Below are 57671 nucleotides of genomic sequence, written 5' to 3' on the forward strand. Positions count from 1 at the left end.
GCCTGGGCCCGGGCGCCGATTTCGATCTGGGGCCGTTGATGGTTCCGGATGACGGCAACCTGACCCTGGACTTCGTATTGGACGTGCAGCACACCCTGAAGGTCGATCTGCCACCGGGCGGCAACAAAGTGCTACTGGAGCCCGAAGGCGGATGGCAGCGCTGGATCGACAGCGATCGCAAACCGACGAGGATCTACCGCGATCAACTGTTTTACCTGTCGGCGTCGTCGCGCTTCAAAGTCATGATGCTGTGCAACTCGTACGGCGGCACCCGCTGCAAGTTGGGAAGCCCGAAAGGCAATACCACCGAGGTGGAAACACTCCTCACCTTGCCCGCTGGCATCACCGGTCCCGGCGGCGGGCCGGTCACGCTTTTCAGGCTGCAATACAACACGTGGTCAGGCCCTTTTCAGCCCGGAATCTATGTGGATCGAAAGGCCGGCTCGTTGCGTTTCGAGATGCCCCAGGACGCCATCAACTTTTTGCTGCGTCCCGGCTTGAGCGACACGCTCAGCGGCAGCATCACCATTATCTGGGACTCGGAAGTTTGACCGTTCAGGCCTGGCCACTTTTTATTCTGATGGGATTGAAGACGATGAAGCGTATGTTTTTGCTATGGGTACTCAGTGTGTTTTACGTGACGGCACAGGCGGGGCCACAGATCAATGTCGGCACTGTGTATGACTATCTGGATGCCGATAAAAGTACCTACCTCAAACGGGTATTCAACAGTGGCGACAGCACCGCTTTCGTCAAGGTCAACGTGCTGGAAATCGTCTATGACGCCGACGGTATGCCCCGGGAGATTCCGGTCGAAACCGCCGCCGACGGGGCGTCGCGCAATGGCGTAATGGCCAGTCCGGCGCGGCTGATCGTACCGGCCCAGGGCATGCAGGGCACTCGCTTGTTGTACATGGGTGAGCGTGACAGCGAACGCTACTTTCGTGTGCGTTTCGTGCCGGTGGTGCCAGAAAAGGAAGATGAATTCGCGGTCAGTGCCGAGGAGAGCGAGGACTATAAAAAGACCCTGTCGGCCGGGGTCAACGTGATGACTGGGTTTGGCACGATTTTCTTCGTGCGGCCCAAAGACGCACGTTTCGCGACGGCCATCAATGAAACCGACAACCGCTACGAACTGCGCAACAACGGCAACACGGTGGTCATCGTCGATGAATTCAAAAGCTGCTCATTGAGCAATGAAACCGACTGTGGGGCAACCACCAAACACCATGTGCTGGCGGGCAAGACGTTCGGCTTCGACAAGGAAAAGGGGCGTGAATACCGGTTCATCCTGATCGAAGGCGACAGTAAGAAAAACCTGAAGATCGCCAGCCGCCAGGCCTGACGCCAGCCAGTCAAGCGCAATCCATGTGGGAGCGCCTTAATTGACTGGCATTGGCCGCCAGGCCCGCTTTTCATAGACGCAACGGGTATCAAACATGATCAAGCAATGCGCCGTCTTCGCGCTGATGGCAATGACCGTACTGATGGGTTCTTTGGCATGGGCGGCTCGGGAAGAGCACACCTTCGAGGTTTCTCTAACCATCCCGAACCGCTCGTTTTACTTGATCCCGGCTGAACCCGACTGGATTCACCGGCCACAGCAGCTGAACTGGGACTATCCGACCTCGACGCTGAGCAGTGTGCGCAAGAACTTCGATGTGCGCCATGACACCAGCGCGATTGAAGCACGCCTGGAAACCGCACCCTACCTGTCCAATGGCAGGCCGGGCGACGATATTGCCTTGCGGGTCACTTTCAACGGTGTGGAGTTGAGCCCTGATATTGCCCCGCGGCAAGTGGTGTCGGCGGCCGACGCGGCCGTGGGCATGCGGGTGCCACTGGAAATCGCGCCGGTAAAGCCGGACGGGGGTTATCGGCCGGGGGACTACAGCGGCAACGTCCTGTTGTTGTTCAGTGCCAGGGCGCCAGGGGAGTGAGTGCAAGCGCAGATAAGCCTGTGGCCGGATTGGCCAGGGAATGACAGTCAGCATGACCAAGAGTGTATTAGTAATGAAACTTGCAAGTACGGCGAGCGGCCTGTGTGCCCTGATACTGACAGGCTTTATGACATCGGCCGGTGCCGCGAATGTAGAGATCACGGCGCTGTTCCAGCCTGACTCGACGAATCCGATGCACAATGAATTTGTAAATAAAACGCCTCAGGGCGGCTACTGCGGTGGCCATCCGGAATACTGCGAGGACGGTGTCTTCAGTATCGACTTGCCGCTTCGATTCAGGTCCGTGGCGGCCATTGAGGCGCTGCATGACGAACGCCAAGGCCCGATGTTCCGGGTGCCATCCTCCTGGAGGGATATCAGGGTCATTCATGACGAAACCGGCGAAGAGGAGACGGTAAGGATGCGGGTGAACGGTATTGGTGCCGCCTATACCAACAAGGTGCCGCTTCCCGTGGGAGTCTGGCAATTCGGTTGGGTCTACGCTCCAGCCCCCTGCCGGTATGGGGGCGTGGGCTTTGGCAACCAGACTTACTATGCTTTTTTCTGGCGCGTTCCGCTCGATGCGGGTACCTGTTCCAAACAGGCACAAAAAACAATTGATCAATCCTATGATTTTGCTTACCGAGACATGGGGTTCTCTTATCAACTCATTACGCCCAATCCCCTCAAGATGTCATCGGGCACCTACCGCGGTGTATTGAATTACAGCGTGGGCCCAGGTCAAGATTTCGACATGGGTGACGTCATGCTGCCTGACGACAGTTTGATCTCCGTCAACTTTACCCTGATTGTCGAACACACCTTGAAAGTCGACATTCCCCCAGGCGGCAACCGCGTCATATTGGAACCGCAAGGCGGTTGGCAATCCTGGCTGTCACAGGGGCGTAAACCCACGCGTTTGTTTCGCGATCAGACGTTCAATATTTCCGCGTCGAGCCGCTTCAAGATGAACCTGCGATGTCAGTTCGTCATCGGGAACAACTGTGCGCTGTGGGAGCCGACCGCCGGTCATCCTGTGCCGCTGGAAGTCGCCGTTACTCTGCCTGGCGGGTTGACGGACGCCGCGGGACAACCGGTGAGTCGACGTCCGCTGCGCCGTGATGGTGTTGGCACGGAGCTGTTTCAGCCGGGCTTTTACGTAGATCGCAAACCTGGCACGCTGCATTTCGAAGTGGCCCGCGAAGCCATTGATGAAATGCTCAAACCGGGCATTGCCCGCAGCTATTCGGGCAATGTCACGGTCATCTGGGATTCGGAAGCGGGCTGAACGAAGTGCCCAGGATGAAAAAGCCAGCCCCGAGTGGATGACACTCGGGGGTTAAGCGTTTGCACCCATGGCGCATTGCATTGTTTAGAGTCCGGCGTTTGCCAATGCTTTACGGGTCAGTGTTCTGGCCAACTCGTTTCGTTCTTCGGCCATCTCTGACAGCATCCGGTCATAAAACTGCGTGGTCATTTCCCTTCCGGTAAACACTTGGGTGTGTGGAATATTCAGCTGGTTGGCAAGCGTTTCCACTCTTCCTTTGCGCGAGGAGCGCTCCGCCGGAGTCCGGGCGTTCGCCCAGTTGTTTTGGGCTGTGCGCAGATCTTCGAGCAGAGCATGTTTGGTTGCGAGACGGCGATCACTTGCATCGAATGTGTCCGGGTGGGTTTTGCGCAAGTGTTTTTCCCAAAACGGGTTCTCGAATAAACCGATCATCCCGTCGACCAATCCGTCACCGTCTTCGAAAGCGATGACACTATCGTACGCGGCGTTAATCTTGGCGGCGTCCACGTCTGCTCTCGTCTGATACAGCATGCCTTCAGATTGCCAAGGCAAATCCAGTCGCTTGGCCAGCCCTGTCTCGTACGCAAGGTGCACTTCCACAGGATCCGGAGCGTCGAATTTTCCCGGATTGCTTTTGAATCTGTCGTTCTGACTCTCAACCTCTGCTCTGGCAATTTCGTTTATTTTTTCCAGGCGAGCGGCACTCCTGGCCAGTTTGACAAGTTTGTTTTCAAGCGCCGCGCCAGTTGTCGATTCGGCGTGCGCCTGCGACACCAACACTTTTATTCCCATGTTATTGAACAGTTGTGCCCCGGCATCCCCGCAGGTTTCAGGATGTTTGGCCTGTTTGAACAGTTCCTCGCGCAGATCGGTGTCGAGCGCGACGGCATCGATCATCTGCCAGACCCGCCGGGTCAGTTGCTTGCGCGAATTATCGCTTCGGTAATCCTTGCCGGCTCTCTGTTTACGGATAACTTTGAAAAAATCGGTGGAGTCGGGTTCCGCCATCACATCGTGCCAGTTCTCCTCTCTATAGGTTCCGATCCCCGCCGATTGACTATAAATTTCTGAGTCCGGTAACGATTGCCAATGAGATAACTCATTGGCCGCAGCCCGCTCATAGACTTGCTCACGGGCCAAGCCTACGGACTCGCGGTAGTCTCCAAAACGGACTCGATCAACATCGGAAAGCTTCGTTGCGTCGAGTCGCGTGCGTGCCACGAGAAACGCATGATCGGAGCCAGGCACGACATCGGGTACGTTCGTGATCGGACATTCCCGTAGATCGAGAGAAAAGCCGCGCGGGTGATGTTTCTCGAAAACCCCTTCCTTGAAAAGACCTTCCGGCCAGGCATCGATACCGGTGTTGTTCAGACTCAATACCCTCAGTCTGGGCATGTGGCCGACATCCGGAGGCTGCTTGAGCGGATTGTTATCGAGCCTTAGCGTTTCCAGGCGAGTGAGCTCTCTCAGCGACTTGGCAGAGTCAGCCGTTAATTGGATGCTGTTGTCTGTCAGACGCAAGGTTTCGAGCAGACGCATCGTGCCGACACTGGGCGGCAGCTCGGTCAGGCCGCTATGGCGGGCGCTCAAATGACGAACGTTGGGGAAGTCGTCCAACAGACCTTTGGTGTCAGGAGAAAAACGAGCGTTGTCCACATTCAGCACGGTCACTTGGTCGATGTATTTTTTGATATTGGGTTGCTCACGCAGATCCTTCCACCAACGATCGAGTTTCGGGCCCATGAAGTCGGAGGACAAGTCCAGCGTATAGCCGCCTTCTGGATGACTGTTGCGCCCACCGAAGGCCTCGCTTTTGCGTTCGAAGCATTCAAGGAGCCGTTCCCGAATATGCCTTCCGCCGCGATACCTGAAATCATCATATTCAGGTCCGGATCCCGAATCAGCGGAAACGTAGCCCATTGCTTTGTTTTCCCATTCCGCCAATATGTTCTTCAGTTCGACGAGTTCATCCCTGAGCCGGTCGATGGCCTTGTCGGGATCACCCTTGGCGCGCAAGGCCTCAACGAAGGCTCTCACCTCTTGTTCGTTTAATTTCGGATAGAGGTTCCTGACCCTTTTTTCCGGGGTGTTTGCGAATGTGGACAGACTCGGCCCGCGCACCAGGTTGACTGTTTCAATATTGGCAACCAGGAGAATGGGCGGTTCTGCCAGCAATGTCCGGCGTTCGGCAGCAGGCGCGCATTGTTCCATGATCCACGCTTTGAGCAGACGGCCCTGACCCCGTTGGTAGCCCAATGCCGCGCGTTTGTCTTCAGGCAGGGCGCGCAGAATCGATTCGTAGAAATCACCGGCGTCATGCAGCTTCTTGTTGGCTCCCTCGAGAACCTCGTACTGGCCGTGCTCATCTCTGATCAGGCGCCGGACTGTTGTGGCGTCATCCGGGCCGATGCTGCACCGCAGTGTGCCGTCATAGGTGCCGTCCAGCACCTCGATGCGCACATCGCCGAAGCCATCGGTATTGAACTTGAGCGTATTAAGCGCCAGCCGCTCGGTATCCGGTAACACCCGTTCATCCCGATAAAAGCCGTCGTAGGCGCGAGCGGTGGAGGCTTCGAAATTCAATTCCCGGGCCTGGGTTTTGATACGTAGCGGCAAGCGATCTTCATCGATCATTCTCTGTAACTCGGCTGCCTTGGCGTGAGACAGGAGTTTTTCCGTGAGGGTGAGCGGCATGTCCGGGAACGTTTGCTTCAGCAAGCGGACATCCGCCTTGTTCGACCTTTCTCCGGCCTGATACAGACGTTTGGATAACTCACCCTGACGCTCGTCGACGGCGTCCGCGAGTAGATTGCGCAACGCCTGGTTGCGTTCAGCGCTCGGCATGTCGCGACCGAGCAGAGCGCTGACCTCGGCCTCATTCAGAAAGCCCACGACGCGTTCGGGCAGTTTGCCGGACGTGAGGTCAGCGAGACTCATGCTCAGGGTATTGGCGTCCGTTGCGTTGGCATTGCCGTACTTGCGCGAATAGCCTGTCAGGTCGGCATTTTCATACACCCTCAATGCCCGCTCTGGCGGCCATCCTGGCAGGCCCGTCGTTATCGGTTCAAACCAGACAGACGCTGGATCGATCGGTCGCCCGCCCCGGATATTCGCACTCGCTGTCTGCACTTCGTCATACGCACTGAAGCGCTTGATGGTGTCGGCCAGCACCGGCGGCGGAGGACTGTTGTCGACATGCATCCGACGCAGCTCATTGTCGTCAGTGCCACTGCTGATGCGGATCTGCTCCAGTTCTGTGGGCGAAAAGCGATCGACGCTGTGGCCGAGGCGGCGCATCAATGTTTCACCTTCCCAGTCTCGTGGATTCTCCGCCTCGTGCACCCAGGCGCCATGGCCGTTATGTTCCATCTTGGGCGAGTAGGCATTGGGGCGGGTGGGGTGTTTGACACGGTGCGTATTGGAGGTCGGCTCTGTGGAGGCTTTTTCGACGATGTAGAGCTTGCCTTCCAGCGGCAGAATGTCCTGATTGGCATGTCGATGCAGGCCGTGCTCATTGGGTTTTGAAGCCGCCGACAGGGTGAGATTTTTCTGTTCGTAGGGTGCGAGATCGGGATGCCACAGTGTGTGTTTGCCATTGGGCAGCTTGACCGGTTTCATGCCCTCGACCAGCGGCGACAGTTTGAGCCGAAAAGCGTTGCCGATTTCAGCACCCGCCCCAAACGCCGCCAGTTGAATGAGATCCGTCACCACGCTGATCACATGCTCGGCCGCTTCAAGGCCGAGGCCTTCGGCCAGATCGACGATGCCTTCGATGACATCCGTGGTCAGTTGGTAAGCGGTGTAGGCCATCATGAGTTCGCCCAGCCCCGGCACGAACGGTGTGGCGATCAACAGAGCGACGTTGAAAATGTCGGAGACGATTTTCTTGAAGTTGTCCCACCAGGCCCAGCGCGCTTTGCTGTCGGTGTCGGCGGTGGATACCGCGATTTCACGGGCGTCGTTGAGGATCTTGTTGAGCTTTTGCTGGTAGGCATGCCTCCAGTAATCCCGAGGGAGTGGCCAATGCTCGATTTGCAATCGGGGTCGAAGCACGGGTTCCTTGCGCCACGCCGGACGCTGGTCTGTCGGATCCTCTTTCGTGTGCCATTTGACGGTAAAGAGACGTTGCTCCAGGCCGGCGAAGAAGTGCCCGCGCTGCTGCTGATCGACGAACTGGCTGAAGAATTGTCGATAGCTCAGCTGCGACGATGCGCCGATTTTGTCTTCGCGCAATTGGCGCACCAGCTCATGGGTGAACGCCTCTGTGGATTCGTACTCCTTGAGCGGGTGATCAGGGTCATGGGGGACGTACGCAATGAGCCGTCGAATGCCGCTGCTACCCCGCACCGCATGAATCAACAGCACAATGCCGGTCAGACGGGTGTCCATCATGGACAGGTCGCAGCACAGCATCTGTTTCCCATTGAGGAGCAGTTGAGGTGTGTCCTGTGCCAGATCCAGCATCAGCTTGTAGGCATCGTACTGGATATCGCCGGTGATCAACGCCAACTGCGCGGCGACGGTCAGTGCGTCTTTCTGACTTTCGGTCACCTTGTGCTTCATGACGGCTTCGGCTAGCGGCTCGCCGGGAAGCAGATAGCTTTCGAGATGTTTTTTGTAAAGCGCGCCAATATCCAGCTCCCGGCAAAGCGCCTGGAACTGCCTGATGGTCATTTTGTGTTTGATCGGTATGACTTCGAAATGCCCGCGTTTGTCAGGTTTGGTAATGAACTGCGAGCCGGCATCGACCGTTTCGGCTCGTGCGAAATTGTGCAGCGCTGCATCCAGCAGGGAGACGGTTCGGGCAGTGACGCCACCCGACAGGTCAATCGCGTACCAGGGCTGATCCTTGGGCATGTACAGGCGCAGGTAGGTCGTCGTGACGTCATTCTCGATTCCGTATCGTTCCTTGAGCTTCGCCTGGAGCAGGGGCGCGGCAAACGAGTGGACGTCCCGCAGTTTTTCGAACAGTTGGTCGACCTGGTTCTGCGAGCCCCATGCCTTGAGGTTGGCGGCTTTGAGCTTGTCGTGATGAGCGGCGGGTGCTGTGGTGTACCACGGCACAATCTTCAATCCAGTAGCCGCCAGTGCCTGGCCTCTGCTGACGGTGGCGGTTTTGAAGTTGTCGTTGATGGTGTTCTTGATGAACGCGTAGTGCCGGCCTTTATTCGTGTTTTTGGCCGGTGTGTGGGAGTCAGGCATGGCAATCATCCTTGATTGTTTTAAGAATGATCAGCCTATCTGTTGGGGCTCAAAACAAAAGTCTAAACATCTGTGCTCAAACAGCGTTTCCTGGCGCTAAACCGTTGAATATTCGAATCGGAAAAATAACTGAATACCACCTGCTGCGCAAAAACTCACAGTCGCGCTATCGGAACCGGCTGACACGCGACACGGCTACCCGGTTGCAGGTACGGCATGAGAATCGGCGCCATGCCCTTGAGCACTTGCACCGGCAGGGCCGAGGTGAATTTGAACGCCTCGGCCGAGCGTCCGGGCACGAAGGCAGTCAGGGTGCCGAAATGGCGGTCGCCGATGTAGAACACGAAGGTCGCGGTGCGGTTGATCGACTTGGAGCTGAGGATTCGCCCGCCGGAACCGATGGCTTCGATACGGTTGTCACCGGTACCGGTTTTGCCGCCCATGGCCAACGGGGTGCCATCGGCCAGCTTGAAACTGCCTGCCACGCGTTTGGCCGTACCGGCATCCACCACTTGCGACAAGGCCTCGCGCATGGCGGTGGCCACCTCGGAAGGCATCACGCGTTTGCCGACCACCGGATTGTTGACCAGTTGGGTTTCATAGGGCGTATCGGCTGCGAAGTGCAGGCTGTCGATACGCAGCGTCGGCAGACGTACACCGTCGTTGAGGATGGTGCCGATCAGTTCCGCCAGCGCAGCCGGGCGGTCGCCGGAACTGCCGATGGCGGTGGCCAGCGAGGGCACCAGGTGATCGAACGGATAGCCGACTTTCTGCCAGCGTTGGTGAATGTCGAGGAACGCCTCGATCTCCAGCATCGTGCGAATGCGGCTGTCGCGGGCGCCCTTGTGTTTGCTTTTGAACAGCCAGCTGTAAACCTCCTGGCGTTCGAATTCGCTGGCTTTGACGATCTGGCTGAACTTGGCGTCGGGGTTGTTCAGCAAGTAGCCGATCAACCACAGATCCAGCGGGTGAACCTTGGCGATGAAGCCTTGATCCGGCAGGTCGTAGCTGCCCGGGCCGTAACTCAGGTACAGGCGTTCGAGGCGTTCGTCGGTGAGTTTTTCCGTGAGCTTGGCGCTTTTGAGGTGCGAGCGCACGAAGGTGTTGAAGCTCTCCTGGTCGCCCTGCGGGAATAGATAGCGATGCACGGCAGCCATGCGGATCGGTGTCGGGTGCATGCTGTCGAGGAAGGTCTCGAGGCGGGTTTGGGTGTCCTTGTTCTGGTACTTCTTCCAGAACCGCAACAGGAATGCGGTGCCTTCGCGGTCGGCGAACTGGGCCAGGTATTCCTGACGCCGCGGGTCGCGGTCGTCCTTGAGCAATTCGGCGCTGCTGGTGGGGCCGGCGTAGGTGCTGTAGCGCACCAGGTCGCGCATCAGCCGAATGAACGGCAGGTTGATCGACTCACGAATGGCATCGCGCAGGGTCGGCATGCGGCCGTTGTCTTCCTTGCGGAAGTTAACGAACGTGTGCAGCCCGCCACCGGTGAAAAACGCCTCGCCTGGGCTGGCGGAATATTTGCGATCCAGTGCGGCGCCGAGCATTTTTGGCAGGCTGCGGTCGGTGTTCTGAATCATGTAATCGACGGCCCAGCTGCTCAGGCGATCCTGTTCGGCGACTTCGGTTTTCTTCAGTTCGGCAACGCTCATGGTGGCGTAGCGATCGTGCAATTCGGAGATGATCTGCAGGTAGGTGGTGAGCACGCGCATTTTTGCGGTGGAGCCCAGTTCCAGCTTGCTGCCTTCATTGATGTCGAACGGCTGGTCGGTGCTGTCGGTCTGCACCCGTACCCGCGAGCCGTCCGGGGTCAGTTCGAACAGGGTGAAGCTGTAGCGCACCTGCGTGGTGCTGGTGGGGGTGAGCAGGCGTTCGCCAATCAAGCCGATTTCCGCGGCATAGGCCGGGTCGGCCAGATGCTTGAGGTACGCGGTGGCCTGGGCTTGCAGCTCGCCTTGCAGGGTGCTGGTGGCGGACAGGTCGAGGCGGTCGAGGTCATACAGCGGACGATTGAGTAACCCGCCCAGACGACTGCGCGCCACACTGATGCCTTTGTTGGTTTCGATCGGCTGAATGGTGGGCTGCGTCTGCCAGTCGCGATAGGTCACTTGGCTGGCCAGTGCCGCCGCCGCGAGTGGCGCATCGATCACGCCATTTTGTGCCAGCAGGCGAATATGGCTGTCGGTGAGGCTGGCCAATTCATCGCGGCCCTTGGTCAAGTAATGGGAAGGGCGGCGCTGGGCAATCATCAGCGACAGCATTTCCCGCAGGGCCAGGCCTTTTTCCGCCAGGCTTTTCTGATCGGTGTCGGTGCTGGCCAGCCGTTCGTTGGCCTTGTTGAAGTCGGCGCCGTACCACACACGCAAACCTTCGGCCATGCCATGCACTTCACCGTGGCCCGGCACCGCCGACAGCGGAACACTGTTGAGGTAGTCGCGAACCACATTTTGCCGTATCTGGAGGGTTTCCGGCCCCGCCTGATAGGCCCGCACGCTGGCGGAAATCATCTGGCGGATTTTTTCCGCGCCCGACACCGTCAAGCCATCGGGCGAGTGTCGATACTTCTCAAGCTGCGTCGCCAGCGTACTGCCACCCGCCGATTGGCCGGGCAGGCGCAACAGCTTGGCCACCTGAGACCACGCCGCCATGCCGAACCGCGGCCAGTCCACGGCGGGGTTGGCCAGGGGCTGACGAGGATCGAGCAAAAAGCGGTTTTCGATAAAGAGCAAGCTGTTGACCACCACAGGAGGGATCGCGGCAAAGCTTGAATAAAGTTGTTGTGGATATTTGAACTGGTACAGCGGTGCCGCGCGGCAATCGGTGATCGACAGCCCGGCCTGGATTTTCTCGGAATAGGGCACGAAAAAGCCCTTGTCGTGGTACTTCATCAGCGCCGGGGAAAAGCGGGTTTGTGCCGACACCACGTAATCGCGCTTGAGCAGGCGCGGCAGAAATTCACTCAGGGCGCTGTAACCCAAACGCTGATCGAACGGGCCTGCGCCAGGGTAGCGAATCGCGTCGCTGGGGCCGGGTTGCAGTTCGTATTTCAGCGAGGCGGCGTATTTGCTGATTTCCCGGGATTGAAACCTGGAGGTGCGCATTTCCTTGGTTGCGGCGAGGCCCAGGACAATCAGGATAATCAGCAGCAGCAACCAGAAAGCCCCCCAGCCGTGCCGGGAACGACGGGGTTTCTCAGGTAAAGGCGCTTCATCCACTCGTTCAGTCGGAACCACGGTTTTACTCGAATCGGTTTGCCACAAAGCGCCCATAGTCGACTGATCCATTCACGCAGATTGATCGGACTTGTTTGAAGCTTAGACGTTGGTTGGCGTTGGTGAAAAAATTGTGAACAACCAAATATCGGGCACGCACCCTTACCTGTGGCAAGGGGGTGTTGTGGCGAGGGAGCTTGCTCCCGCTGGGCTGCGAAGCAGTCCCAAAAACCAGCAACACTGAGTTTTTTTAAGACACACCGCATTTACAGGACTCACGACTGCTGCGCAGCCGAGCGGGAGCAAGCTCCCTCGCCACAGGGTGATGTTGTCTGAAAGGACTTTTCCCGAGAGTTGTCGCTGAATGTTGTGGTTTATAGAGTGGAAAGCCCTGTAGAAAGCTTTTTATACTGCACGCCCCGCTGATCTTGCAGGTTTTGTTCTGCAAGACGCGTCCGCCTACGAGGCAGGCCCGGTTTCACCTGACACTGGCTTGTCGGTCGGCGCTTCGACACTCGGTGTGTCATATCCAATAACAAGGAGGTTGTACCCCTATGCCAATCGGCAATCATCTGTCTCACGGCGAGACCGCTCAGGGCGGCCCGCTTAAACGCGAACTGGGCGAACGGCATATCCGTTTGATGGCGCTCGGTGCCTGTATCGGCGTCGGCCTGTTCCTGGGTTCGGCCAAGGCCATCGAAATGGCCGGCCCGGCCATCATGCTGTCCTACATCATCGGCGGTCTGGCGATCCTGGTGATCATGCGCGCCCTCGGCGAGATGGCCGTGCACAACCCGGTCGCCGGTTCGTTCAGCCGTTATGCACAAGACTACCTCGGCCCATTGGCGGGCTTTCTGACCGGCTGGAACTACTGGTTCCTGTGGCTGGTGACCTGCGTCGCCGAAATCACCGCGGTGGCGGTGTACATGGGCGTCTGGTTCCCCGATGTGCCGCGCTGGATCTGGGCACTCGCCGCATTGGTCAGCATGGGCTCGATCAACCTGATCGCGGTGAAAGCCTTCGGTGAGTTCGAATTCTGGTTCGCCCTGATCAAAATCGTCACCATCATTGCGATGGTGGTCGGCGGTATCGGCGTGATCGCGTTCGGCTTCGGCAATGACGGTGTAGCCCAGGGGATTTCCAATCTCTGGGCCCACGGCGGCTTTATGCCCAACGGCGTGCAAGGCGTGTTGATGTCCCTGCAAATGGTGATGTTCGCCTATCTCGGCGTCGAGATGATCGGCCTGACCGCCGGTGAAGCGAAGAACCCGCAGAAGACCATCCCCAATGCGATCGGCTCGGTGTTCTGGCGGATTCTGCTGTTCTACGTCGGCGCCTTGTTCGTGATCCTGTCGATTTACCCATGGAACGAAATCGGCACCCAGGGCAGCCCGTTCGTGATGACCTTCGAGCGTCTGGGCATCAAGACCGCCGCCGGCATCATCAACTTCGTGGTGATCACCGCCGCGCTGTCGTCCTGCAACGGCGGCATCTTCAGCACCGGGCGCATGCTCTACAGCCTGGCGCAGAACGGCCAGGCCCCGGCCGGTTTCGCCACGACCTCGAACAACGGCGTGCCGCGTCGTGCGCTGCTGCTGTCGATCGGTGCTTTGCTGCTCGGCGTGCTGCTCAACTACCTGGCGCCTGAGAAGGTCTTCGTCTGGGTCACCGCGATTGCCACCTTCGGCGCGATCTGGACCTGGGCGATGATCCTGCTGGCCCAGCTCAAGTTCCGCAAAGGCCTGAGCGCCAGCGAGCGTGCTGGCCTCAAATACCGCATGTGGCTGTATCCGGTCAGTTCTTATCTGGCGCTGGCGTTCCTGGTGCTGGTGGTCGGCCTGATGGCGTACTTCCCGGACACTCGCGTGGCGCTGTATGTCGGGCCTGCCTTCCTGGTGCTGCTGACGGTGTTGTTCTACATGTTCAAGCTGCAACCGGCCAATGTGCCGCAAGGCGCTGTGCGTTCGGCGTCTTGAACCTGTAACGCCAGCCATACACAAGCCCCGGTCGAGATGACCGGGGCTTGTGTATTTTAAACGGCTGCCACTGGTATCGGCGTGCTCAACCGCCTGTTGAAATCCAGCCAGGCCCCCAGCAACGCCATCAACCCGACCCCCAGCATCGCGCTGAATAGTTGCATCCCCAATGCATTCCCGCCCAAGGCGTTGAGCATGTCCGCCAACGGCGCCAGCAACACGCCAAAGCAGAACACTTCCAGGGAATAGCGGCCCATGCGACAGCTTTGTCGCGCCAGCCAGTGTTGCGTCCAGCCCGTGTCCGGCAACAACCTGGCGGTGACGTAGGCGAGGGCGAGGAAGTGCAGCAGGCGCGCTGGCGAGAGGTGGGTCTTGCTGATCGGATAGAGCCATTCGCCGAGCTGCTGGGGCATGAAGGCGTCATGCACGGTCGGCCACTTCCACGACAGCGCGATCAGCCCGGTGATCAGCAAATAGCTCAGCGCTGCGATGAAAACCGGCTGCCGAGCCAGCGGTCGGGGTTGCGGCGCCCCAGGCTTTTGCCTGTGAATCGCCGTCGCGCCACCGAGAATGAACAGCAGCTGCCAGGCCATCGGATTGAAAAACCACATGGCCCCGTCGGCACCCGCCAGGTTCCACTGCAGCCATGGCGCCAACAGGTACACCACCACCGACAACCCCACCACGTATTCAGCCTTGCGCAGCAGCATCGGCAGCACCGGGGGCAGGCCGAGCAGCAACAGAATGTACAGGGGCAGCGGGTCCATCAGGTTCGGCTTGAAGCGCAGCAGCAACTCATCCATCAATGCTTGCTGGGGGTTGCTGAGGAAATACTGCAAGCCCATTTCCTGCACCAGATCGCGGGTTTCCACATGGCTGTTGGCGAAAAACACGATGCCCATCAACAGCGCCAGCAAAAAGATATGCACCACATAAAGCACCCAGGCCCGCCGCAGGATTTTCACCGTGGCGACCATGAAACCGTCGCGCCGGGCGATTTTTCCATAGGCCAGTACGGCCGCGTAACCGGCCAGGAACACGAAAATCTCCGCCGCATCGCTGAAGCCGAAGTTACGCACCGTGAACTGGGCGAGCGGGTTCTGCGGCACGTGATCCCAGAAGATGAAGATCAGGGCCAGGCCGCGGAAAAAGTCGATTCGGTGATCGCGTTCAAACGTCATGACGGCGGGCTCTTGAACGGGGTTGTCGGGGAGGAGCGAGCGGTGCGGCGATCCTACAGCGGCGCGCAGGGTGCCGTGATTCACCGGGAATTGCAAAAGGCTGGATATTACCTAATGTCTCAGTTGCCTGAAGCAAGCGAATTGAACGGCGTGGCCGTCGGTCTGCCGGGCAGGTTGCGCACAAGGACGGCGCCTGATGGCATCTGTCGAACATCTACACTTCATTTCTCAGGAGTGTGAAACGTGAAGGTTTCGCTGATCGTTCCGGTATTCAACGAAGAGCAGGCGATCAGTCTGTTCCATCAGGCGGTGCGCCGTGAGTTGAAACTTGACCCTTATGACGTCGAGATCGTGTTCATCAACGACGGCAGTACCGACCGAACGGCCGAGGAGGCCAAAGCGCTGGCCCAGGCCGATGAACAGGTATTGCTGATCAATTTCTCGCGCAATTTCGGCAAGGAGCCGGCGTTGTTTGCCGGGCTGGAATATGCCACCGGCGATGCGGTGATCCCCATGGACGTGGACCTGCAGGATCCGATCAGCGTTATCCCACGGTTGATTGCCGAGTGGCAGAAGGGCGCCGACGTGGTGCTCGCCAAACGTCGGGATCGTGCTAGCGACACTTATCTGAAACGCCACAGTGCGGCGATGTTCTACCACTTGCTGAACAGAATTTCCTACACCCGGATTGAAGAAAACGTCGGGGATTTCCGGCTCATGGACCGCAAGGTGGTCAATGTGATTCGCGCACTTCCCGAGCATCAGTTGTTCATGAAAGGCGTTCTGTCGTGGGCCGGTTTCACGTCCGTGGTGGTGGAATACGAGCGAGCCCGGCGAGTGGCGGGAAGCAGCAAGTTCAATGGCTGGAAGCTGTGGAACCTGGCGCTGGAAGGCATTACTTCGTTCAGCACCGTGCCGTTGCGATTGTGGACTTACATCGGTGGCGGCATTTCGGTTTTCGCGGTGTTGTACGCGGTGTACATGGTGCTGGACAAGATTTTCTTTGGTAACAGCGTTCCCGGTTATCCGTCGTTGATGACAGCCATTCTGTTTCTCGGCGGCGTACAGCTGATCGGCATTGGCATCCTCGGTGAGTACATCGGTCGTATCTATATCGAAGCCAAACACCGTCCCCGTTATGTGGTTAAGGACGTCATCGGCGGCAAAGACCGACTAGGGCTTTAGCATGGGCAGATTGAGCGATGTGTTCAGCAGTGAACTCGGGCGTCGTCGGGTCTGGCTGTTTTTTCAGATCGCGACCCTGGTTTATGTCATTCCGCTGATCCTCGCGGACTACCCCTACATCGATGACAACTGGCGCTCGCTGTCGGCCGGTACTGCCTGGGCAGGGCAGGGGCGATTGTTCACCGAGCTGTTCTACAACCTGCTGACTTTCAGCGATGCCGCGCCGAACATCTTTCCGTTGCCGCTGTTGATCGCCACGCTGGCCATGGCTTTTGCGCTGACCAGCCTGACGTTCCATTACTACCCGCAGCCGACGATGTCCCGCTGCCTGGTGGTGTTGCCGCTCTGGTACAACCCGTTCTTCCTGCAGAACCTGTCGTATCAATACGACGGGCCGGCCATTGCCTTGAGCCTGGTGGCAGTGATCTATGCAATCACGTTTCGTCACGCCTCGCGCATTCTGCAATGGCTGGTGCCGGCCTTCCTGATTGCGCTGGCGCTGGGGCTCTATCAGGTGAGCTTGAATGTGTTTCTGGGCCTGTGTTGCCTGGAACTGCTCCGGGGCGCGTATGACAAGTGGACCTGGCCACAGTGGTGCGAGTTGATCGGCTGGAAAATCGCCCAGGCGGGGCTCGGCGGGTTGATCTACAGCGTCACGGCCTATCCGTACATGAATCAGAATCGCGCCTTGTTGCTGAACTGGGCGGCGGCGCCCTGGCTGCAAGTTGAAATCAACATCGGCCGCGTGCTGGAAAAAGTCGTGCTGTTGTTTCACGGCGGATTCGCCTGGGTGTTCGCCGCGCTGCTGCTGTGTGCCATCGCGGGTAGCGTACGTCTGGCCAGGAACGTGATCGAACGCCAGGACGCGGCGCTGAGAAAAGTCGTGATGGGGCTGGTCTGCGTGCTGACCGTGCCGGTCGTGACCTTGCTGGTGTCGGGGGCCGCGCTGTTTTTCCGCGACTTCAATGAAGGCGCCAGAACCTTGATGGGTTTCGCGGTGCTGTTGGTGCTGCTGTTCTATTTGAGCCATCTGGCGCTGACGTCCATCCAAGAGCGGCTGACGATGTTGCTGGTGGTTCCGCTGCTGGCCATGCTTTCGCTGTCCTACGCTTATGGCCGCGTGCTGACAGTGCAGAACACCTTTGCATCCAGCGCGTTGTTTTCCCTGGGGCATGACATTGCGTCCCATCGGCAATTGCGCGAGGCCAAGCGCATTTACATGTCGGTGAGTTACTCCGATCACTGGTTGGTGGAGGCTGCGGGCTCGTTCAAGCAGATGCCGGTTTTGCATTATCTGCTGAACATCAATTTCTACATGCTGGCGGAAAACCTGCCGAAAGCAGGCATCACCAACGTGGTCGCGGAGAGGGAGCGGCGCAACGCGACACTGGTGGGTTACCAGGGTTATCCGCCGCTGGTGGAGAGCAAGTTCTACAGTCTCTATCTGTTGGGTGACTACGGTTTCATCGTGATGAAAGAGCCGACTCCGATCACCGCGCTTGCGTGGTGAAGCCGGTGAGTGCCTCTTCGACCTGTCCCAAACGCTTTCCATCCCGGGTTGCCGACGGGGCAGGTCTGCTGGCGGTGCTGGTGATCGCGTTGTTTGCGAGGTTTCACGCCATCACCGTGCCGGTCATCTGGTACGACGAGGCCTACAGCATACTGCTGGCCGAGGGCTCGCCTGGGTCTATCTGGGCCTCGACGGCTCGGGATGTTCATCCGCCGCTTTACTATGCCTTGCTGCATTTCTGGATGTTGTTGTTCGGTAATGGCGTGTTGTCTGCGCGGTCCCTGAGTGCACTGGCCGATGTCGGCACGCTGTTGCTGTGCATGAAATTGATGAGTCTGGTGGCCACGCGAAGAGCAATCTGGATCGCGGCATTGTTGTTGGCATTGCTACCGATATCGGTGCGCTACAGCCAGGAAGTGCGAATGTACACCTTGCTCGGCTTTTGGCTGATGGGCGCGACCGTGGCGTTGGTGTGCTGGGTCAGGGCAGCGGATCAAAAACGTTATCCGGTCTTTTACGTGCTGCTGATGACGGCTGCGTTCTACACGCATTACTTCGCTGCGTTGGGCGTGTTGGTGCATTGGCTTTTTTGGTGGCTAGAGCGCAAGGCCCAAGGCACGGTACCTGTTCGTGCGTGGATCTTGGCCAACAGTGCGATCGTTGTGTTGTACCTGCCGTGGATACCGCCTCTCATCCGGCACCTGCTGCGAATGGACGGGCTCGAATGGATACCGCCACTCACTTGGCGGACGGTGCTGACTTTCGTTTGGCAACTTGTGGTGATGGAGGGGGCAGCCAGTGACTTATGGCGCATGACACCCTTGGTTTTGATCATTGTTTGCGCCGCTGCGGTGCTGCTCAAGGCACGCAATGAGCGACCTTTCAGCGTCTTGCTGGTGGGCTATTTTTTTGTGCCGGTACTGACCGTGTTTCTGGTGTCGCTGATCGTTCCGGTTTTCAACGCCAGATACCTGGTGTTCGCAGCCACTGCGTTGCCCCTTATCGTTGCGCTCGCGCTGGACACATGGGGCCAACGCCACGCCGCCCTTGCCGCTGTCGCCCTGGTTTTTATTGTGTGGGCAGAAGTCCACGGGCTTTCGGCGGTTTACGCACAAACGGATGAGATGAACGGGACAAGCATTCGCAAAGACGCGAGGCTGGACGCCGTGGTCGCGGCTCTCGGTCGCGAAGTCCGTCCGGGTGACGAGATCATTGTGGATAACCTGTATTGGTACTTGCCGTTCACGTACTACAACTCGACAGGCATCCAGCCGAGGCTATACGTCTTCAAAGCACCGACAGGCACCCTTTGGGGAACCGCCGAATATGGCGGTTGGGCACTCATCCCCCGTCACCTGCACTCGATTTTCTTCAACGATTTTTCGACCCTGAAACTGAATGCCAGGCGAGTCTGGTGGGTCACGGGCTACGCTCGTCCTGAACATGACGCCTTGTTTCCCAAACACTGGAAACAGGCGCAGACGCTAAGGGAAGGGGACAGTGAAGCCCGCTTGTTCATCCTGGAGGACGCGCCAACCCCTGAGGTTGGCGCGCAAACACGTCCTACGCAGCCGCCGCTTCATTAGGCTCAAAACTGTCCGCCCGCGCCATCTGCCACATCCGCGAGTAAAACTCGCCATTCACTTCTCCGGTGAGCAATTCGCCTGGCTTGAGGAACACATGCAACTGCGAGAACAGTTTGATCTCTGTGGCCGACATGCGCCGCACCAGATGCTTGGCCGACAATTGCGAAGGATGTTCCAACCCGGCAGCGGCGAGCATTTCGGCCAAGGCTTTGAGCGTGTTGCGGTGGAAGTTGAACACGCGCTGGGCCTTGTCCGGAACCACCAGCGCGCGTTGGCGCAGGGTGTCCTGGGTGGCGACGCCGGTCGGGCATTTGTTGGTGTGGCAGCTTTGCGACTGGATGCAGCCGATGGCGAACATGAAGCCGCGCGCCGAGTTGGCCCAGTCGGCGCCGATGGCCAGAACGCTGGCGATGTCGAAGGCGCTGACGATCTTGCCGCTGGCGCCGAGTTTGATCTTGTCTCGCAGGTTCAGGCCCACCAGCGTGTTGTGCACGAACAACAGGCCTTCGCGCATCGGCACACCGATGTGGTCGGTAAACTCCACCGGTGCGGCGCCGGTGCCACCTTCCTTGCCGTCGACGACGATGAAGTCCGGAAGGATGCCGGTTTCCAGCATGGCCTTGGCGATGCCCATGAATTCCCACGGGTGGCCCAGGCAAAACTTGAAGCCCACCGGTTTGCCGCCGGACAGTTCGCGCAGTTGCGCGATGAAGTGCATCAGTTCGATCGGCGTGGAAAACGCGCTGTGGCGCGACGGTGAGATGCAGTCTTCGCCCATCAGGATGCCGCGGGTTTCGGCGATTTCCTTGGTGACCTTGTGCTTGGGCAGGATCCCGCCATGGCCGGGTTTGGCGCCTTGGCTCATCTTGATTTCAATCATTCGCACTTGCGGAGTCTGTGCCTGGGCGGCGAAGCGTTCCGGATCGAAGCGGCCATCGGCGGTGCGGCAGCCGAAGTAGCCGCTGCCCAGTTCCCAGGTCAGGTCGCCGCCGTTCTCCCGGTGATAAGCGCTGATGCTGCCTTCGCCGGTGTCATGGGCGAAGTTGCCGAGTTTGGCGCCTTGGTTCAACGCACGAATGGCGTTGGCGCTGAGGGAGCCGAAGCTCATGGCCGAGATGTTGAACACCGACGCCGAGTACGGCTGGGTGCACTGCGGGCCACCGACCGTTACGCGAAAACCGCTTGGATCGCTCAACGGCGCCGGGCGCATCGAGTGGCCGATGAATTCGAAACCCGACTGATACACATCGATCAGCGTGCCGAAAGGTTTGTCGGCGCTTTCATTCTTGGCCCGCGAATACACCAGTGAGCGCTGGGCCCGGGAGAAGGGCAGGGCATCGCTGTCGGACTCGAGCAGGTACTGGCGGATTTCCGGGCGAATGCCCTCCACCAGATAACGAATATTGCCCAGGATCGGGTAGTTTCTGCGCACGGCGTGGGGGCTTTGCAGCAGGTCGAACAGGCCTATCAGGCTGAGGATGCCGGTGACGGCGGTGAACGGCCAGAGCCAGTCGTATTCCAGAAAGGGCAGGCTGGCGAGGGTAAACATCACGCAGACGGCAAAGAAGGCGTAGCGGCTCAGGAGTGACAGGCTCATACGGTTTCCTTGGGTTCGGACTCGGTAATTGTAGGGCAGTGGCATACAGGTTTTTGTGGCGAGGGGGCTTGCCCCCGCTCGGCTGCGCAGCAGTCGCAAAACCTACTGACGGGGTTTGTCTGACTGAACGCATTGCCTGTTTTGGGATCGCTTCGCGATCCAGCGGGAGCAAGCTCCCTCGCCACAGAGATCTCCTGTGCCAGAACAGGGTTGTCAGGCATTCTGCGCCTGGAGAAATAACGAAAACAGCTCGGGCCGGGATTTGATCCACATTTTGCCAGGTGTTCAGGCCGCTGTTTTTGTCTGGCGCACCGGCAACCGGACCCGAAACGTGGTGCCCACCCCGACTTCGCTACGTACCGAAATGTCGCCCTGGTGTTTTTTCACGATGCCATAGGACAGGGACAACCCGAGCCCCGTCCCCTGGCCCACCGGTTTGGTGGTGAAGAACGGGTCGAATATTTTTTGCAGGCTGTCCGGTTCGATGCCGGATCCGGTGTCCTCGACTTCGATCGACACCGTTTCGCCTTCAAACCCGGTGCGCAACGTGATGGTGCCCCGGTCCGGCCCCATGGCCTGAGACGCGTTGACGATCAGGTTCATGATCACCTGATTGATTTGCGACGGCAGGCATTCGATGTCGGGCAGGTCTTGATACTCCTTCACCACATCGGCCTTGTACTTGAGTTCATTGGCGACGATGTTCAGGGTCGACTCGATGCCCTGTTGCAGATTGGCCCACTGCCATTCCTGATTGGAGTCCACGCGGGAGAAGTCCTTCAGGTCTTTGACGATCTGCCCGACCCGGTTGATCCCGTCCTTGGACTCCTTGATCAGCAGCGGAATGTCCTCGCGCAGAAAGTCCAGTTCGATCCGTTCGCGCAACTGGCCGAGACGGTCGATGACTTCGCTTGAAGCAATGGCCGTTTCCGCCCCTCGATAGGCATCGAGCATTTCCTGCAGTTGTTTGAAGTAGCCATCGAGGGCACCGAGGTTGGAGGAAATGAAGCCGATGGGGTTATTGATTTCATGGGCGACGCCCGCTGCCAGTTGCCCCAGAGAGGCGAGCTTTTCCGACTGCACCAACTGGCTTTCCAGTTGTTTACGCTCGTCTATTTCCCGCTGCAACGCCTCGCTGGCCTGTTTGAACTGGGTCGTTCGCTGGTCTACCAGATGCTCCAGATGGCTCATCTGAATGGAAGCCCGTTCGGTCATGTCCCATTTGGTGAGGAGGGTGTTGGCCATCTGCTGGACTTCAATGTTATCGAACGGTTTTTTCAGGATCAGCAGGCGATCGTGGGCCTGCAAGCGGTCCAGCAGTTCATCCCAGGAATAGTCGGAATAGGCGGTGCACACCACCACTTGCAGTTGCGGGTCTTCGTGCCACAGGTGTTCGATGGTCTGTGCACCGTCCCAGCCCTCAGGCATGCGCATGTCGACGAAGGCCAGGGCGTAAGGGCGGTTTTCCTTTAATGCCTGGATAAGTTTGCCCAGCCCCTCCTGGCCGCCATAAGCCGAATCCAGTTCGAACAGAGCGCTGGCGGATTTTACTTCGCTGCCGAACAGCGCGGCCTCCATTTCGTCCAGTTCTGCATGTTGCGCCGACATCGGGGTGAGGATCTTGCGAAAGTCTTCATGGATGGACGGCGTGTCATCGATCAGCAGAATGCGTCGGTTCAAATGCTCGCTCATGCTTCCACCGTTACGGGTTTGAGCGGGATCTGCAAGGTGAACAGGGCACCTTTGCCCGGCCCGTCGCTGTGGACGGTGAGGTGGCCGTTCATCTCGATCGCGGCCAGGGCGCAGCTGTGCAGGCCGAAGCCGTGACCTTCCTTGCGGGTCGTGAAGCCGTGGGCAAAGATCCGCGTCATGTTCTCCGGCGCGATGCCTTCGCCGTCATCCTTGACGCTGATTTGCAGGATCGTGCCCTCGACGACTTTTACCCCAAGGGTCATTTGCCGCTGTCGGTTGCTGAGGTCGGACATGGCGTACTTGGCGTTGCTGATCAGGTTGATCAGAATCAGCAACAAGCGGTGCTTGTCGCCCATGACCTGCGGCACGTCGCCGTACTCCTTGACCACCGTGACGTGATGCCGGGTCAGGGCGCCGGCGTTCATGCGCAGGGCGTCCTCCAGCAGTTCGTTGATGTGCAGCGGTTCCATCAGGCTGCCGGCTCCCGCGTAGGATTGCTGGGTGGCGACGATGTCCTTGATGTGGTCGACGCTCTTGCTCAGTTGGGCGAGCTCGTCGGCCATGCCTTGCTGTTCGAGGGCGATGGCGTCCACCAGTTGATTCAGGTAGCCGGGCAGCAGTTTTCCTTTCTCGTCCTGGGTCAGAAAGGTGCCCAGGTCGCTTTGATGTTCGTTGATCAGCTGCATCGCCCTGCCCAGCCCCAGGGCCTTGCTGCTACGCAGTTTGCGGGTGACCAGGTCGGCCGAGATGTTCACGCTGTTGAGTACGTTGCCGACGTTGTGCAGCACATTGGTGGCGATTTCGGCCATGCCGGCCTGGCGCGCGGTGTCGAGCAGTTCGCTCTGGGTGTCCTTGAGTTCGCGGGTGCGCTCTTCGACCCGTTGTTCGAGGACGTCGTTGGCGGTCTGCAGGGCTTTGTTGACGCGATTGATCACCGTGAAACTGCGCATCAGGCGAATCGCCATATACAGCAGCAACAGCACCAATAGCGTGGAAAACACCAGCATGAACAAGTGGTAGCGCTGGTTGATGGAGTCGGTGCGTTGTTGATCCTGATTGAGCAGGCCATTGATGTCATCGAGGCGTTCCGCCACCGGGATGGCGGCGATGTTCTCGAGCAGCCGATTGACGATGGGCTGTTCACGCAGGATCAGCGCGATATGGTTGCTCAGTATCGTGATCGGGCTGTGAAACTGTTCCGGCAATCGCTCCTTGTTCACGTCCAGTTTGTTCAAACCCACCAGAATCTGGGCGGCCTTGTCGTCCGAGGTCACCTGGGCGAACTCCAGGCTGCTGAGCAACAAGTCATAGGTGTCGGTGGCGATGTTCTGCAACCGCAGTTTGTTTTCGTCCGGCAGAGCGGCCAGTTGGCCCTGGATATCGTCTTCGGCGGTCGGTAAAAATGCCAGGGAGTTACGCAGCACAGCGTTATGGGATTTGAACTGCTCCACCAGTCGGGTCTTTTCCTTGATGGTCGCCAGATAAGCTTCATGACTGGCCTTCCACACCGGCGCGTCCTTGCGACCATTAGCCGTTTCGAGCTTGTCGAATTGCTCCCACCGACCTGTCAGCTCGGTCAGGGGCGAGACCAACGGATCGTAGTTATGCGTGATGGCAATCCTGGACTTGAGGATTTCGGTTTCCCATTGGGCGTTCAGCTGTTTCATGTGGCGGATCAGGTCCCGGGACTCGGTATAGGTCGAGGCCTGGCCCGAGTTGGACTGCAAGTACAGGAACAGCAGTATCGAGGCGAGCAGCAGGGCGACGCAGGTGAGCAACAGCAGGCTGAGACGGGGCGATATTTTCATAACGGCTTGCCTCCCCATTCACCGGTCAGGGTCTTGAGAAACTTGATGATCAGGGCCTTGTCCTGGTCAGAGGGCACACGACCGAGCTGGAACTTGAACATCACGTCGACCGCCTCTTCGAGGGTTTTTGCCGAGCCGTCATGAAAGTACGGTGCGGTCACGGCGACATTGCGCAGGCTCGGAACCTTGAACACGTTGCGGTCCTCCTCGGCCTGGGTGACCAGATAGCGGCCCAGATCGGCTTCGGTGGGATTGCCTCGAGCCTGGAAGTAATCGCCCATGACCCCGAATTTCTGGAACATGTTGCCGCCGATGTTCACCCCCTGATGGCAGGCAATGCAGCCATAGTCCTTGAAGCGTTGGTAACCGTACTTTTCTTCGGTCGTGAGAATCTCGGTGTTGCCCAGCAGGTACTGGTCGAAACGCGAGTTGGCGCTGATCAGCGTGCGCTCGTAGGTGGCCAGGGCATTTTGCACGTTGTTCATGGTCACGCCGTCCGGGTAGGCCTTGGTGAAAGCGCTTTTGTAATCAGGGTCGGCGGACAGCACTTCGACCACATGCTCCCAATGACTGCCCATTTCGCTGGGGCTCTGCACCACTTCGTGGGCCTGTGTTTCCAGGGTGTCGGCGCGCCCGTTCCAGAATTGCCGGAAGTTCAGGCTTGAGTTGAACACGCTGGGGGTATTGATCGTCAGGGGATCGCCTTTGAAGCCGACAGACAACGCCTTGTCGTCGGCACCGCCGATTTCCAGGCGATGGCAACTGGCGCAGGACAGGCGGTTGTTGACCGACAGGCGTGGCTCGTTGAACAAGCGGCGACCGAGTTCGACTTGCAAGGGATTCTGCTGGGGCACCGCGGGCAAGGGTTTGAGCGGTTCGTCCAGCGGCTCGCCATTGGCCATCAGACAACATCCGAGTAGAGGCGCGAGAAGCAGGTAGTAGAAGGAGCGCGACATCATATAATCCCTTGGCTGATGGCCTGAGTGTCGTTGCACGTCGCTCATGTGGCGGCGGATGGCGCGGGTTTCACGGACGTCAAATATTGCACGAAGGCATCCGGCTCCACGGCTTTGCTGAAGTAGTAACCCTGGCCTTCCTCACACTGGAGGGCCTTGAGGAAATTCAGTTGTTCGAGGGTTTCCACCCCTTCGGCAATGACGGTCAGTTTCAGGCTCTTGCCCAGGCTGATGATGGCGCTGACCAGGGCCGCGTCGTTGCTGTCACGGCTCAGGCCACGAATGAACGACTGGTCGATTTTCAGCACATCGATGGGAAACCGTTGCAAATAACTCAGGCTGGAATACCCGGTGCCGAAGTCATCGATGGCCAGCCGCACGCCCAATGCCTTGAGCCGGTTCAGCGCGACCATGGTGGCCTCGACGTTTTGCATCAAAACGCCTTCGGTGATTTCCAGCTCCAGCAAGGCCGGTTCCATACCGGTTTGCTTGAGTATCTGTTCGATGCCTTCGACAAAATCCCGCTGACGGAAATCGATGGCCGACACGTTCACCGACATAGAAATCTTCGGCAGACCGTTCGCTTGCCAGGCGCAGGCTTGCCGACAGGCCTGGGCCAGCACCCATTTGCTCAACGGTACGATCAAGCCGCTGTCTTCGGCCACGCCGATGAAGTCGGTAGGGAAGACCCAGCCTTGCCCCGGTTTTTTCCAGCGGATCAACGCCTCGGCGCCGACCACCTTGCCGCTGCCCAGGTCGAGTTTGGGCTGGTAGTGCAGGACAAATTCGTCCCGTTCCAGCGCCAGGCGAATGCCCGATTCGATGGTCTGCTGTTCCCGGGCGCGCTGGTTCATCTCATCGATGAAAAAGCTGAAATCGTTCGGGCCGCTTTCCTTGACGTTGCGCATGGCGGTTTCGGCTTTCTTGATCAGTGCAATGGCATCGAAACCGTCATCGGGGTAGATGCTGATGCCCAGGCTGGCCGTCACGCTCAGGTCGTGACCGGCGACGTGCTGGGGCGCGCGTATGGCGTTCAAGATTTTTTCGGCGATGCTCTTGGTCTGTTGGGGGTGGTGGATGTCAGCCAGGATCACCACAAATTCATCGGAGCCGTAGCGAAACACCGAGTCGGACGCGCGCACGTTGGCGACCAGGCTTTGCCCGACCCGTTTGAGCATCTCGTCACCGGTGGGATGACCCAACGCATTGTTGATGCGTTTGAAGCGATCGAGTCCCAGAAACATCACCGCCAGTTGTTTGTCATGTCGTCTGGACAGGGCAAGGGACTGGTTCAGCCGGTCACCCAGCAAGGTGCTGTTGGGCAACTCGGTCAACACGTCGTACTGCAACAGGTGAGACACCTTGAGCAGTTCGTGGACCCGGGCTTCGATGGTTTGCTCCAGACTCAGCACTTTCATCGCCGCGTCCTGCGCCATCTGCCATTTCCAGGTCAGGGCGCTGGCCATCTGGCGGATTTCCAGGCTGTCGAAGGGTTTTTTCAGCACCAGTAACTGATCACCGAATTCCAGCCGTTCGGCCATGGCTTCCCAGGTGTAATCGGAGAAGGCGGTGCACAGCGCGATTTGCAGATGAGGATCAGCCTTCCAGAGTCGTTCGATGGTTTCCAGACCGTCCCAGCCTGGCGGCATGCGCATGTCGGTGAACGCCAGGGCATAAGGGCGGCCTTCGGCCAGGGCGCGATTGACCAGTTCGAGCGCTTCCTGGCCCTGGTAGGCGGAGTCGAGCTGGAACGTCGGCCGAGTTGGCTGCTGGCTGCCAAACAGCGCCGCTTCAGTACCGGCCAGAGTTTGTTCATCGTCGGTCTCGGCGCCGAGAATCTTGCGAAAGTCCTGATGGATCGAGGGTGTGTCGTCAATGATCAGGATGCGCCGATTGGCCTGGACGAACGAAGTCTTCATTCCTTGTCCTCCGTGGCACGCCGCGAATCGCCCGGTATTGATCCGGGACCAAGGTTCGCATGCACGATGCTCCCGGCCTTCAGCAACTCGGCGGCTTGCTGGCTGCTGACCGCTTTGCTGAAGTAGTAACCCTGGGCGTTCATCGGTGAGCCGGTGGCCATCAGCGAAGTGCGCTGCTCCTGGGTTTCGACGCCTTCGGCGATGATGCCGATCCCGACGTCGCGGGCGAAATTGATGATGGCCCGCAAGGTGGTGGCGCTGGCCGCGTCGTGAGCGGCGGTGTCGATGAACGCCTGAGCGAGTTTCAGGTGATTGACCTGGTAAGTCTTGAGGTAGTCGAACGAAGAGTATTCGGTGCCGAAGTCGTCGATGGCAATCTTCACCCCCAGTTCACGCAGGCGCGGCAGTACATCGTTGTGGGTCCACTTGGTCTGGGCCAGGGTCGCTTCGGTGACGTCGAAGCGCAGGTCCCATGGGCACAGTTCCCAGCGCGCGGTGGTACGCAGTACGTCGTAGATCAGCTCGGGACCACTCTTGAGCTGAGCCAGGGACAGTTTTATCGCCACCACCGGTGGCGCCATGCCTTCGTCTCGCCACTGGCGCATTTGCCGGCAGGCGTGATCCAGCACCCAGTGACCGAGGGCGACGATGGTGCCGGTCTTTTCCGCCGCAGGCAGAAACGCCGGGGCTTCCAGCAAACCGCGCAGGGGGTGATTCCAGCTGACCTGGGCTTCCATCCCGAGGATCTTGCCACTGCTCAAGTCCACTTCCGGCCAGTAACTGAGTTCGAGTTGGTTGTGTTCGATGGCCGTTTTCAAGTCGTTGGCGATGGTCATGCGCTCGACCACTTCCTGATTGATCTCCTCGGAGTGAAAGTGGTACTGGTTGCGGCCCTTTTCCTTGGAGCGGTACAGCGCCATGTCGGCTTGGGTCAACAGGCTGTCGGCGCTGAGGCTGATCGGGGCGTAGCTGCTGATACCGATGCTGACCGAGACCCGCACATCATTGCCGGCCAGGGAGTAGGGCAGCACCAACGCATCACGGACCTTGGCGGCCAGGGCCGCGGAGTGGGTCGGATCGCTGACGTCCAGTTGCAGTATCGCGAACTCGTCGCCACCCAGGCGGGCGACCACGTCGTTTTCCCGCACGCAGCCTTTTATGCGTCGGGCGACCTCCTGCAATAACAGGTCGCCCACCGGGTGACCGAGGGTATCGTTGATGCGTTTGAAGTGATCCAGATCCAGGTAAAACATGGCGAACGGTGTGGCCCCGCGCCGGGCGGCGGCGAACGCCTGGTGCAGCCGCTCGATCAGCGTTGCGCGGTTGGCCAGCCCTGTCAGCCCGTCGGTACGGGCCAGCAGGGCGATTTTTTCCTCGGCCTGTTTGCGTTCGGTGATGTCGATGATGATGCCTTCGACTTCCAGCAAGCGGCCTTCATCGTCGCGCACCGGGATATAGCGGTTTTCGACCCAGCGCCAGTCACCGTCGCCGGTGCGCATCCGGAATTCGATGGAAGCACCCGCCGCATGGCGATCCAGCACCCGGGCCATGGCCGTGTCGACTTTCTCTTGATCGTCGGGGTGGATCAGCTCCTGAGCCCAGTTGGACGAAGCCACCAGGGCCGCCGCGACGTGGCCGTATTTGGTGATGTTGTGGGAGATGTACATCAGCGGAAACGACGGCTCACCCCGTAGTCGATACAGAATGGTCGGGCTGTTCTGCACGATGATGTTGGCGTCGGACAGCTCCCGGGTGCGCTCTTCGACCGCTTGCTCAAGCAAGGACATCTTCAGCGCCGCGTCTTCGGTCATTTGCCACTTGGCAGTCAATGCACTGGCCATCTGACGGATTTCGATGGCATCGAAGGGCTTTTTCAGGATCAGCAGGCGGTCGCCCAACTCCAGGCGCTCGTCGATATCTTCCCAGGAATAGTCGGAATACGCGGTGCAGAGCGCCACTTGCAGCTTGGGATCGACCTGCCACAGGCGCTCGATGGTTTCCAGGCCGTCCCAGCCCGGCGGCATGCGCATGTCGATGAAGGCCATCGAGTAGGGAGAGTCATTCGCCAGCGCGGTCTCGACCTTGTCCAGCGCTTCGCGGCCCTGAAACGCGGAATCGATGATGAAACCTTGCGGCGATACCGACACAGCGGTTCCGAACAGGGCGTTTTCGGCGCTGGCCAGGCTGTCGTCTTCGTTCGATGGCGGGCTGAGAATCTTGGCAAAGTCCTCATGAATCGACGCGGTGTCGTCGACGATGAGAATCCGACGATTAGCCCGCGCAAGCAGCGTATTCACTGACATGCGCCTGGACCGACAGCAGTTTGGTGCAGTGAGCTCATAGAGGGTATCCCTTCCCTGATCGCTGGACGGAGCGGGCATCGTTTGGATCCGAGTGATCTGAGCATAGTCGCCAGGTCAGAAATTCGCCCGGTTGCCCGAAACGAATCATTTCCGGGGTCGGTCTGAAAATCATCTAGCCTGTAGGTCAGGCTAGGGAAAGTCAGAGGACGTTTGCCCGCGCCCGACATAAAGAGGCTGGTTTCACCTGAGGTAATGCCATGGAAGAGCAACTCCCCACGACTGTGACCGATAAACCCACGTTACTGCTGGTCGACGATGAGGAGTCGATTCTCAACAGCCTGCGCCGCCTGCTGCGCGGCCAGCCCTACGAGGTGCTGCTGGCCACCAGCGGCGCCCAGGCCCTGGAAATCATGGCGCAGCGGCCGGTTGACCTGGTGATGAGTGACACGCGCATGCCCAATATGGACGGCGCCACGCTGCTGGCCCACGTGCATCAGCGCTACCCCGACACCCTCCGGATCATGCTGACCGGTTATGCCGAGCCCGCGGCCATTATCAAAGCCATCAATGAAGGTCAGATCCATCGTTACATCAGCAAGCCCTGGCACGATGAGGAAATGCTGCTGACGTTGCGACAATCACTCGCCTATCAGCACTCCGAGCGTGAACGGGTGCGCCTGGTGCAGGAGACGTGGGATCAGAACGAGCGATTGAAGCAGCTCAACACCACCCTGGAAAAACACGTCGCGGCCCGCACCAGCGAGCTGCAACAGACCGCCGACATGCTCGACCTGGCCTATGAAGAGCTCAAACGCAGCTATGTCACCGGCACCGAAGTGTTTTCGTTGCTGGCCAACCTGCGCCTGCCGCCCGCCAAGCAGACCAACCGACAGATCATCGAACTGGTGCGGATGTACTGCAAACGCCATGGCCTGGACGAAGGCAGCAGTCGTGACCTGACCATGGCGGCGGCGCTCTACAACATCGGTAAGTTGAGCTGGACCGACAGCATGATGAGTACGCCTTCGGATCTGCTGCATCACAATGACCGCGAGCGCTATCGGGGTTATCCGAAGCAGAGTGAGTCGCTGTTGATGACACTCGATCCGATGAAGGATGCCGCCCGGCTGATCCTGCACCACCAGGAGCGTTGGGACGGCAGCGGTTTTCCTGACCGGCTCAAGGGCGAAGCGATTCCGTTCGGTTCGCGGTTGCTGAAACTGGCGGTGGACTTCATCGAGTTGCAACGCGGGCTGATCCTCGAACGGCAGATGAACAGCGATGAAGCCCTGGTGTATATCCGTCAGTACGCCGGTCGCCTCTACGACCCGGAACTGCTGGAGGATTTCATTCAAGTCTGCGCCGCTTACCTGAGTGACGTGACGCTGGCCGATCCGACGGTCAAGGTGCTGACCACCCGGGATCTGCTGGCGGGCATGATCCTGGCGCGCAACCTGAATGCCGACAACGGCATGCTGCTTCTCAATGCCGGCAAGGTGTTGAACGGGCCACTGGTGGAAAAGCTGATCGCTTTCGAGGCGATGGAGGGTGCCAAGTACAGTATTTTCGTGAAAGTGCCGGAGGACGTAGAGGCCGCACTTCTCGAGGTGGGAGAGGTGTTCCAGGCTCAGCACTGATCAACTGTGGGCGCCACACAAGTTCCCACATTTACTGCGCTCGGCAGATGCTTTTTCGGCGTGACGCAGAACCGACACTCGTGTGATCCTTGCGCTTTTTATCCAAGGCCGAGCTTGATCCATGACGCTTTCATCCGTCGCTTCGCCCCGCATCATCCGCATTGCCGCCGCTCTGCTGATCGGCCCCGATGGTCGCACCTTGCTGGTCCGCAAGCGCGGCACCTTGGCGTTCATGCAACCGGGGGGCAAGATCGAGGCCCACGAGCTACCGGTCCACGCTCTTGCCCGTGAGCTGGAAGAGGAACTGGGGCTGGTCATCGATCCGGCGCACGCCGCTTACCTGGGGACATTTTCGGCACCGGCCGCCAACGAGCCGGGTTTTGTCGTACAGGCTGAACTCTTTCAACTGACCATCGATTCGCACGTTTCCCCGGCGGCGGAAATCGAAGAGGTGCGCTGGATCGATCCGGCTACCGACGGCGATATCACCCTGGCGCCATTGACACGGGACCTGATCTTGCCGTTTTATCGAGCCTCACTGATCGAAACCGCCTGATCGTCCAAGGACGGAGGATGCCCATGATTCCGCTTCAAGACTTGCTGATTTTCGCCGCAGCGGCGCTGTTGATGGTACTCACGCCCGGGCCGAACATGATCTATCTGATTTCTCGTTCAATTTGCCAGGGGCGCAAGGCCGGGGTGACTTCGTTGCTGGGCGTGGTCGCGGGATTTCTAGTACACCTGTTCGCTGCCGCAGCGGGTTTGACCGCGGTGTTCATGGCCGTGCCAGTGGCCTACGAAGTGCTGAAGTGGGCGGGTGCGTTGTACCTGCTATGGTTGGCCTGGCAGGCGGTCAAACCAGGTGCGCGGTCGCCGTTCGAGGCGCAGCAGTTGCCGGCGGACTCGTCGCGCAAGCTGATCACCATGGGCTTCCTCACCAGTGCTTTGAACCCGAAAATCGCGGTGTTTTACCTGTCGGTGTTTCCGCAGTTCATTACCCCTGAGCACGGTTCGGTGTTCACCCAGAGCATCATCCTTGGCCTGACCCAGATCAGTGTGAGCTTCAGCGTCAACCTGCTGATCGCGCTGTTCGCCGCGGGCATCGCGTCCTGGTTCGTCAACAACCCGAACTGGCTGGCGATGCAGCGTTACTTCATGGGCTTTGTGCTGTCCGGGCTGGCGGTGCGGTTGATGATTGAGCAGCGGCGAGCGGTCTGAGCATGTGGATTGAACGGCTTGATGCCAGCCACGCCCTGGATTATCGGGCGCTGATGCTTGAAGCCTACGACCAGCATCCTCAGGCGTTCACGTCCAGCGTGCGTGAGCGTGCGGCGATGCCGTTGGGTTGGTGGGAATCGCGCCTGGCCAGCAAGCTGGACGTGGTGCTTGGTGCGTTCGAGGAGGGCAAGTTGGCGGGCATCGTCGGCCTGGCCTTCGAACCCCGGGAAAAGGCCCGGCACAAGGCCACGCTGTTTGGCATGTACGTGACCGGCAAGGTACGCCAGCGTGGGCTCGGTTACCAACTGGTTCAGGCCGCGTTGGCCGAAGCGCAAACCCACCAGGGCCTGAGGCTGATCCAGCTGACCGTCACCGCTGGCAACGAAGCCGCCTTCAGGCTGTATCAGCGCTGTGGATTCGTGCAGTTCGGCCTGGAACCGTTGGCGGTAAGGGTCGGCGAAGACTACTTCGACAAGATCCACATGTGGCGCGAGATCCCCCCAAAACTTGAAGTTTAAGATTTTGTGGCGAGGGAGCTTGCTCCCGCTGGGCTGCGAAGCGACCCCAAAAACTGCAATCGCATGTTTTCAGGCACTCCGTATAGGTTTATCGGTCTTGCTCGCGAAAACGGCAGGTCAGCCAACATCCATGTTGAATATGAAACCGCCTTCGCGCTCCCGCTCCGTTCCGTGTTTCTTCATTGCGAGGTTCAGCGGACGGCGCTAACCCCATCCAGCGTCGAAAACGACGTGTCCTTGGCCGTCAGCAAAAAGTCGCGCATGTACGGCGCATCCAGCATGTCGGCGCGAATCCCGGCGTAGAGCGTTGCGAACAAGCCTTTTTCCCCCAGTCGCTTGGCCTTCACGTAACCCCGTGAGCTGTACTCATGCAACGCCCAATGGGGCATGCCGCATACGCCGCGACCACTGGCCACCAGTTGCATCATCATCACCGTCAGTTCCGAGGTGCGCACCTGGGCCGGTTCGATGTCGGCCGGCTCCAGGAAACGGGTGAAGATGTCCAGCCGATCGCGCTCCACCGGGTAGGTGATCAAGGTTTCCGTGAGCAGATCTTCGGGCACGATGTACGGCTTGCTCGCCAAGCGGTGCTGGTTCGCCACCGCGAGCATGGCTTCATAGGTGAACAGCGGCACATAGGTGATCCCGGCCAGTTCCAGCGGGTCGGAGGTCACCACCAAATCCAGATCGCCACGGGCCAGTGCCGGCAGCGGGGCGAAGGAGAAACCGGAGGCTAGGTCCAGCTCGACTTCCGGCCAGGCATCGCGGAACTGGTCGATGGTCGGCATCAGCCACTGGAAGCAACTGTGGCACTCGATGGCCATGTGCAAACGCCCCGCCGTGCCACCGGCCAGCCGCGCAATGTCACGCTCGGCGCCGCGCAACAACGGCAGAGTGGCGTCGGCCAGTTGCAGCAGGCGCAAGCCGGCACTGGTGAAGCGCACCGGTTTGGTCTTGCGCACGAACAACGGCATGCCCATGCGTTCTTCCAGCTCCTTGAACTGGTGGGACAGCGCCGACTGGGTCAGGTGCAGGCGGTCGGCCGCATCCACCAGGCTGTCGGCTTCGCGCAGGGCATGCAGGGTTTTCAGGTGACGGATTTCAAGCACCGGGGGGGCTCCATGAGGAAAACTTGTGATCAACACGAAAAGGTTGAGTTTGTCTCATGTTGGCTTGGCTGTCGACAATAGGGCCATCTTTTACAGGGAGAATTATCACCATGGCCTTGGCCCACACACTTGGTTTCCCGCGCATCGGCGCAGACCGCGAACTGAAAAAAGCCCTCGAAGCCTACTGGAAGGGCGACCTCGGTCAGGACGCGCTGAAAAGCGTCGGCCGCCAACTGCGCGCCACCCACTGGCAATTGCAGAAAGACGCCGGCATCGACCTGCTGCCCGTGGGCGACTTCGCCTGGTACGACCAGGTGCTGACTCATTCGCTGACCTTCGGTGTGATTCCCGAGCGCTTCGACAGTGCCAAGGACTCGCGTGGCCTGCCGACTCTCGACACCCTGTTCGCCATGGCTCGTGGCGCATCGGCGGCCTGCTGCGGCGGCGAACATGCCAAGGCGCAATACGCCCAGGAACTGACCAAGTGGTTCGACACCAACTATCACTATCTGGTCCCGGAGTTCACCGCTGACCAACCGTTCAAACTGAGCTGGGAGCAGTTGTTCGACGAAGTCGACGAAGCCAAGGCCCTTGGTCACAACGTCAAACCGGTGATCATCGGCCCATTGACTTACCTCTGGCTGGGCAAAGCCAAAGGGGACGACTTCGACAAGCTCGACTTGCTGGAACGCCTGCTGCCGATCTACGGTGAAATCCTCGGCCGCCTCGCAGCCCAAGGCGTGGAATGGGTGCAGATCGACGAGCCGATCCTGACCCTCGACCTGCCACAGGCCTGGAAAAACGCCTTCGAGCGCGCTTATCACATCCTCCAATACTCGCCGCTGAAAAAACTCGTGGCGACCTACTTCAGTGGCCTGGAAGACAACCTCGGTCTGGCGGTCAGCCTGCCGGTGCAAGGCTTGCACATCGACGCCGTGCGCGCCCCGGATCAACTCGGCCAGGTGCTGGATCGTCTGCCGACCTACAAGATTCTCTCTGTAGGTCTGGTCAACGGCCGCAACGTCTGGCGTTGCGAACTGGAGCAAGCCATTGCGCAACTGCAACCGGCGCAGGAACGTTTTGGCGACAACCTGTGGGTCAGCAGTTCTTGCTCGTTGCTGCACAGCCCGGTGGACCTGGATCGCGAAGACAAGCTCGACCCGGAACTGAAAAGCTGGCTGGCCTTCGCTGTACAAAAGTGCGGTGAAATTGCCGTGTTGCGTGATGCCCTGAACGACCCGCAATCACCCAAGGTGCAAGCTGCCCTGGCCCAAAGCCGTGCGATTCAGGCCGGTCGCGCCGAGTCACCGCGTATTCATAAAGCCGAAGTGCAAGCACGCATCGACGCCATCGGTGCGGCGGACAGCCAGCGCCACTCGCCTTTTGCCAAGCGCATCGAGCAACAACGAGCGCGGCTGAAACTGCCGGCCTTCCCGACCACCACCATCGGCTCGTTTCCGCAAACCGGCTCGATCCGTCTGGCGCGGCAAGCCTTCAAGCAAGGCAAACTGTCGGCCAGCGACTACACCGACGCCATGCACAGTGAAATCCGCCACGCCGTGCAAGTTCAGGAACGCTTGGGCCTGGATGTGTTGGTACACGGTGAAGCCGAACGCAACGACATGGTCGAGTACTTCGCCGAGCAACTGGACGGCTACCTGTTCACCCGTTTCGGCTGGGTTCAGAGCTACGGTTCGCGTTGTGTGAAACCGGCGATCATCTATGGCGACCTGAGCCGCCCGAAGGCCATGACCGTCGACTGGATCACGTACGCACAAAGCCTGACCGACAAGGTCATGAAAGGCATGCTCACCGGTCCCGTGACCATGTTGATGTGGTCGTTCCCCCGCGAAGACGTCTCGCGCAAAATCCAGGCGCAGCAGCTGGCCCTGGCGCTGCGTGACGAAGTGGTCGACCTGGAAAGCGCTGGCATCAAGATCGTCCAGATCGACGAAGCCGCGTTCCGCGAAGGGCTGCCGCTGCGTCGGGCGCAATGGCAGGAATACCTCGACTGGGCGGTGGAAGCCTTCCGTTTGAGTGCCTCCGGCGTGCGTGATGAAACCCAGATCCACACCCACATGTGCTACAGCGAATTCAATGACGTGATCCAGTCCATCGCCGCCATGGACGCCGATGTGATCACCATCGAAACCTCGCGTTCGGACATGGAACTGCTGGAGGCCTTCGAAGCCTTCGATTACCCGAACGATATCGGCCCGGGCGTCTATGACATCCACTCGCCACGGGTGCCGGACACGGCCGAGATGGTCAAGTTGATGAGCAAAGCCGTTAAACGGATTCCGGCCGAGCGGTTGTGGGTCAACCCCGATTGCGGGTTGAAGACCCGGGGCTGGCCGGAAACGGAAGCCGCTTTGGTGAACATGGTGGCGGCGGCGCGGCAGTTGCGTAGCCAACTGGCTTAAAGCTCTCGCGCAAAGGGCTGGGGTTGTGGAACCTGTGGGAGCGGGCTTGCTCGCGAAGAGGACGTGTCAGTCGACATCAATGTTGCCTGGCCCACCGCCTTCGCGAGCAAGCCCGCTCCCACATGGATTGCCGGGCGTCAGAGGTTTTCGAAGTGAGCAATTACCGCCGAACGTTTGCCGATATCGGCGTAGGGCAGGGTGGTATCGTCAGCGTGGGTCAGAAACCGGTGCTCAGGCAGCTTCAAGTGGGCTTTCTCGAATTGCCGTACTGCCGGTTTTGCGCTGGAGTAGTGAAAGTGGGCGTACCACAGCAATTCCTCCGGTGTTAGCGTCAGGTCCCAGATTTCGTATTCCTGCATATAGTCGGTGCGGCCGTCCTTGCGTTTGCCGAGGTTTTTGATCGGTTTGGTTCTACGGATCTCCACCGCGTTCTGGTCGATCAGATCCTGGAGCATTCCATCCGTGGGTTTTCTGCTGGTCAGTGACTGCCGGGTACGCATCGCTCGTCCGGTCGTTTTGAGTGCGCCGGCCTTGTCGCGCAGTTGTTGAATGATAGGGTCTTGCGCAGCCATGTTCTGGATGCGATCAGCGCGGCGGGTCAGTTCGTCGGCTTCGCTGACCATCATGTGTTCCAGGTCGACCGGAAGCATGTCCTGCTCGGCATAGGATTGAACCCTGGCGTGGTAGGTCGGTTGGGCATCCAGGCGCATTCGCGCATCGGCCACTAACGCTGGGAGATTCATTTGAGCCGGCGCTGGCGCCGGTTGCGTGTCTGGCGGGTTCAAAAGGCGGAATTTGCCGTTGCTGGCTTGCTCCCAGATTTCCTCGTATCCCCCGCGGCCGGTCGAGACGTATTGGTGCCTCTGGGTCGTCGGTTCCCAGCGCTCAACCCCGATCAGCAATTGATCGTCTTCGGTGGTGAAAACTCTCTGTCTGACCTGCCCTGCAGGTGCCGTTGGGGCAGGCTGTTCGATAATGCCTTTACGGGCACGTTCGGCTATCTTTTCGATCCCGGTCATCAGCGGTTCAACTTCATCCAAGTGGAAGTGTTGCGGGTAGCTGGTGGTCCAGATTTTCATCTCGCGACGAAATTGTGTGTACAGCGTGAGGCAGTCCTGGAGGACCTGATTGCGTTGTGCCCGGGTCGCGCTGACTTCTGGCAGCTTGTATTGCGTGTACAAGGCTCGATCGACTTTGGCGCGAAGATCCTGTGCCTGTCCTAACAGGTAGTACCAGGACACATCGCTGGTGCGGCCATAGCGTTTGATGATTTCCAGCCGTTGGCTGGTTCTCAGATAAAGCAAATTGGCTTCACTGTGTTTGGTGTTCAGCTCGTCGACAAGGGCCGTCATTTGTTCCTTGTCCGATCTCATGCGAATGCGTTCATACCATAGATTGACATCGCCCTTGAGCGCTTCCATCTGATCCAGTTTGCGCACGTACTCCACACGCAATGTGCGGATTTCTTCCAGTATGCTCACACGTTGGGTGAGCGTATTGCTCGGCAAGTTGTCCAGTTCCTGGGTCAGGTCGTCAATCCGTTTCGTCAAGGGGGCGATACTATGTGAAGCGTGAAGTGCGCGGCGCCTGTACCGGTCAGTCAACAGCCAGGCTGTCTTGCTTTGCATCTCGATCAATGCACGTTGTTTGTTGCCACGGGTCAGTGGCTGCAAATCAACCAGTGTCTGGTAACGCCGGGCTGCCAATTCGATATCGCCGACACATGCGGCTTCGGCAGCAGGCATCAGCGCCGGGCGATTCTCAGCCGTGGCGGCGCCGTATTGGTTGATCACGCTATCGCTCTTCACGCCCCGGGTCTCGAGTTGCCGAGCAAGGTCATCGGCCGCTTCGGCCAACTGATGATGACGGCGAAAAGCCTGATCGGCCCACCAGCGCGGCAACCGTTGGCGAAAGGTTTGCGGCCAGATCGGGTTGAGCGCATCGGCCAAGTGCCCGAATACCTGCCCACCACCAAGACCGCCGCCTTCGAAGGTCGTCCCGTGGACGCCGAACCAGGTGTCCCAATGACCCGCTTCATCCAGGGCAATGGGCTGTTTATAGGTAACTTGGCGGGTACCGCGTAAACGCCAGTTGCGTGAGTCGTTGCTTCGTTCGACCTGAAAAATGCGCCCCTGGCGGACAATAAAGTCACCGTCGGCATGGCGGTAGATATTGCGGTAAATGCCATGGGTGGCTGGTTGCAGCCCGGACAGGGAAATCGGTTGTTCATACTCGTAACCGGCGAAGCGTGCGACCACGTGCCGGGCCTGACGCATAGAGGGCGCCTGCAGCGCTGACACACTTCTGGCCAGCGCACGAAGCTGGCGAACACGCGTCAGTGATCGAGCGCCCTTGGACATCACCGAGAATGCCGCCTCACCGGGGAGCAGGTCCATGGCCGCGTCGATCAATGACAACAACACCGATTCGATCTCCGCCAGACCGTCACCCACGTCACCGCGTAAAAAGGCTGCCACCGCTTGATTCGCGGCAGTCCAGGCATCGTAGAGGGCGAAGGCGGTACCGACAAAGGGCAGCAGCCCCAAGGCCATTTTCAGGTAGTTGAACGCGCGCGGGCCTTTCAGGGCATACCGCTCCATATACAACGCATCGTTGGAGCGAGACGTGCCGCGATGGGCTTCGATCAGGCGTCCCATATGGGCATCGAGCAGGTGCGCGGCCAACGATGTGGTCGCCGGCCAGCGTACGCCGACACCGATCATGGCATCGAAGTGTTGGAGCACGGCCTGATTGATGCGGCTTTCATGGGCTCGTACGCTGCCCTCCAAAGCCCGGCCGGCCAGATAGCTGACCCACTTGTCTTGCACGCACAGGTTGAACAGGGCCTTGCGCGCGGCTTCCAGGTTGTCGTAACGGCGCAGGAACTGGTTATCGGGGCTGTCGGGCAGATACAGCAGGGTCATGCCGCTGATCTGTTCTTGAATGAAGGTCACGCCGGATAAGGTGGCGGGGCCTTGATTGGACGTGTCGCTGCCCCCCGCGCTCAGGTAGGCCGGCAGGATTACGATGCGCTTGCGATCGGCGCGCCAGGCTTCAGGGGTATTGGCGTCGATGGCAATGTCCAGGACTTGCAAGTCGTCGTGGCTGATCTGCCTTTGCAGGCGCGCGAATTCACCCTGCAACTTGAGCATCACCCGCCAGGGCTCGATCAGGCATTCACGGCGATGATCCTTCACGAAAACAGGCTCGTCGACCGCCCCCATGAAGGTGTCGCGGATGAGTTTTTCGTAGGCCTTGGGCAGATCCAGTTCCGGCAGGAGTTTTTTCAAGTAGGGAACGGTGATGCCAGCCGTCAGGCGCTGGCGCTCGGTTTCATCTGCCGTGCTGACCTCGACTTTCATGAAACCCAATCGTAGTGAAAGGGGTTCCAGTTGCATCGACGGGGTGTTGTCGATATTAAGCTGGGCCAGTTCTTCGAGTGACATTTTGCTGCGCGTGACACTGGGAACCGGTACGAGCCTGGTGCCCGAATATCCGGGAGCTGGATCGGCTCGTTTTTCCAATTTCACCGAATCGGGTAAATCGAGCTTCACCTCGAAACTGCCCTCGATTGAGAAGTCTTTGCGCAAACGGGCGTGCAAGTGTTTCCGGGTGAAGTCGTCCCGTGGTTCCAGCGCGATTGCCAGGAATTCGTGGCTGCGGCGCATCGATGGGATGAATGTTTCGATCAGAGCCTTGAGCCCTACGCGGTCGTCTGCAGGCAATGTGCTGAGCCAGTCGGGCAGGCTGGAGGCCAGCGTGGCGCTGCGGTCTTGCTCCAGCAGATGTGAGAAGACCAGGCTTCTGGCCGCGTGCACCGGAACCTGCAAGGCGGCGAGGGTTTGTTTGCGCAGGGTTTCCAGTTCGTCGGCATGCTGTGCGCGCTGACGTATGAGGCCTGCCTTTTCTTCGTAGTCAGTGGTCTGTTCGTTCAGGCTGTAATGCAGAGGGTCGGTATCGATTTTTTTCAGTTGCAACGCCAGGATTTTGTCCTGGTCCTGAATCTTGAACACCTGCCGCTCCAGCTCCCGACGGCTGGCGAACCGTTGCAAACCTCCACCGCTGCCTGGCCAATAGAGCAGAAGGCTGTGTGATGAGCTTGGGTCCAGCAGCGTGGCCGGTCGTGTGATGACAAACGGACCGTTGAGCGCTTCGGTCTGGACGGTGATCGTGGCGCCATTTTGCTCGGTCATCGACAACGAGAGGCTGGCTGCGACGATGGCCGCATCGCGATCGGCCGCGGCGGGTGTGTCCAGCACAGCCTTGAGCAGGTTGAACTCATCGCTGTCGAGCTGGTTCTGAGCCAATTGAAGCCTGGCCTCGGCTTGCAGGCCGTCCTTGTGTGCCTGGTAGAGTGCGCTGAATTCGCGGTTGAAGGTCGTCAGGTCCAGGGTTCGCGTCCGGTAAAGCAGGGCGGAGGCGGCCGTGTCAGCGGCTTGTTCAGCTGTCTCCAGGGCCTTGAGTGAGTCTTTGAAATTTCGCTGGCGGTCGGTTTGGCTGTCGTCCTCCAACCATGTTTCGAGTGCGTCGCGCTGTGTGTTCAGCGCAGCTTGACGCTGGGGCCAGGGGATATCGGCATACAGGCTGCCGAATAAGGGTTGTTCATCTGCCTCGGTATCTCCATCGGCGGTTGAGATCCGTTTCTCAAGCATGGGTGGTGAGGCGAAAACGACTCCGTTGCTGCGCTGTCGATCAATCTGGTTGGCCTGGACGAGGGATTGAGCGCCATGCTCCGCCAGCCCGGGTTTATCGCGAGTTCCATTGCGTAAAGCGGTGATCTGCGCCTGCTGCCGAGCAGAAAACAGATCGCTGATGCCCGTGACCAGTGGATCGGTTCTGGCGGTGTATTCAAAGCGGATGTTATCGATGGGCAATCCCATCGAGACGAGTGTTTGTCGAGACAGCCAATCTTGCATGTCGCTGCGTTGATTGAAGGCCTGGATTGCGGTGGGCCGGCAGGGTAGGTACAGCAATTGGCTGACGCTTGCCGGATTTCCCGCGCTGATGACCCACGCGCCTGGGAGTTTGACTTTACGGTCGTTGCTCAACACCAGGGCCAGTTCCTCGGTGTGGATGGGCTGGTTGTTCAGACTCAGGGCCTCGAGGGGCGGATCAATGATCAACAGCAGTGGTTTGAGTTGTTCAGCCGTCACGGTTCGCCGGGCAAATGCCACCTGAGCGGCTGCCTCGATATGGTCACGGTAAAGCTGCACTGCCCGTTCACGTCGCGATACCGGCGTGCCGGGGGCACGCTGATCCCAAAAGGCTCGCCAGCGATCGCTGTGCGCCTGTTCCGGGTTGAGGGTCTTGAGCCGTTCGAGCATTTGCAGCGGTGTCAGGGCCGACAGGGAATGGGGCGGGTTCAGGCCGGTCACTCGACAGCGCTGATCAAGTGTCGTCTCCAACGTCGGGTGTTGCAGGACGAAGGCGCAGGCATCGGTGAAGCTGACAAAACGTTCCGGGTGCTCATCCGTGGCGAAGAAGAGCAAGCCGGCTTGTTGCCCGTCCAGATCCAGCTTCTGTTTCAGCAGTTGGTCCAGGGTGTCTCGCACGCCCGGCGTCGCGGCAAACAGCTCGCGTATGCCTTGGTTGCTCTCGCGCCAGCGTGCCGAGGCATGCAGAAACAGGCTTTCATCAGGGTTGTCCGGTAGGGGGAATGAGGGCGGTATTACGACCGGCGCCGGGTAGGGGAGGTCGGGAAGAAGTCTATCGATCATGGCAACTTGGCTCGGTTGGGGAGCGGTGGATCCACTCCATTCGCGAGCCATTTAAGGAAAATTGCCGGGGGCGGTGGCGTTACATAGTTATGGCATCGGGCAGCACAAGCTTGGAAATGACACCGTTGTACTGAGGCGCTTGCGACGCTGTTGGGACATTACTCATGGCTCCACCATTTTCAATCCTGGTGATCCTCACGTTTCGAATACCGAAATCATTGCCGTTGCTGATGTTCTGACGGTTATTCAGGTAAAGACGCCGGGTTTGTTTTTGGGTAATGGTGAGTCGGATCGAGAGGGTGTACCACACACCATTTTTAGGTAATTCATGAACCAAAAACGCCGAGCCCGCACTGTCTTCAACGGAAAGCAGAGGGTTGCGCAGTCCTGGGTTGGAGTATTCCTTGATATGACAGGCTTCGATGCTGCAAACGTACTGACCTGGTGGAAACTCTACGTCGCGGTAAAAAATAGCCCCCGCGGCTTGGTCGACCGGGCCTGAATCGGTGAAGTTGAAAAAAGCAGTAACCCCGGCCCAGTTGCGGATCGAACCGCCTCTTGCAGCGTTCCACGGTATCCAGCCCCCATAGTTACTCTGGAACGTGTCATGCAAATCTGTCCATCCCACTGTTTCGCCAATCGTGATCTGCAATGGCTCGGACTGCACCACGGCCTTGCCGGGGTTTTCGATCTTGTAGAGCACTGTCAGCGGGCTGCTCCCGTACCGGTCGATGTAGTCGCTCTTCACGGTGAAGATAACGGGCTGTGTGGCATCGATGATGACTTGGCGGAAAATGTAGAGATGGGCAACGCCATCGGTGCCGGTGACCTGCCAGTACAACTCCACCGTTGCACCGTTGACCAACGGCCAGTAAGTGGGGATTCGCACATGTGCCAGCGTGGTGTCGGCGGGCAGTTCCTCGCCCTTTTGCTCGTCGATGGTCGGGGCCGGGGCGGGCAGGACGAGGCCGCTGATGGTGACGGTGTAGGATCTGGAATGACGGGTGTCCCTGGCCCTTTGTCGGGTATAGCCAAGGGTCATGCCGCCGCGGATACCGTTTTGAATGAACTCATTTTCCAGATCGATTCGCAGTGACCGGGTGTTGCTCCTCACGTTCAGCGGGATGACGCGCTCGACTCGGTCACCGACGGCGGTTGACAGTACAATCGTGAGCACTACTACGTCACCGGCCGTGAACTGTTCGTTCAGCAATACCGTTGCCGTCTCGCCGTTCAATGCGTGGTGTTTGAGGTTGTCAGGATTGCCTGGCTCCGCCTGATCTATCACGGGGGCTATCAGTAATTGTTCCGTCGGTTTCAGCGCGAGGAAAACGGCTGACGACCAGCCGCTGCCATTCTCCACGATGTCCCAGATTTCGTAGGCAAGTGCCACCCTGTCGGTATTGGGCAGCGTGGCCAGGAAGTCGGGCGTCAATTCAAACAGCAGATCACCTAGAGCGGTGACTACCATTCGCAGTTCGCGTGGCCCTACCGCCAGATAAACCACGTCGTCGATTGCCTGGTACTCGTATCGAGGCACGGTGACGAACATACCGTTTTCGATCACGGTTTTGTCGATGACTGTTTCCGAGGGGATCGGCAGGGCCAGTCCCTGATTGTTTGGCAGGTCGAGTCGGGTATCCGCTTCGCCCGGCCCGAAAGGTTTGTACAACAGGGGCAAGGAAGGCGAGTTTTTCTCGTTTTCGCTAGGACGTTTAACGCTGAAATACAGCGACAGCGCATCGGGCATGGGCGCCGGCGAGGCATACATCTGTTCGAGGAGGTCGGTCGGAATATAGAAAGGCACCAGTTGGTTGACGTACTGCCCGACGAAAAAGAGTTCCCCGACAGGCGTCGGGCGTGACCCGAGATACAGCCGGATTTCGTCGGTACTGTCCATGTTGAAATACGGGAAGATATAGCCCAACAAACCGCGTCGGTCGCTGTTCACCATGTTACGGTTCACGCCAACGACGTTGTTGGCTAGAGATTTGTACCCCGGAATGAACGGCGGGACGTCCGCCAGTACGCGCAAGGGGTCTGCATCGGTGGAGAACACCAGTACTTGGGTCGCGGCGTTACTGTTTTCAGAAAGGTTGGTCATGCCCAGGGCTCAACTAATGGATGGATAGCGCCGTACTCAGCTGCGGAATGGCGTGCGGATGACCTGATTGGATACCGGCCAACGGAATCTTTCTACTGTCAGAACTAACAGCTCAGCGCTCCTTTCAGACGGATGGCGTAGCTGATCCATCCGTTGTGCCCGGCACCGACCGCTCGGCAATCTTCATCAAACTGTCATGTAACTGTGGCAGCGCGCTTGAACAAACTTCATCAGACTCGCGCTCTACTGGAGTTCTGCGTTTCGGTGTTTTTCATGCGAGCCTTGTTTTTATCGGCGGCCACTTTTCTGGCCGCTTTATTGTTCAGCCTGTCGTCCCTGGCGGCTTCGCGCTGCGATGTCAATGTTCCGACCGAGCGGGTCGATCTGGATCAGGTGAGCCTGGCGTACCAGAGTATTGGCCGTGCCTCGGACCCGGCGTTGTTGCTGGTGATGGGGCTGGGCGGGCAGTTGATTCACTGGCCGGACGAGGTGGTGGTGGCGCTGTGTCAGCAAGGTTTTCGGGTGATTCGCTACGACAATCGCGATGTCGGCCTGTCCACTTGGCGCCAGACGCCGGCCGAGGCCAACCTGACCTTTGAAGTGCTGCGTTACAAGCTCGGTTTGCCGGTGGCCGCGCCTTATACGCTGACGGACATGGCCGACGATGCACTGGGGCTGATGGACGCCTTGCACGTCGAGCAATTTCACGTGCTGGGTGCCAGCATGGGCGGGATGATCGCCCAGCATCTGGCAGCCATGGCGCCGCAGCGTGTCGAGAGCTTGACGTTGTTGATGACCAGTTCGGGGGCCGAAGGCTTGCCGGCGCCGAGTGCGGCGCTGGTGCAGTTACTGTCGCGACGCGGTGCGCCGAATCGTGAAGTGGCGCTTGAGCAACAGGCTGATTTGCTGGCGGCACTGGGCAGCCCGGCGGTGAGCGATGACCGGCAGGCGCTGCTGCATCAGGCGGCGCAGTCCTATGACCGGGCGTTCAACCCCGAGGGCGTGAAGCGCCAGATCATGGCAATCCTTGCCGAACCGAGCCGCGTGGCGCTGCTCAACCAATTGCGCGTGCCGACGTTGGTGGTTCACGGCACCGCCGATCCGCTGTTGCCGGTGATGCATGGCGTGCACCTGGCGGCGCATATTCGTGGCAGCCAATTGAAGCTGATTCCGGGGCTGGCCCATCGTTTTCAGGAGGCATTCAAGGCACCGTTGCTGGCGGCGGTGTTGCCGTACTTGCAGGCCCACCGCGAAGACACCTCACATTGGGCGCAGATTGATCCGGTGGCTGAACATAATCTTCTATAACACCTCAATCCAGTGTGGGAGCAGGCTTGCTCCCACAAGGGATCTGCTGCGTGCTCTCACCTGGTGTATCGTTCGAGCTTTCCGGCGCGATCCAGGCTTGCGAGGTGTGTGAATGAGTACCCCCCTGAAAATCGATTTCGTCAGCGATGTATCCTGCCCTTGGTGCGTCGTCGGCCTGTACGGTCTGACTCAAGCCCTGGATTTACTGGGCGACGAGGTGCAGGCCGAGATCCGTTTCCAGCCGTTCGAGCTGAACCCGAAGATGGGCCCGGAAGGGCAGAACATCACCGAACACATCAGCGAAAAGTACGGCTCGACGCCTGAGCAGTCGCAGAAAAATCGCGAGATGATCCGCGCGCGCGGCGCCGAGGTCGGGTTTGCCTTTCGCACGGACGGCAACAGCCGTATCTACAACACTTTCGATGCTCACCGCTTGCTGCACTGGGCGGGGCTGGAAGGGTTGCAGTTCAACCTGAAAGAGGCGTTGTTCAAGGCGTATTTCACGGAGGGTGGCAATCCGTCGGATCACGCACAATTGGCGCAGATCGCTGAAAGCGTGGGGCTGGATCGGCAGCGGGCCGAGGCGATTCTGGCTTCGGACGAATTTGCCAAAGAGGTTCGCGAGGAAGAGCAGTTATGGTTATCGCGCGGTGTGAGTTCAGTGCCGACAGTGGTGTTCAACGGGCAGTATGCCGTCAGTGGCGGACAGCCGGTGGAGGCGTTTGTCGGCGCGATTCGGCAGATCGTGAGTGAAGCGAAGGGCGGTACGGTGAGCTGATTTGTGGCGAGGGAGCAAGCTCCCTCGCCACAAAGGATGGGGGCAGCCTCAGGGACGATGGTCAACCGTGGACGCGAACCCACACGCTGACCAGCACCGTCGCCGCCATCAACCACGCCACCGCCGCGACCGCCAGCGACGCCTCCAGGCGCAGCCGGTCGACCATCACATACAAGGTCGCCAGATACACGAAGTACGGAATGATCGACCACATGCCAAACACGATGGTGGTCTTCAGATCATCCAGCGAACGGCCCTTGCCGACGATGTAGTGAGCGATCAGCGCAAAGGTCGGAAACAGCGGCACCAGGCCTGCGATGTAATAGTTTTTGGTCTTGGCCAGCATGGCGAGGATGATCACCACCACCGCGCCCAGGGTTGCTTTGAGAATCAGGTCCATCAGTGGCTCAGCCCGTATTTCTTCACTTTGTCGAACAGCGTGGTCTTGGCCATCCCCAGTTCCTGGCTGGCCTGGGTCAGGTTGCCGCCGCTGCGCTGCAAGGCGTCGTTGAGCAGGTTGCGTTCGAAGGCTTCCACCGCTTCGGCGAAGGCCAGGCCCTGATTGCTGCCACTGGCGCCGGTTTTTTTGAACGCTGGCAAACCGAGGGCAAAACGTTCGGCGACGTTGCGCAGTTCACGCACGTTGCCGGGCCAATCGTGGCTCATCAGGGTCGACAGGGTCTGGTTGTCCAATTCCGGCGCGGTGCGGTCGAAGCGCAGGGACGACTGCTGCAGGAAGTGCTCAAACAGTTGCAGGATGTCTTCGCGGCGTTCGCGCAGCGGCGGCAGTTCCAGAGTCACCACGTTCAGGCGGTAATACAAGTCGCTGCGAAATTCGCCGGCCTTGCTCGATTCATCCAGATCGGACTTGGTCGCGGCGATTACCCGGCAATCCACCGCCACGCTCTGGTTCGACCCCAGGCGTTCGAGAGTGCGTTCCTGCAACACCCGCAGCAGTTTGATCTGCAACGGCAGCGGCATGCTTTCCACTTCGTCGAGGAACAGCGTGCCGCCATCGGCGTGCTCGATCTTGCCGATCCGCCGCTTGCCGGCACCGGTGAAGGCGTTGGCCTCGTGGCCGAAGATTTCGCTTTCGAACAGGTTCTCCGGCAGGCCACCGCAGTTCAGCGCGACGAACTGTTTGGTGTGCCGGCGGCTGAAGTCGTGCAGGCAGCGTGCAACCAGTTCCTTGCCGGTGCCGGTCTCGCCTTCGATCAACACGTTGGCCGACGTATCGGCGACGTTGGCGATCAATTCCCGCAGGTTCTGCATGGCGGGCGAGCGACCGATGATCCGGCCTTCGAGGGAATCGCGTTCCGCCAGTTGCCGGCGCAACGAAGAGACTTCCCGGGCCAGGCTACGTTGCTCCAGCGCGCGGCGGGCGACGTCCACCAGGCGTTCGGGGGAGAAGGGTTTCTCCATGAAGTCATAGGCGCCTTTCTGCATCGCGCCGACGGCCATCGAGATGTCGCCGTGGCCGGTAATCAGCACCACCGGCAGGCTGCGATCGCGGGCCTTGAGCCGGGTCAGCAGTTCCAGGCCATCGATGCCCGGCAGGCGGATGTCGCTGATGACGATGCCGGCGAAGTTATCGCCGACCCGTTCCAGCGCTTCTTCGGCACTGCCGACGCCGATGCAGGGAATGTCTTCCAGGGTCAGCGCCTGTTGGCAGCCGAGCAGCACATGGGGGTCGTCTTCGACGATCAGCACACTAAGGTCGTTGTTCATATTGGCTCGGCGGGTGTGGGGCTTACCAACGGTAAACTGAGGACGAAGGTGGTACCACCGCTGGCCGGGTGTTCGACACCCAGATGCCCGCCCGTGGCGGCGGCCAGGCTCGCCGACAGGGTCAGGCCGAGGCCCAGGCCCTGTTCACCGGGCTTGGTGGTGAAGAACGGTTCGAACAGATGCTTGCGCGCTTCGGCATCGATGCCATGGCCGTTGTCGCGCACCCGCAGACGATACTTGCCGTCGAATTCCTCGCCTTCAAGCCACAGCGCTGGTTGGGGCTGCGATTGCATGGCGTCGAGCGCATTGCCGATCAGGTTCACCAGAATCTGCTCCAGACGGGTCTGGTCGATCTGCACCTGCACGTCGGCGAAATCGCGTTGCAATTGCAGATGCGCGCTTTCCATTCGACTGCCCAGCAGTTGCAGGGCGGCGTCCACGGCTTTGCCGAGGCTGGCCTGGCCCTTGTCGTCGCCGCGCCGGGCGAAGGAACGCAGGCTGGCGGTGATCCGGCCCATGCGGTCGATCAGCTCATTGATGGTCTTGAGATTGGTGCTGGCGACATCCAGCTGACCGCGCTCCAGAAAGCGCACGGTGTTGCCGGACAAGGTCCGCAATGCCGCCAGCGGCTGGTTCAATTCGTGAGCGATGCTGGTGGACATCTGGCCGATGGCGGCCAGTTTTCCGGCCTGGACCAGTTCATCCTGGGCGCGGCGCAAGGTTTCTTCTGCCTGCCTGCGTTCACGAATCTGACCCTTGAGCCGTTCGTTGCTGGCGCGCAGGTCGGTGGTGCGTTCGGTAATCCGACGCTCCAGTTGATTGTTGGCTTCCTGCAGGGCTTCCCGCGCAGCGAGGCGGGTGGCGATCACCTTGCGCCGCTCGTTCCAGGCGATCAGCAGAAACGCCACCAGGGCAAACGCCACCGCCACCAGAATTCCCTGATTGATCGCTTCACGCCGCAGGTCTTGCAGGGGCGTGAGCAGGGTGAAGTTCCATGGCGTATCGCTCAGCGGCCGGGTTTGCGACAGGTAGCTGATGTTCTCTTCATCGGACACCAGTTCGCTGTTGGCGGGAAAGGTCAGTTTTTCCTCACCTTCGGCCAGTCGCTCACGCGCCAGCGGTTGCAGTTCGTTCAGCGGGTACCAGTAGTACTGGAGGCTGCGGGCCAGGCGTTCCTTGGTGTCGTCGCTCAACGGCAGCACCGACTTGAGCCGACGCGCCGGATCGCTGGAGAGAATGATGATGCCGTTCTCGTCGCTGACGAAGGCTTCCAGGCGCGCCCGTTGCCAGCGTTCTTCCATGGCTTCGAGGCGCACCTTGACCACCGCGACGCCGATGATCTTGCCGTGCTCTTCCAGGCCGTGAGCCAGGTAATAGCCGGGTTCGCCGCTGGTGCTGCCGATGCCGTAGAAACGCCCCGGCTGACCGCGTACGGCGTTCTGGAAATAGGCGCGGAAGGACAGGTCTTCACCGAGATAACTGTCGACATCGCGCCAGTTGCTGGTGGCCAGTACACGACCGGTGGTGTCCATCACATAAATGGCCCGACTGCGGCTGCGCCGGTTCAGACCTTCAAGGTATTCGTTGACCGTCTGCCGGTGTTCCGGCGACGGGTCGGCCAACAGCTTGGAAACACTCGATTCGAGTTCCAGCAGGCTGGGCAGGTAGGTGTACTTGCTGATCTCGCTTTCGACAGCGCGGGCGTGCAGTTCCAGCTGACGCTGGCCGTTCTCGCTGAGGCTGCGAATGCCGTAGTGTTCACTGACCCAGAAGCCGATGTAACCCAATCCGATCATCAGAGCGATGATCAGCGGCGGCAGGAACAGATGGCGAATCAAACGGGGTTTCACGGCGAGTGATGGCGGCGCTGCGCGATAGAGAGTGGAGTCGCATTTCATCACAGATGCCTTGGGTCAACCACAACACAAATATCCATATATCCGTTGACCCCCTGTGGGGGCGGGCTTGCTCGCGAAAGCGGTGTGTCAGCCAACATGGATGCTGAATGTGATGGCCTCTTCGCGAGCAAGCCCGCTCCCACATTGGGGAGCGGTGTATTGCTTAGTGCTGCAGAATTTTCTCGAGGAAATGCTGCGCACGGTCGGAGCGGGCGCTGATGTCGCCGAAGAACTCTTCTTTCTTGCAGTCTTCGATGATCTTGCCGGCGTCCATGAAGATCACCCGGTCCGCGACCTTGCGGGCGAAGCCCATTTCGTGGGTCACGCACATCATGGTCATGCCTTCGTGGGCCAGTTGCACCATCACGTCGAGCACTTCGTTGACCATTTCCGGGTCCAGCGCCGAGGTCGGTTCGTCGAACAGCATGACGATCGGGTCCATCGCCAGCGCACGGGCAATCGCCACACGCTGTTGCTGGCCACCGGAAAGCTGGCCCGGGTGCTTATGCGCATGGGCAGACAGCCCGACGCGCTCAAGCAATTGCAGGCCTTTCTTGGTGGCTTCTTCCTTGCTGCGGCCCAACACCTTGATCTGCGCAATGGTCAGGTTTTCGGTGATGGTCAGGTGCGGGAACAGTTCGAAATGCTGGAACACCATGCCCACGCGCGAGCGCAGTTTCGGCAGGTTGGTCTTCGGGTCGGCGATGGACGTGCCATCGACGATCACGTCGCCTTTCTGAAACGGTTCCAGGGCATTGACGCACTTGATCAGGGTGGATTTGCCGGAACCGGATGGCCCGCACACCACGATCACTTCGCCTTTTTTGACCTCGGTGCTGCAGTCAGTCAGTACCTGGAAGTCGCCATACCACTTGTTGACATTCTTGATAGAGATCATACGGCAAACCTTTTTTGCAGACGCTTGACCAGCTGCGAGGCGGCAAAGCTGATGATGAAGTATGTGAAACCGGCGAAGATCAAAAACTCATTGGAGCGGCCGATGATGTCGCCACTGGCGCGCGAAGCATTGAGGAAGTCCACCAGACCCACCGCGTAAACCAGCGAGGTGTCCTGAAACAGGATGATGCTCTGTTGCAGCAGCAGCGGGGTCATCTTGCGGAACGCTTGCGGCAGGATGATCAAACGCATCATCTGGCCGTAAGTCATGCCCATGGCCTGGGCAGCCGCCATCTGGCCCTTGGGAATCGACTGCACGCCGGCCCGGACGATTTCGCAGAAGTACGCCGCTTCGAACATCATGAAGGCCACGATGCACGAGGCGAACGCACCGATCGGGGTGTCTTCGCCGGTGATCCAGCGCAGTACGAACGGCACCGCCAGGTAGAACCAGGTGATGACCAGCAGCAGCGGGATCGAGCGGAAGTAGTTAACGTACGCGCCGGCCAGGTTCGACAGCAGTTTGCTGTGGGACAGACGGCACAGCGCCAGGATGGTACCGAGGATGATCCCGCCGATCACGCCCAGCGCCATCAGTTGCAGGGTCATGACCATGCCGTTCCACAAGCCCGGCAGGGAAGGGATGATGCCCGAGAAGTCGAATTCCATCATTTACCCCCTACGGAGATCAGGCCCGGTACGGCGACTTTCTTCTCGACCGCGCGCATCAGCAGCATCAGGCCCATGTTCAGCGTGAAGTAGATCAGCGTTGCCAAGGTGAAGGCTTCGAACAGGTTGGCGGAGAACTCGGCGGTCTGTTTGGTTTGCGCGAGCAGCTCCATCAGGCCGATCAGCGACGCTACGGAGGAGTTCTTGAACACGTTCAGGAATTCCGAGGTAAGCGGCGGAATGATGATGCGATAAGCCTGGGGCAGCAGCACGTTCCAGTAGATCTGCGGCAGCTTGAAACCCATCGCGCGGGCAGCGGATTCCTGGCCGCGAGGCAGCGCCTGGATACCGGTGCGCACTTGTTCGCAAACCCGAGCGGTGGTGAACAGACCCAGGCACACGACGACGCTCAGGAAGGCCGAGGTGGTCGGGTTGAGATCCTGCTTGTACCACTCCTGGATGTCCGCAGGCAGCAGGTCGGGCACCAGGAAGTACCAGATGAACAGCTGAACCAGCAGCGGTACGTTACGGAAGAGTTCGACGTAGCAGGTCGCGATGCCCGATACGATGCGATTCGGTACCGTGCGCATGACGCCCAGAATCGAGCCCAGCAGCAGCGCGATGATCCAGGCTGCGACGGCAATGGCGATGGTCCAGCCCAAACCGGAGAGGTACCAGTCGAAATAAATTTCGCTGCCCACGCCGGTGGACTTGAAGAACACGCCCCAGTCCCAGTTGTAATTCATTAGGGTCTCCCCTCGGATTCGTTCGATTTACAAATGCCCGCCTGGGGAAGCTCCGTTCCCGCCCGAACCTTGAAGTTCAGGCACACACGAGCGGCTCGACAACCACCGGTTCGAGTGTTTCCAAAAAAGCCAGCAGGGAGTGACAACCCCCTGAAAGGGCGCAGGCCTTCTCAGGGGATAAGGTTAGTCAGAAATCAGGATTTCTTTTCGTCAGCCGCTTTGTCGGTCGGATTGGCGATCAGAGCCTTGAGCTCTTCGCTCATCGGGAAATTCAGGTTCAGGCCTTTTGGCGGGATTGGCGCCATGAACCATTTTTCGTAGATCTTGTTGATCTCGCCGGATTTGTAGGTCGCGATGATGGCGTCGTCGACAGCCTTCTTGAACGGTTCGTCGCCCTTGCGGACCATGCAGCCGTAGATTTCGAACGATTGTGGTGTGCCGGTCACGGCCCAGTCATCCGGCTTCTTGGCCTTGGCCATCTCACCGGCCAGCAAGGCGTCGTCCATCATGAAAGCAACGGCACGGCCGGTTTCCAGCATCTGGAAGGATTCGCCATGGTCTTTGGCGGAGATCACGTTCATGCCCATCTGCTTGTCGGCGTTCATCGACTTGAGGATGCGCTCGGACGTGGTACCGGCGGTGGTCACGACGTTCTTGCCTTTGAGGTCGGCGAAGTCTTTGTATGGGGAATCTTTCTTGGACAGCAGCTTGGTGCCGATTTCGAAGATACCGATGGAGAAGTCAACTTGCTGCTGACGCTCGACGTTGTTGGTGGTGGAGCCGCACTCGACGTCCACGGTACCGTTTTGCACCAGCGGGATACGGGTTTGCGAGGTCACCAGGTTGTATTTGACCAGGAGGTTGGGCATGTCGAGGTCTTTCTTGATGGCTTCAACGATTTTCAGCTGGATATCGTGGGAGTAGCCAACCGGTTTGCCGGAAGCGTCCGCGATGTAGGAAAACGGAATGGAAGCGTCACGATGCCCGAGGGTGATGGTGCCGGACTCTTTGATCTTCTTCAGTGTGCCGGTGAGTTCGGCGGCGAAAACTGGAGTGCTAATCAGAGCGGCAGCAATGGCTGCGCCCAGGATATGGGGAACGATGCGCATCAAATTTTCCTCGACATTGTTTTTTTTATGGAGCCAGTTCATCGGCCTTTTTTGGTGCTTCGAATGCCTGGCGGCTCCTGAAGGAGTAGCGCAATAACATTCGTCCAAGAGTGTAGAGCATGACTCGTGCCAGACTAGGCTGGCTAGGTCAAGTTGTTGATTTTTAAAGGGATTAAGTATTTATGGCGTATTTTTTTCACAATCAATAATCCGGTTATCCGAATCGACCGACAGGTCGCGTTCGGAAAGCCGAACACAATCCCATGACTTGCACGTGCCCCTGTGGGCTTGCTCGCGAAAGCGGTCTGTCAGTCGGCGCAGATGTTGAATGTCAGTCAGTCTTCGTGAACAAGCTCGCTCCCACAGTTGATTGGTGGTGTCTTCCAGAATGCAAAAAAGCCCCTGAATCGTCAGATTCAGGGGCTTCGGTTCAATCGGATTGCCGATCAGGCCGCTTCGATCTTGTTGCGGTTCTGTTCGACCTTGCTCAGGTAATCCTTGAGCTTTTCCTGTTCCGCCAGGGTGGTGAACAATCCAAGCTTGGTGCGGCGCCACAGAATGTCGTGCGCGGTGGTCGCCCATTCTTCGCTGCACAGGTAATCGACTTCGCGGGTGTAGAGGCCGCCGCCGATGTGTTCACCCAGGTCACTGAGTTTTTCGACGCCTTCGAGCATGCGCCAGGTGCGGCTGCCGTAGCTGGTGGCCCAGCGACGGGCGATTTCGGTGGTCACCCAGTCGAACTTGTCGCGGATCCGCGAGCTCAACGCCTGCGGGGTGGTCATGTCTTCGCCGCCGGGCAGGGTAGCGCTGGCGGTCCAGCTTGGCTTGATGTGCGTGAAGTACGGGGCCAGTTGCGCCAGCGCCGACTCGGCGAGTTTGCGGTAAGTCGTCAGTTTGCCGCCGAACACCGACAGCAGCGGCGCTTCTTCGGCACTGCCCGACAAGGCCAGGGTGTAGTCGCGGGTGACGGCCGACGGGTTGTCGGATTCGTCGTTGCACAGCGGACGAACGCCGGAATAGCTGTGCAGGATGTCGTCGCGGCTGAGTTGCTTCTTGAAGTGGGCGTTGACCACTTTGAGCAGGTAATCGGTTTCGCCTTCGGTGATCGCAACTTTTGCCGGGTCGCCGGTGTACTCGCGGTCGGTGGTGCCGATCAGGGTGAAGTGGTTCAGGTACGGAATGGTGAAGACGATGCGCTGATCTTCGTTTTGCAGAATGTGCGCGTGTTCGCCTTCATACAGTTTCGGCACGATCAGATGACTACCCTGGATCAGACGGATGCCATATGGCGATTCCATCTTCAGGTCGTCACGGATGAACTTGGCCACCCATGGGCCGGCAGCGTTCACCAGCGCCTTGGCGCGGATCGAAAACAGGCTGCCATCGGCACGTTCCAGGTTCAGGTGCCACAGGCCTTTGGTGCGGCGGGCACTGACGCAGCGGGTTTGCGTATGAACGTGGGCACCTTTCTCGCGGGCAGCCATGGCATTCAGTACGACGAGGCGTGCGTCATCGACCCAGCAATCGGAATATTCGAAGCCTTTGGTGATTTCGCTTTTCAGCGCGCTGTCCGGGCCGAACTTCAGGCTTTTCGAGCCTTCGAGTTTTTCCCGCTTGCCGAGGTGGTCATAAAGGAACAGGCCGGCGCGGATCATCCAGGCCGGACGCAGGTGCGGGCGGTGTGGCAGCACGAAGCGCATCTGTTTGACGATGTGTGGCGCCTTGGCCAGCAGCACTTCGCGCTCGGCCAGGGCTTCGCGCACCAGGCGGAATTCGTAATGTTCGAGGTAGCGCAGGCCGCCGTGGATCAGCTTGCTGCTGGCCGACGAGGTGTGGCTGGCCAAGTCATCCTTTTCGCAAAGGAACACCGAAAGGCCGCGGCCGGCGGCATCCGCTGCGATCCCCGCGCCATTGATTCCACCACCGATGACGGCGATATCGTAAACCTCGGCGAGAGGGGGCGTAGGCAAGGTAGAAGTGGGCATCGGCTGGCCTCGGGGCTTTTTTGGTTTCTATATTTGAATTCGAACATTTATGTTCGTTTGCGAAAATATTAGCTCATAAAGACGCCCACAGCCAGCGAGCTTCGATTGAAAATACTGATCGAAGGGCGGCTAAAGGAAAATTTTCGAACATTTAGTGATGGTGGGGAGTGCTTCTGTGGCGAGGGAGCTTGCTCCCGCTGGGCTGCGAAGCGGCCCTAAAACCGGTAACCGCGGTATGTCAGGAAGAACATGTTGTCTGATTGGCGTCTGCTGCGCAGCCGAACGGGAGCAAGCTCCCTCGCCACAGGGAGCGCGCTGTTCTAGAAGGGGGTTAAACCACTTCCAACCGAATCTTGTGTTGGCTCAACAACTGCGCCAAGGCCGGCGAAGGCTGCTGATCGGTGACCAGGCAATCGATCAGGCTGATCGGCCCCAGTCGAATCATGGCGTTGCGCCCGAATTTGCTGGAGTCGGCCGCGAGAATCACCTGCCGGGCGTTGGCGATGATCGCCTGGGATACCCGCACTTCCTGGTAATCGAAGTCCAGCAGGCTGCCATCTTCATCGATGCCGCTGATACCGACCAGGGCGAAGTCGACCTTGAACTGGTTAATGAAGTCGACGCTGGCCTGACCCACCACGCCACCGTCACGCCTTACGTTGCCGCCCGTCAGCAGGACGTCGAAGTCGTCCTTGGCACTGAGCATTGAGGCCACATGCAAGTTGTTGGTGATGATCTTCAGGTGATTGTGATTGAGCAGCGCCCGAGCGATGGACTCGGTGGTGGTGCCGATATTGATGAACAGCGAGGCGTGATCGGGAATCTGAGCGGCAATGGCTTCGCCGATACGCTGCTTTTCATCGCGCATCTGATCGGCGCGCATGGCGTAGGCGGTGTTTTCGACGCTGGAATCATAGGCCGCGCCGCCGTGGTAGCGACGCAGCAGATTGACTTCCGCCAGTTGATTGATATCACGGCGGATGGTTTGCGGTGTAACGACGAACAGCTGAGCCATTTCCTCGATGCTGACATAGCCGCGTTCGCGGACCAGTTCAAGGATTTGCTGCTGACGGGGAGGCAGATTCATGGGGCTTCCTTTGGGCTGCCGTGCAAAATTCGCCCATCATGCCGCACGAATCCACTCCCTGCCAGTTACATGCTGATACGAACCCTCAGCTTGGCTTATTCAGCGCCCTCATGCGGTTCCCAATCGCGAGTGCGGCTGACGGCTTTTTTCCAGCCAGCGTAGAGTTTTTCCTTCGCGGTTTCGTCCAGCGTCGGTTCGAACTTGCGCTCGATCACTGCCTTGCCGCGCAACTCGTCCAGGCTGCCCCAGAAGCCGCAGGCCAGACCCGCCAGATAAGCCGCGCCCAGTGCCGTGGTTTCGCGCATTTTCGGACGCTCGACCTGAGTACCGAGGATGTCGGCCTGGAACTGCATCAGGAAGTTGTTCGCGACTGCACCACCGTCTACGCGCAGGGCCTTCAGGCGTTCGCCGGAATCTTGCTGCATGGCGTCCAGAACGTCGCGGGTCTGGTAGGCGATCGACTCCAGCGCGGCACGAATGATGTGATCCACGCGTACACCACGGGTCAGGCCGAACAGCGCGCCGCGAGCATACGGGTCCCAGTAGGGAGCACCCAGGCCGGTGAAGGCCGGCACCAGATACACGCCGTTGCTGTCCTTGACCTTGTTGGCGAAGTATTCGGTGTCGTGGGCGTCGTTGATGATCTTCAGTTCGTCACGTAGCCATTGAACGGTAGAGCCGCCGTTGAACACAGCGCCTTCCAGCGCATAGGCCACCTCGCCGCGCGGGCCGCAAGCGATGGTGGTGAGCATGCCATGCTTGGATTTCACCGCTTTGTTACCGGTGTTCATCAGCAGGAAGCAACCGGTGCCGTAAGTGTTTTTCGCCTGGCCTGGCTCGACGCACATCTGGCCGAAGAGGGCAGCCTGCTGGTCGCCGGCAATGCCGCCAATGGCGATGCCGCTTTTGGTGTGGCCGTAGATTTCGGACGACGATTTAACTTCCGGCAGCATCTCCCGCGGGATGTCGAGGACTTCCAGCATCTTCGCGTCCCACTCCAGCGTGTGGATGTTGAAGAGCAGGGTGCGCGAGGCGTTGGTGTAGTCGGTGACGTGCACCTTGCCGCCGGTAAATTTCCAGATCAGCCAACTGTCGACGGTGCCGAACAGCAGTTCACCCTTGCGCGCCCGCTCACGGCTGCCTTCGACGTTGTCGAGGATCCATTTGAGCTTGGTGCCGGAGAAGTACGGGTCGGTGACCAGGCCCGTGGTGTCGCTGATGTATTGCTCGTGGCCATCGCGCTTGAGCTGCTGGCAGATTTCGGTGCTGCGCCGGCACTGCCAGACGATCGCATTGTAGATCGGGCGACCGGTGGTCTTGTCCCAGACCACGGTGGTTTCGCGCTGGTTGGTGATGCCGATGGCCGCGACCTGGTCGTGATGCAG

The 57671-nt window shown here is 59.2% G+C and carries 37 protein-coding genes (2 of these 37 only partly in view); 15 read left to right on the forward strand and 22 right to left on the reverse strand.

The window, feature by feature from the left end; genetic code table 11:
• The 4 genes from AACY49_RS05010 to AACY49_RS05025 all read left to right on the forward strand — a co-directional run.
• Positions 1–551, forward strand: partial view of a hypothetical protein gene (locus tag AACY49_RS05010; protein WP_339522037.1) — the 3' portion only. Its footprint begins 664 nt before the window's first position; only the last 551 of its 1215 coding nucleotides appear in the window; its start codon lies off the left edge, out of view; the stop codon is at positions 549–551.
• Between the two features lie 44 nt (positions 552–595).
• The gene (locus tag AACY49_RS05015) at positions 596–1345 is read left to right on the forward strand and encodes a molecular chaperone (protein ID WP_258699278.1); all 750 of its coding nucleotides are present in this window, start codon (positions 596–598) and stop codon (positions 1343–1345) included.
• A gap of 94 nt (positions 1346–1439) precedes the next feature.
• The gene (locus tag AACY49_RS05020; RefSeq protein WP_320393430.1) at positions 1440–1940 is read left to right on the forward strand and encodes a CS1 type fimbrial major subunit; all 501 of its coding nucleotides are present in this window, start codon (positions 1440–1442) and stop codon (positions 1938–1940) included.
• A 52-nt stretch (positions 1941–1992) separates the two neighbouring features.
• Positions 1993–3228, forward strand: coding sequence for a hypothetical protein (locus AACY49_RS05025; protein WP_408980568.1), 1236 nt, complete (start codon positions 1993–1995; stop codon positions 3226–3228).
• A gap of 84 nt (positions 3229–3312) precedes the next feature.
• On the opposite strand, the gene AACY49_RS05030 is transcribed toward AACY49_RS05025, so the two are convergent.
• Together AACY49_RS05030 and AACY49_RS05035 are read right to left on the reverse strand one after the other, a co-directional pair.
• The gene (locus AACY49_RS05030) at positions 3313–8433 is read right to left on the reverse strand and encodes an NEL-type E3 ubiquitin ligase domain-containing protein (protein WP_339522040.1); all 5121 of its coding nucleotides are present in this window, start codon (positions 8431–8433) and stop codon (positions 3313–3315) included.
• A 155-nt stretch (positions 8434–8588) separates the two neighbouring features.
• On the reverse strand, positions 8589–11699 hold the full coding sequence (locus AACY49_RS05035; RefSeq protein WP_258699281.1) for a transglycosylase domain-containing protein: 3111 nt from the start codon (positions 11697–11699) through the stop codon (positions 8589–8591).
• Between the two features lie 497 nt (positions 11700–12196).
• Here AACY49_RS05035 and AACY49_RS05040 point away from each other — a divergent pair, with 497 nt between their 5' ends.
• A complete protein-coding gene (locus AACY49_RS05040) occupies positions 12197–13618 on the forward strand; it encodes an amino acid permease (protein WP_339522044.1) in 1422 nt (473 codons plus the stop codon).
• A gap of 56 nt (positions 13619–13674) precedes the next feature.
• On the opposite strand, the gene AACY49_RS05045 is transcribed toward AACY49_RS05040, so the two are convergent.
• Entirely contained in the window at positions 13675–14799 is a 1125-nt protein-coding gene (locus tag AACY49_RS05045; RefSeq protein ID WP_339522046.1) for an OpgC family protein, read from the reverse strand.
• Between the two features lie 243 nt (positions 14800–15042).
• On the opposite strand from AACY49_RS05045, the gene AACY49_RS05050 reads away from it, so the two are divergent.
• From AACY49_RS05050 to AACY49_RS05060, 3 genes are read left to right on the forward strand one after another with little or no spacing between them, the layout of a single operon-like run.
• Entirely contained in the window at positions 15043–15984 is a 942-nt protein-coding gene (locus AACY49_RS05050) for a glycosyltransferase family 2 protein (RefSeq protein WP_258699285.1), read from the forward strand.
• A 1-nt stretch (position 15985) separates the two neighbouring features.
• Positions 15986–17494, forward strand: a complete 1509-nt coding sequence (locus AACY49_RS05055) for a glucosyltransferase domain-containing protein (protein WP_339522049.1) — start codon at positions 15986–15988, stop codon at positions 17492–17494.
• The gene (locus AACY49_RS05060) at positions 17491–19080 is read left to right on the forward strand and encodes a glycosyltransferase family 39 protein (protein WP_339522304.1); all 1590 of its coding nucleotides are present in this window, start codon (positions 17491–17493) and stop codon (positions 19078–19080) included. Before AACY49_RS05055 ends, AACY49_RS05060 begins: the two co-directional genes overlap by 4 nt.
• Here the strand turns inward: AACY49_RS05060 and AACY49_RS05065 are convergent.
• The 6 genes from AACY49_RS05065 to AACY49_RS05090 all read right to left on the reverse strand — a co-directional run bounded on the left by AACY49_RS05065 (position 19058) and on the right by AACY49_RS05090 (position 29355).
• Positions 19058–20677: an FMN-binding glutamate synthase family protein gene (locus AACY49_RS05065; RefSeq protein WP_339522051.1), complete on the reverse strand. Its 1620-nt coding sequence runs from the start codon at positions 20675–20677 to the stop codon at positions 19058–19060. The genes AACY49_RS05060 and AACY49_RS05065 overlap by 23 nt on opposite strands.
• Positions 20678–20962: 285 nt before the next feature.
• Complete coding sequence (locus tag AACY49_RS05070; RefSeq protein ID WP_339522053.1) at positions 20963–22369, reverse strand: ATP-binding protein; 1407 nt, start codon at positions 22367–22369, stop codon at positions 20963–20965.
• Positions 22366–24177, reverse strand: coding sequence for a DAHL domain-containing protein (locus tag AACY49_RS05075; RefSeq protein ID WP_339522055.1), 1812 nt, complete (start codon positions 24175–24177; stop codon positions 22366–22368). The genes AACY49_RS05070 and AACY49_RS05075 overlap by 4 nt, the downstream gene beginning before the upstream one ends.
• Entirely contained in the window at positions 24174–25133 is a 960-nt protein-coding gene (locus tag AACY49_RS05080; protein ID WP_320393440.1) for a cytochrome-c peroxidase, read from the reverse strand. The genes AACY49_RS05075 and AACY49_RS05080 overlap by 4 nt, the downstream gene beginning before the upstream one ends.
• A 44-nt stretch (positions 25134–25177) precedes the next feature.
• A complete protein-coding gene (locus AACY49_RS05085) occupies positions 25178–27052 on the reverse strand; it encodes a putative bifunctional diguanylate cyclase/phosphodiesterase (RefSeq protein WP_339522059.1) in 1875 nt (624 codons plus the stop codon).
• Complete coding sequence (locus AACY49_RS05090; protein ID WP_339522061.1) at positions 27049–29355, reverse strand: GGDEF/EAL domain-containing response regulator; 2307 nt, start codon at positions 29353–29355, stop codon at positions 27049–27051. Before AACY49_RS05090 ends, AACY49_RS05085 begins: the two co-directional genes overlap by 4 nt.
• 257 nt (positions 29356–29612) lie before the next feature.
• On the opposite strand from AACY49_RS05090, the gene AACY49_RS05095 reads away from it, so the two are divergent.
• From AACY49_RS05095 to AACY49_RS05110, 4 genes are all read left to right on the forward strand, one after another.
• Positions 29613–30992 carry an HD domain-containing phosphohydrolase gene (locus tag AACY49_RS05095; protein ID WP_320393443.1) on the forward strand — a complete coding sequence of 460 codons (1380 nt, stop codon included), beginning with the start codon at positions 29613–29615 and terminating at the stop codon, positions 30990–30992.
• Between the two features lie 121 nt (positions 30993–31113).
• Positions 31114–31548, forward strand: a complete 435-nt coding sequence (locus tag AACY49_RS05100; RefSeq protein WP_339522064.1) for an NUDIX hydrolase — start codon at positions 31114–31116, stop codon at positions 31546–31548.
• A 23-nt stretch (positions 31549–31571) separates the two neighbouring features.
• A complete protein-coding gene (locus AACY49_RS05105; protein WP_258699294.1) occupies positions 31572–32210 on the forward strand; it encodes a LysE family translocator in 639 nt (212 codons plus the stop codon).
• 2 nt (positions 32211–32212) lie between these two features.
• Positions 32213–32728: a GNAT family N-acetyltransferase gene (locus AACY49_RS05110; protein ID WP_258699295.1), complete on the forward strand. Its 516-nt coding sequence runs from the start codon at positions 32213–32215 to the stop codon at positions 32726–32728.
• Between the two features lie 191 nt (positions 32729–32919).
• Here the strand turns inward: AACY49_RS05110 and metR are convergent, their stop codons facing one another.
• Positions 32920–33837, reverse strand: coding sequence for a transcriptional regulator MetR (metR, locus tag AACY49_RS05115; protein WP_258616935.1), 918 nt, complete (start codon positions 33835–33837; stop codon positions 32920–32922).
• 110 nt (positions 33838–33947) lie between these two features.
• Here metR and metE point away from each other — a divergent pair, with 110 nt between their 5' ends.
• A complete protein-coding gene (gene metE, locus AACY49_RS05120; RefSeq protein WP_339522074.1) occupies positions 33948–36260 on the forward strand; it encodes a 5-methyltetrahydropteroyltriglutamate--homocysteine S-methyltransferase in 2313 nt (770 codons plus the stop codon).
• 137 nt (positions 36261–36397) lie between these two features.
• Here the strand turns inward: metE and AACY49_RS05125 are convergent, their stop codons facing one another.
• Positions 36398–41977: a dermonecrotic toxin domain-containing protein gene (locus AACY49_RS05125; RefSeq protein ID WP_339522076.1), complete on the reverse strand. Its 5580-nt coding sequence runs from the start codon at positions 41975–41977 to the stop codon at positions 36398–36400.
• 79 nt (positions 41978–42056) lie between these two features.
• Positions 42057–44081, reverse strand: coding sequence for a hypothetical protein (locus tag AACY49_RS05130; RefSeq protein WP_339522078.1), 2025 nt, complete (start codon positions 44079–44081; stop codon positions 42057–42059).
• A gap of 273 nt (positions 44082–44354) precedes the next feature.
• On the opposite strand from AACY49_RS05130, the gene AACY49_RS05135 reads away from it, so the two are divergent.
• Complete coding sequence (locus tag AACY49_RS05135) at positions 44355–45389, forward strand: alpha/beta fold hydrolase (protein WP_258700674.1); 1035 nt, start codon at positions 44355–44357, stop codon at positions 45387–45389.
• Positions 45390–45501: 112 nt separating this feature from the next.
• Positions 45502–46167, forward strand: a complete 666-nt coding sequence (locus AACY49_RS05140; protein ID WP_339522080.1) for a DsbA family oxidoreductase — start codon at positions 45502–45504, stop codon at positions 46165–46167.
• A 61-nt stretch (positions 46168–46228) separates the two neighbouring features.
• On the opposite strand, the gene AACY49_RS05145 is transcribed toward AACY49_RS05140, so the two are convergent.
• The 10 genes from AACY49_RS05145 to glpK form a co-directional block, all read right to left on the reverse strand.
• Positions 46229–46558 (reverse strand): GlpM family protein, encoded by a 330-nt coding sequence (locus AACY49_RS05145; RefSeq protein WP_258700675.1) that lies wholly within the window; start codon positions 46556–46558, stop codon positions 46229–46231.
• An 8-nt stretch (positions 46559–46566) separates the two neighbouring features.
• Positions 46567–47895, reverse strand: coding sequence for a sigma-54-dependent transcriptional regulator (locus AACY49_RS05150; RefSeq protein ID WP_339522082.1), 1329 nt, complete (start codon positions 47893–47895; stop codon positions 46567–46569).
• Positions 47892–49793: a sensor histidine kinase gene (locus AACY49_RS05155; RefSeq protein WP_339522084.1), complete on the reverse strand. Its 1902-nt coding sequence runs from the start codon at positions 49791–49793 to the stop codon at positions 47892–47894. The genes AACY49_RS05150 and AACY49_RS05155 overlap by 4 nt, the downstream gene beginning before the upstream one ends.
• A gap of 163 nt (positions 49794–49956) precedes the next feature.
• Positions 49957–50691: an amino acid ABC transporter ATP-binding protein gene (locus tag AACY49_RS05160; RefSeq protein WP_320393452.1), complete on the reverse strand. Its 735-nt coding sequence runs from the start codon at positions 50689–50691 to the stop codon at positions 49957–49959.
• Positions 50688–51359, reverse strand: coding sequence for an amino acid ABC transporter permease (locus AACY49_RS05165; protein WP_258622810.1), 672 nt, complete (start codon positions 51357–51359; stop codon positions 50688–50690). Before AACY49_RS05165 ends, AACY49_RS05160 begins: the two co-directional genes overlap by 4 nt.
• Entirely contained in the window at positions 51359–52105 is a 747-nt protein-coding gene (locus AACY49_RS05170) for an amino acid ABC transporter permease (RefSeq protein ID WP_007898526.1), read from the reverse strand. Before AACY49_RS05170 ends, AACY49_RS05165 begins: the two co-directional genes overlap by 1 nt.
• A 194-nt stretch (positions 52106–52299) precedes the next feature.
• Positions 52300–53214, reverse strand: coding sequence for a glutamate/aspartate ABC transporter substrate-binding protein (locus AACY49_RS05175; protein ID WP_339522093.1), 915 nt, complete (start codon positions 53212–53214; stop codon positions 52300–52302).
• 446 nt (positions 53215–53660) lie between these two features.
• Positions 53661–55199 (reverse strand): glycerol-3-phosphate dehydrogenase, encoded by a 1539-nt coding sequence (gene glpD / locus AACY49_RS05180; protein ID WP_339522095.1) that lies wholly within the window; start codon positions 55197–55199, stop codon positions 53661–53663.
• 331 nt (positions 55200–55530) lie between these two features.
• On the reverse strand, positions 55531–56286 hold the full coding sequence (locus AACY49_RS05185; protein ID WP_007898523.1) for a DeoR/GlpR family transcriptional regulator: 756 nt from the start codon (positions 56284–56286) through the stop codon (positions 55531–55533).
• A gap of 95 nt (positions 56287–56381) precedes the next feature.
• On the reverse strand, positions 56382–57671 hold the 3' portion of the coding sequence (gene glpK, locus AACY49_RS05190; protein ID WP_339522097.1) for a glycerol kinase GlpK. 216 nt of this gene lie beyond the right edge of the window; only the last 1290 of its 1506 coding nucleotides appear in the window; its start codon lies off the right edge, out of view; its stop codon occupies positions 56382–56384.

Origin of the sequence: Pseudomonas sp. EL_65y_Pfl2_R96, assembly GCF_963970905.1 — a bacterium.
In the GTDB taxonomy this organism is placed as follows: Bacteria; Pseudomonadota; Gammaproteobacteria; order Pseudomonadales; family Pseudomonadaceae; genus Aquipseudomonas.

Bases quoted from the DNA above. Each gene is read 5' to 3' on its own strand.
- AACY49_RS05045 (WP_339522046.1), bottom strand. From the start codon at position 14,799: ATGACGTTTGAACGCGATCACCGAATCGACTTTTTCCGCGGCCTGGCC.
- AACY49_RS05025 (WP_408980568.1), top strand. From the start codon at position 1,993: ATGACCAAGAGTGTATTAGTAATGAAACTTGCAAGTACGGCGAGCGGC.
- glpD (WP_339522095.1), bottom strand. From the start codon at position 55,199: ATGCCCACTTCTACCTTGCCTACGCCCCCTCTCGCCGAGGTTTACGAT.
- AACY49_RS05105 (WP_258699294.1), top strand. From the start codon at position 31,572: ATGATTCCGCTTCAAGACTTGCTGATTTTCGCCGCAGCGGCGCTGTTG.
- AACY49_RS05185 (WP_007898523.1), bottom strand. From the start codon at position 56,286: ATGAATCTGCCTCCCCGTCAGCAGCAAATCCTTGAACTGGTCCGCGAA.
- AACY49_RS05160 (WP_320393452.1), bottom strand. From the start codon at position 50,691: ATGATCTCTATCAAGAATGTCAACAAGTGGTATGGCGACTTCCAGGTA.
- AACY49_RS05065 (WP_339522051.1), bottom strand. From the start codon at position 20,677: ATGAGCCTGTCACTCCTGAGCCGCTACGCCTTCTTTGCCGTCTGCGTG.
- AACY49_RS05015 (WP_258699278.1), top strand. From the start codon at position 596: ATGAAGCGTATGTTTTTGCTATGGGTACTCAGTGTGTTTTACGTGACG.
- AACY49_RS05030 (WP_339522040.1), bottom strand. From the start codon at position 8,433: ATGCCTGACTCCCACACACCGGCCAAAAACACGAATAAAGGCCGGCAC.
- AACY49_RS05140 (WP_339522080.1), top strand. From the start codon at position 45,502: ATGAGTACCCCCCTGAAAATCGATTTCGTCAGCGATGTATCCTGCCCT.
- AACY49_RS05165 (WP_258622810.1), bottom strand. From the start codon at position 51,359: ATGGAATTCGACTTCTCGGGCATCATCCCTTCCCTGCCGGGCTTGTGG.
- AACY49_RS05100 (WP_339522064.1), top strand. From the start codon at position 31,114: ATGACGCTTTCATCCGTCGCTTCGCCCCGCATCATCCGCATTGCCGCC.
- AACY49_RS05170 (WP_007898526.1), bottom strand. From the start codon at position 52,105: ATGAATTACAACTGGGACTGGGGCGTGTTCTTCAAGTCCACCGGCGTG.
- AACY49_RS05130 (WP_339522078.1), bottom strand. From the start codon at position 44,081: ATGACCAACCTTTCTGAAAACAGTAACGCCGCGACCCAAGTACTGGTG.
- AACY49_RS05135 (WP_258700674.1), top strand. From the start codon at position 44,355: ATGCGAGCCTTGTTTTTATCGGCGGCCACTTTTCTGGCCGCTTTATTG.
- AACY49_RS05055 (WP_339522049.1), top strand. From the start codon at position 15,986: ATGGGCAGATTGAGCGATGTGTTCAGCAGTGAACTCGGGCGTCGTCGG.
- AACY49_RS05035 (WP_258699281.1), bottom strand. From the start codon at position 11,699: ATGGGCGCTTTGTGGCAAACCGATTCGAGTAAAACCGTGGTTCCGACT.
- AACY49_RS05020 (WP_320393430.1), top strand. From the start codon at position 1,440: ATGATCAAGCAATGCGCCGTCTTCGCGCTGATGGCAATGACCGTACTG.
- AACY49_RS05085 (WP_339522059.1), bottom strand. From the start codon at position 27,052: ATGAAGACTTCGTTCGTCCAGGCCAATCGGCGCATCCTGATCATTGAC.
- AACY49_RS05175 (WP_339522093.1), bottom strand. From the start codon at position 53,214: ATGCGCATCGTTCCCCATATCCTGGGCGCAGCCATTGCTGCCGCTCTG.
- AACY49_RS05150 (WP_339522082.1), bottom strand. From the start codon at position 47,895: ATGAACAACGACCTTAGTGTGCTGATCGTCGAAGACGACCCCCATGTG.
- AACY49_RS05070 (WP_339522053.1), bottom strand. From the start codon at position 22,369: ATGAGCGAGCATTTGAACCGACGCATTCTGCTGATCGATGACACGCCG.
- AACY49_RS05155 (WP_339522084.1), bottom strand. From the start codon at position 49,793: ATGAAATGCGACTCCACTCTCTATCGCGCAGCGCCGCCATCACTCGCC.
- AACY49_RS05095 (WP_320393443.1), top strand. From the start codon at position 29,613: ATGGAAGAGCAACTCCCCACGACTGTGACCGATAAACCCACGTTACTG.
- AACY49_RS05110 (WP_258699295.1), top strand. From the start codon at position 32,213: ATGTGGATTGAACGGCTTGATGCCAGCCACGCCCTGGATTATCGGGCG.
- AACY49_RS05040 (WP_339522044.1), top strand. From the start codon at position 12,197: ATGCCAATCGGCAATCATCTGTCTCACGGCGAGACCGCTCAGGGCGGC.
- AACY49_RS05080 (WP_320393440.1), bottom strand. From the start codon at position 25,133: ATGTCGCGCTCCTTCTACTACCTGCTTCTCGCGCCTCTACTCGGATGT.
- metE (WP_339522074.1), top strand. From the start codon at position 33,948: ATGGCCTTGGCCCACACACTTGGTTTCCCGCGCATCGGCGCAGACCGC.
- AACY49_RS05090 (WP_339522061.1), bottom strand. From the start codon at position 29,355: ATGTCAGTGAATACGCTGCTTGCGCGGGCTAATCGTCGGATTCTCATC.
- AACY49_RS05125 (WP_339522076.1), bottom strand. From the start codon at position 41,977: ATGATCGATAGACTTCTTCCCGACCTCCCCTACCCGGCGCCGGTCGTA.
- AACY49_RS05075 (WP_339522055.1), bottom strand. From the start codon at position 24,177: ATGAAAATATCGCCCCGTCTCAGCCTGCTGTTGCTCACCTGCGTCGCC.